Source organism: Streptomyces sp. NPDC059989 (genome assembly GCF_042736975.1).
Taxonomy (GTDB): Bacteria; Actinomycetota; Actinomycetes; order Streptomycetales; family Streptomycetaceae; genus Streptomyces.
In genome coordinates this window covers 1-56,754 of sequence record NZ_JBHWUO010000036.1, presented here as the reverse complement: position 1 = coordinate 56,754, position 56,754 = coordinate 1, and the positions used below count along the sequence as shown (strand labels likewise).

The following is a 56,754-nucleotide window of genomic DNA, read 5'->3' as shown; positions in this document are numbered from 1 at the left end:
GACCAAGGACGGCGCGATCGTCCTGGACCGGGCGGACGGGGCGCTGGCCACGCTGTGCATGCCGGGGCAGCCCGACCGTGCGGTGGCTCTGAAGCGGCGCGACACGGCCGAGCTCCTGGCGGAGGAGCTCCGCCGCCTGGACCCGGACAACACGTACGAGTCCTCGCTGAGGTTCGGCGTCACCCGTCTGGCGTCCTCCGCCGACCCGGCCCCGGCCAAGCCGGCCCCGAAGCCGGCTCCGGCCAAGGCCGAGGCCGAGGCGACCGAGGCCGCCGCTGCACCGAAGCCGCCGAAGAAGGCCGCGGCCAAGTAACACCACCGCTGCGCGGGGCCTCCCCCACCCCGCACCTCAAACGCCGGCGAGGCTGATTTCAGCCCCGCCGGCGTTTGAGGCGACGGGCGCGAAGCGCACGTACGGGGTCCGGGGCGAAGCCCCGGGAAACGGAGAAAGGGCGGGGCGGGGACCAGCTCCGCGCAGCGGTACCCGCACCCCGAACTACCGACAAGGCGGCAGCACATGGGTATGACGACTCCCCAGGTCGTCGTCCACCGGGACAAGGAGCTGATGGCCCAGGCCGCGGCAGCCCGGCTCATCACGAAGATCGTGGACGCACAGACGGCCCGCGGCACCGCATCCGTGGTCCTCACCGGCGGACGCAACGGCAACGGCCTCCTCGCCGCGCTCGCCGCCGCCCCGGCCCGGGACGCCATCGACTGGGCCCGGCTGGACCTCTGGTGGGGCGACGAGCGGTACGTCCCCGCCGACGACCCCGACCGCAACCACACCCAGGCCCGTGCGGCCCTCCTGGACGCCGTGCCCGTGGACCCCGCCCGGGTCCACGTCATGCCGGCCTCGGACGGCCCGTACGGGCCCGACGTGGACGCGGCGGCGGCCTCGTACGCCGCCGAGCTCGCGCGTGCGGCGGGCCCGGAGGACCACGGCCCGGTCCCCCGCTTCGACGTGCTGATGCTGGGCGTCGGCCCCGACACCCACGTGGCCTCGCTCTTCCCCGAGCACCCGGCGGCGCACGAGACCGAGCGCACGGTGGTCGGCGTGCACGGCGCCCCGAAGCCCCCGCCCACCCGGATCTCGCTGACCCTCCCGGCCATCCGGGCGGCCCGCGAGGTCTGGCTGCTGGCGGCGGGCGAGGACAAGGCCGGCGCGGTGGCCATCGCCCTCGGCGGCGCCGGCGGGGTCCAGGCCCCGGCCGCGGAGGCGTACGGCCGCTCCCGCACCCTGTGGCTCCTGGACCGCACCGCGGCGGCCAAACTCCCCGCGGGGATGTACCCGCCCGCCTCGGCATAGTCGTACGGACACGGCAGAGCGCCCCGCACCTTCGAGGTGCGGGGCGCTCTGCCGTCAGTGCCCGAAGACTCCTCAGCCGCGGCCGCGCAGCTTCCGGTACGTCGCCACCAGCGCCTTCGTGGAGGCGTCCAGGCCCGGTACGTCCGCGCCCTCCGTCAGCGCCGGCTCCACCCGCTTCGCGAGGACCTTGCCGAGCTCCACGCCCCACTGGTCGAAGGAGTCGATGTTCCACACCGCGCCCTGGACGAACACCTTGTGCTCGTACAGCGCGATCAGCTGACCCAGCACCGCCGGGGTGAGCTCGGTCGCCAGGATGGTGGTCGTCGGGTGGTTCCCCTGGAAGGTCTTGTGCGGGACCAGGGACTCCGGGGCGCCCTCCGCCCGCACCTCCTGCGCCGTCTTGCCGAAGGCCAGCGCCTGCGTCTGCGCGAAGAAGTTCGCCATCAGCAGGTCGTGCTGGGCCGCCAGGGCGGTCCCCAGCTCCGCCACCGGGTGCGCGAAGCCGATGAAGTCGGCGGGAATCACCTTCGTGCCCTGGTGGATCAGCTGGTAGTAGGCGTGCTGCCCGTTGGTGCCGGGCGTGCCCCACACCACCGGACCGGTCTGCCACTCCACCGGATCGCCGTCGCGGTCCACGGACTTGCCGTTGGACTCCATCTCCAGCTGCTGCAAGTACGCCGTGAAGCGGGAGAGGTAGTGGCTGTACGGGAGCACCGCGTGCGACTGGGCGTCGAAGAAGGCGCCGTACCAGATGCCCAACAGGCCCAGCAGCAGCGGAGCGTTCTCCTCCGGCGGCGCCGTGCGGAAGTGCCGGTCCATGGCGTGGAAGCCGCCGAGCAGCTCCCGGAAGGCGTCCGGGCCGATCGCGATCATCAGGGAGAGCCCGATGGCCGAGTCGAAGGAGTAGCGTCCGCCGACCCAGTCCCAGAACTCGAACATGTTGGCCGGATCGATGCCGAATCCGGTGACCTTCTCGGCGTTGGTGGACAGCGCCACGAAGTGCCGCGCCACCGCCGCCCGGTCACCGCCCAGACCGGCCAGCAGCCACTCCCGCGCCGATTCGGCGTTGGTGATGGTCTCGATGGTGGTGAAGGTCTTGGAGGCGATGATGAACAGCGTCTCGGCCGGGTCCAGGTCCCGCACGGCCTCGTACAGGTCCGCGCCGTCCACGTTGGACACGAAACGCACCGTCAGCGCGCGGTCGGTGAAGGCCCGCAGGGCCTCGTACGCCATCGCCGGACCGAGGTCGGAGCCGCCGATGCCGATGTTGACGACGTTCCTGATGCGCCGTCCGGTGAAGCCGGTCCACGCCCCCGACCTGACCTGGTCGGAGAAGGCCGCCATCTTGTCGAGGACGGCGTGCACGCCGGGGACCACGTTCTCGCCGTCCACCTCGACGACGGCGTCCGCCGGTGCGCGCAGGGCGGTGTGCAGGACCGCCCGGTCCTCGGTGGTGTTGATCTTCTCGCCGCGGAACATCGCCTCGCGCAGCTCGGCCACGCCCGTCGCCGCCGCCAGTTCGCGCAGCAGCGCCAGCGTCTCGTCGGTCACGAGGTGCTTCGAGTAGTCGATGTGCAGGTCCCCGACCCGCAGTGTGTAGTCGGTCCCGCGGCCCGGATTCTCCTCGAACAGCTCCCGCAGATGCGTCTGCCCGAATTCCTCCCGGTGCTTGCCGAGTGCCAGCCACTCCGCGGTCCGGTTGAGCTTCGTACGGCTTTCTGCGTTCATCTCGGACATCAACCCGTTTCTTCCGTCCTGTCGTGCCCCGCCGATCTCCAACTTAAGGGATCCGAAGGGACACAACCCACACAAAGAGGCCCGGTCGCACAGGAGAAGACTCCTGTGCGACCGGGCCTCGAGTCACAACTTCAGATCTCGCCGCGGAGCTTGGCGAGGGCCTCGGCGAGGATCGCCTCGCCGTCGGCGTCCGTACGCCGCTCCCGTACGTACGCCAGGTGCGTCTTGTACGGCTCCGTACGCGGCGGCGCCGGCGGGTTGTCCCGGTCCTGGCCGGCCGGGAACCCGCAGCGCGGGCAGTCCCAGGTGTCCGGCACCTGCGCGTCGCTGGCGAAGCTCGGCTGCGTCTCGTGCCCGTTCGAGCACCAGAAGGAGATGCGCAGGCGGGGCGCGGACTCGCCGCGCTCGGCCTCACCCATCGGCCCCGCTCCGACCCGGCTACCACGGATCGCGTTGCCACTTGCCACGGTCGTAACTCCCTGCGTGATGGTGCCGCGGAGCGTGAGTGGAATTTCCGCCGCGGGCGCCCAAGTCTACGTAAGGCCCAACGCACGTCCAGTGACCGGAGTTACCAATTCCAGTCCTGTACGGCGGACCTCATGATAGGCCGGGCGTTGCCCACCGGACTGCCGGAATGGCCAGAACGGTCAGCTGCTCGACTTCATCAGGAGGCCGAGCGCCATGATGCAGGCGAACCACAGCAGACCGACCACGACGGTGATGCGGTCCAGGTTGCGCTCGGCGACGGAGGAACCGCCGACCGACGACTGCATGCCGCCGCCGAACATGTCGGAAAGGCCGCCGCCCTTGCCCTTGTGCATCAGCACGAGCAGCATCAGCAGGGCGCTGAAGACGATCAGGGCGATCGAGAACCCCATAATCACGGCTGATTCCTACTTTCTGGCTTTTCTGGCATTCCGGCTGTGTGCTGGATGTGCGCGAGGGCCAGTGGCTGGTGTTCAGCCTCTGGCCCCCGCAAGGGTACGACGGATCCGCCCTACCGCATACTCACTGGTCGCGGAAGCGGACGATCTTGACGAACTCGTCCGCGTCCAGGGCCGCGCCGCCGATCAGGGCGCCGTCGACATCGGGCTGGGCCATGATCGCCGCGATGTTGCCGGACTTCACCGAGCCGCCGTACTGGATGCGGACCTTGTCGGCCAGCTCCTGCGAGTACAGCTCCGCGAGGCGGCCGCGGATCGCCCCGCAGACCTCCTGGGCGTCCTCGGGGGTGGCGACCTCGCCGGTCCCGATGGCCCAGACGGGCTCGTACGCGATCACGATGGACTCGACCTGCTCGGCCGGGATGTCCTTGAGGCCGCCGTCGAGCTGGGCCAGCGTGTACTGGACCTGCTCGCCGGCCTTGCGGATGTCCAGGCCCTCGCCGACGCACAGGATCGGGGTGATCCCGTGCTTGAAGGCGGCCTTGACCTTGGCGTTGCAGATCTCGTCGTTCTCGCCGTGGTACTGGCGGCGCTCGCTGTGGCCGACGGCCACGAACGCGCACTTCAGCTTCGACAGCATCGGGCCGGAGATCTCGCCGGTGTAGGCACCGGAGTCGTGCGCCGAGATGTCCTGGGCGCCGTACTTGATCTTCAGCTTGTCGCCGTCGACCAGGGTCTGGACCGAGCGGAGGTCGACGAAGGGCGGCAGCACCGCGACCTCGACGGCGTCATAGTCCTTGTCGGCGAGCGCGAAGGCGAGCTTCTGGACGTGGGCGATGGCCTCGAGGTGGTTGAGGTTCATCTTCCAGTTGCCCGCCATCAGCGGGGTGCGGCCGTTTTCGACAGCGGTCATTACGGGTCAGCCCTCCAGGGCGGCGAGACCGGGGAGCGTCTTGCCCTCGAGGTATTCGAGGGAAGCGCCGCCACCGGTGGAAATGTGGCCGAAAGCATTCTCGTCGAAGCCGAGCGTGCGCACGGCCGCGGCCGAGTCGCCGCCACCGACGACGGTGAAGGCGCTGCTGTCGACGAGGGCCTGCGCGATGGCGGTGGTGCCACCGGCGTAGTCGGGGTGCTCGAAGACACCCACGGGACCGTTCCAGAAGACGGTCTCGGCATCGGTGATCTTCGACGCGTACAGCTCGCGCGTCTTGGGGCCGATGTCCAGGCCTTCCTTCTCCTTCGGGATCCCGTCGACGTCGACCGTCTCGAAGTCGGCCGGGGTCTTGCCCTTGAGGTCGGGGAAGTCCTTGGAGACCAGCACGTCGACCGGGAGCACCAGCTCGACGCCGGTGTCCTTCGCGCGCTGCATGTACTCCTTGACCTTCGGGATCTGGTCCTCCTGGAGGAGGGAGATGCCGACCTCGTGGCCGAGGGCCTTGAGGAAGGTGTAGGCCATGCCGCCGCCGATGAGGATGCGGTCGGCCTTGCCGAGGAGCTGGTCGATGACGGCGAGCTTGTCGGAGACCTTGGCGCCGCCGAGGACCACGACGTACGGGCGCTTGACCTCGTCCGTCAGCTTCTTCAGGACGCCGACCTCGGTGGCGATGAGGTAGCCGGCCGCGTGCGGGAGGCGCGCGGGGAGGTCGAAGACCGAGGCGTGCTTGCGGTGGACGGCGCCGAAGCCGTCGCCGACGTAGAAGTCGGCGAGCTCGGCGAGCCGGTCCGCGAAGGCGCCGCGCTCGGCGTCGTCCTTGGCGGTCTCACCGGCGTTGAAGCGCAGGTTCTCGATGACGGCGACCTGGCCGTCGGCGAGGGCGGCGACGGTCGCCTTGGCGGAGTCGCCGACGGTGTCGGTGGCGAACGCGACGTCCGCGCCGAGCAGCTCGCCGAGGCGCTCGGCGGCCGGGGCGAGCGAGAAGGCCGGATCCGGGGCGCCCTTGGGGCGGCCCAGGTGCGAGGCCACGATGACGCGGGCGCCGGCTTCGGCGAGCTTCGCGATCGTGGGCTGGACGGCGCGGATGCGGCCGTCGTCGGTGATGGTGCCCTCGGCGAGCGGAACGTTGAGGTCCGCGCGGACGAAGACCCGCTTGCCCTTGACGCCTTCGGCGAGCAGTTCGTCGATCGTCTTCATGCTGTTTCTACTCCTTTGGGCCCTTCGCTCGAAGGGCGAGGAAGGGAGAACGAGGCAAGCAACAGGGCCCGTGCGGCGCATCGTCGCGCTGCCCGGACCCTGTGCTCACATCGTGGTGCCTTGCCTTGGAACCGGGGCGACCTTAGAGCTGGCCACCGACGAAGACCGTAAGGTCCACGAGACGGTTGGAGTAGCCCCACTCGTTGTCGTACCAGCCGACGACCTTGACCTGCGTACCGTCCTGAACCATGGTCAGGGAGGAGTCGAACGTGCAGGACGCGGGCCAGTTCACGATGTCGGAAGAGACGATCGCGTCCTCGGTGTAGTCGAGGATGCCCTTCAGCTGGCCCTCGGAGGCCTTCTGGAAGGCCGCGTTGATCTCTTCCACGGTGGTCTCGCGGGAGAGCTCCAGAACCAGGTCGGTGACCGAGCCGGTCGGGACCGGGACGCGCATGGCGATGCCGTCCAGCTTGCCCTTCAGCTGCGGGAGGACCAGCGCGGTGGCCTTGGCGGCACCGGTGGAGGTCGGGATGATGTTCTCGGCGGCGGCGCGGGCGCGACGCAGGTCCGAGTGCGGGAAGTCCAGGATGCGCTGGTCGTTCGTGTAGGCGTGGACCGTCGTCATCATGCCCTTGACGATGCCGAAGTTCTCGTCGAGGACCTTGGCCATCGGCGCCACGCAGTTGGTGGTGCAGGAGGCGTTGGAGATGACGTGGTGGTTGGCCGCGTCGTACTTGTCCTGGTTGACGCCCATCACGATCGTGATGTCCTCGTCCTTGGCCGGAGCCGAGATGAGGACCTTCTTCGCACCGGCCGCGATGTGCTTGGCGGCGTCGGCCTTCTTCGTGAAGATGCCGGTCGACTCGATGACGATGTCGGCACCCAGCTCGCCCCAGGGCAGGTTCGCGGGGTCGCGCTCGGCAAAGGTCTTGAAGGTGTTGCCGCCGACGGTGATGGTGTCGTCGGTGTGGGAGACCTCGGCCTTGAGGCGACCCAGGATGGTGTCGTACTTGAGCAGGTGCACCAGGGTGGCGTTGTCAGTCAGGTCGTTGACACCGACGATCTCGATGTCCGCTCCCTGCTCAAGGAGCGCCCGGAAGTAGTTGCGGCCAATTCGGCCAAAACCGTTGATGCCTACGCGGATCGTCACGAACCGATCTCCTCGTTGGTGCGCCGGTAAGTGCGCCGGCGAGCTGTATGGGATGTCCCCGACCGCTTATGACCCTACCTCTCCGTGAGCTTTTGAGTGACATCGACCGGGGCCTGACACACCCCGGAGCCCCGTACCGAACGCTCCGGTACGGGACCCGGGGGACTTTCTCCCCTGTTACTCAGGGTGAGCAGCGACGGGGCCGCTGGTCAGCGGTTCAGGGTGCGCAGCGCCTTACCGACGAGTAGGGCACGATCGGCCGCGGCCGGCAGGTGTTCCAGGCCGAAGCCGAGGAGAACGGTGTCACGCGTAGTGACGGCCGCGTAGGACTTGAACAGCTCGCCCGACCGGGACCAATCGCCCGGAACTTCAGGGCTTCCGGCAGGCGCGCCCTGCGCGGTCCAGACCCCCAGGGAGGTCTCGAAACCCTCAGTGGTCTGGTCCACTCCGCCCACGTTCAGGCGCGCATCGTCCGCGAAGACCCCGCGGCCGCCGGAGCCCGGGTCGGTGATGTAGGCGAGCGAGACCTCGACCTGCTTGCCGGCGTAGGCGCTCAGGTCGAAGGTGACCTGCTTCCAGCCGCTGGAGGAGCCGGTGAAGCTGTTCCACGCCCCGCTGGTGCCCTTCGGCGTGCAGCCGCCGCCCTCCAGGGTGAGGTAGCGGCGCAGGAAGGGGTGGCCGTTGACGAAGAAGCCGGCCCCGCATTCCTCGGGAACGGTCGTGCTGCTCAGGCCGCCCGCGTCCGGCAGGGTGGTCCAGTCGTCGCCGCCGGCCGTACGGGCCTCCAGCGCGGCGTGGTCGTAGCCCGGCTCGGTGTTCCAGTTGAGCGCGAGCTTGAGCTGCGGCTTGTCCGCGGCCTTGACCTGGGTGAGGTCGATGGTGCGGGTGAGCCGCTTCCAGTCGTCGTCGGCGTGGAGGGCCGAGGCCATCCCGGCGCCGGCGTAGGGGGCGTACGGGTTCGCGACCCCGGCGAACTGGCCCGCCTGCGCGCTCCTGAACTGCGGGAACTGCGCGGGGGCCAGGCTCTCGGAGGTCACGGTGTAGGAGCCGGGGGCGTTGAGCGGGTTGCCCGCGGCGTCGCCGAGGCCGCCCTTGGCCCCGTTCAGGGCTCCGGCGCCGGTGAAGCCGGTGGCGCCGGGGGTGGTCGTACGGCCGTAGGCGCCGAGCCAGTACTGGCTGAAGTCGTTGGTCACGGCGCTGCCGACCTGGGCGTTGCCGCCCGCCAGCTCACCGGCCTCGATCAGCTTGCCGCCCTCGTTCAGGAAGGCCCGGACGGCCAGCTGCGTGTCGCCGCCGGGGGTCTTGGCGCCGGTGTAGTGGACGGCCGTCCGGAAGTGGGAGAGCACGCCGAGGTGGTGCGGGGCGCCCTGGGTGGCGACGTCCCAGACCGCGGCGGACCGGCCGTTGGCGCGCAGGGCGTCGACGTAGGCCTGGGCGTGCTGGGCCTTGGCGCCCTCCTCGGCGATCACCAGCACGTCCGCGCGGGGCCGCTCGGCCACGGTGTAGGTGAAGTGCTCGCTGGAGACCTGCTTGCCGGAGGAGCGGTCGCGGCCGGTGAACCAGACCTCGACCTTGTCGCCGGGCTTCGCGCCGTCCACCTTGGCGCGGTACTCGTCGAACCAGTTGTTGTCCTCGCCGCCGTAGACCTCGCCGCCCTTCCAGGCCTTGAGCTCGTCGTCGTGCGTACGGCCGCCGTTGATCCGGAAGTTGAGCTCCTTGTCCTTCAGCGCCTTGCGGGCCGTGACCGAGACCGTCTGGTCCTCGCCGCGGGCCACGTAGGAGGTGGTGAAGGGGTCCGTGGTGAAGTCCGCGGCGCTCAGGCCCACGGCGGACGCCGGCCGGTCCGGGTGCGCGGCGCTCTCGCCGACGGTGAGGGCGAAGGGGACGTTCTTGGCGAACTCCGCCTGGATGAGCTTCTCGTCGTCCGGGAAGTTGAAGCCGGACGCGCAGTCCTCGGGCTTCCACCGGTCGTTCGGGTCGATCGCGGAGGCCGTCTGGCAGGTGGTCATCTCCGGCGTGAACATCATGATGCCGTTGACGTTGGCGGCGTGTCCGTCGGCCTCGCCGTTGGTGGTGTAGAGCTCGGAGGAGACCTGCGGGTGATAGCCGGGAACGGCGGGGTTCTCCGGGGTGCCGGCGAGCGTCCTGTAGGCGACGTCGTCGGGCGTGGGAGTGGCCACCTGCCAGCCCACGCCGTAGAGCAGCAGCTCGGCGGCGGAGTGGTAGTTGATGGCGTACTCGAAGCCGATGCGCTTCTCGAAGGCGTCGAGGGCGGCGGTCTCGGGCTCGGAGGCGGCCTTGGGTCCGCGGTAGGTCTCGCTGGCCTGGTTCGGCGAGGAGCCCTCGTTGTCGTAGCCCCACTTGTAGGCGAAGTTCCGGTTGAGGTCGACGCCGTCGCCGGAGGTGATCTTGCCATCGCCGTTGTTGTCGTGGAGGTTCTTGCGCCACAGCCGCTCGCCGTCGGGCGCGTGCGTGTAGTCGTACCCGTCGGGGTTGGCGGAGAGCAGGAACCACAGCTCGGTGGAGTCGACCAGCTTGGTGATCCGCGGGTCCTTGCCGTAGCCGTCGAGGGTGTGGTGCATCAGCCGCCGGGTCATCTCGGGGGTGATCCACTCACGGGCGTGCTGGTTGGACATGTAGAGCACGGAGGGCTTGTCGCCGTCCTTGGTCTTCTTGGCGTTCTTGCTGACCTTGAGGGCGAGGATGTCCTTGCCCTGGACGGTCTTGCCGATGGAGACGACCTTGGTGAGGGCCGGGTTGGCCTGGGCGGTGGCGAGGATCTCCTCCTGGAGGCCGCCCTTGCCGCTGTACGGGCGGAACACCCCGTCGCCGGCCGCCTTGGCGCGGGCCAGGCCCTCCGCCGGGACCTTGCGCTCGGCGAGCTTGACGCCCTGGGCCGCGAGCTCCTCGGCCTGCCCGCCGGTGAGGAAGAGCTCGACCTTGGCGGTGCCCGTCTCCGGGGCGCGTTCGGTGAGTTCGTGGGCGTCCTGGCCGGCCGCGAGGACGAGCGGGACCTGCTCGCGGGTGATGTCGGCGTCGTAGACCCGCACCTCGTCGGCGCCGGGTGCGGCGCCGGGTGCGGTGGCGGGCCGGGCCTGGGCCGCGGCGGGTAGTGCGGCCATTGTGGTTCCGAAGACGAGTGCGCTTGCGGCGAGGATCAGTCTCGCGCGGTGCCTCATATGCCCCCCTGGGCGTCGTCTGCCACGAAAGCGTTCGGACGACAGGCTCACGATCCGCCCATGCCCATGTCAATGGGGCCTACCGGAAGGGGTCCGCACGAGTGATCGTGCGGACCCCTTCCGGCGTATGGGCCTACGTGCGTACGGGCACTGCGGCGCGGCTATCCGGCCATGTTGTCGGCCATCTCCTCGCTCAGGTCGAGGTTGGACTCGGTGCCCGGGATGCCGAGGTCCTGGGCCCGCTTGTCGGCCATCGCCAGCAGCCGGCGGATCCGGCCCGCGACGGCGTCCTTGGTCAGCGGCGGGTCGGCGAGCGCGCCCAGCTCCTCCAGGGAGGCCTGCTTGTGCTCCATGCGCAGCCGGCCGGCCGCGGCGAGGTGCTCGGGGACCTCCTCGCCGAGGATCTCCAGCGCGCGCTGCACGCGGGCTCCGGCGGCCACCGCGGCCCTCGCCGAGCGGCGCAGGTTGGCGTCGTCGAAGTTGGCGAGGCGGTTGGCGGTGGCGCGCACCTCGCGCCGCATCCGCCGCTCCTCCCAGGCGAGCACCGACTCGTGCGCGCCGAGCCGGGTCAGCAGGGCGCCGATCGCGTCGCCGTCGCGGACCACGACCCGGTCGACGCCCCGTACCTCGCGCGCCTTGGCGGCGATGGAGAGCCTGCGGGCGGCGCCCACCAGGGCCAGGGCGGCCTCCGGGCCGGGGCAGGTGACCTCCAGGGAGGAGGACCGGCCCGGTTCGGTGAGCGAGCCGTGGGCCAGGAAGGCGCCGCGCCAGGCCGCCTCGGCGTCACAGGTGGCCCCGGAGACCACCTGCGGCGGGAGACCCCGGATCGGGCGGCCGCGGCCGTCCACGAGGCCCGTCTGGCGCGCCAGCTGGTCGCCCCCGGCCACGACCCGGACCACGTAGCGGCTGCCGCGGCGCAGTCCGCCGGGAGCCATGACCACCAGGTCCGAGGAGTGCCCGAAGATCTCCAGGATGTCCTTGCGCAGCCGGCGGGCGGCGATCCCCGTGTCCAGCTCCGCCTCGATGACAATCCGTCCGCTGACCAGGTGCAGCCCGCCCGCGAACCGAAGAATCGCCGAGACCTCCGCCTTCCTGCAGCAGGTCCGGGTGACGGGCAGGCGGGAGATCTCATCCTTCACCGCGGGCGTCATCGCCATGGGCCGATCCTTCCATGCATCCGAAAAATACGGTCGTACGCGGCGGCGAGCAGCTCCGGATCATGCTTCGGAGAGCCGTCTTCCCTGGCGACCGGCGCCAGCTCGACCGCGGCGCCGAACCGTTTTGCGGCATCGGCGAGGGACTCGCGGTCGGGCACGGCGGCCTGGTCGGCCAGCACCACGTCCAGGGCGAGTTTAGGGGCGTGTCGGGCCAAAACCTCCAAATGACGCTGCGGAGAGAAGCCCTCTGTTTCGCCGGGCTGCGGCGCGAGGTTCAGCGAGAGGACCCTGCGGGCCTTCGTCTGGACCAGCGCGTCGAGCAGTTCCGGAACCAGCAGGTGCGGAATCACGGAGGAGAACCAGGACCCCGGGCCGAGCACCACCCAGTCGGCGTCCAGGACCGCCGCGACGGCCTCCGGTACGGCCGGCGGGTCGCCCGGTACGACCTGTACGGAGAGCACCTCGCCGGGAGTGAGGGCCACCGTGGCCTGCCCGCGGACGGTGTCCACGTCCTCGGGGCGGGCCGGGTCGTGCCCCTTGACCAGCGCCTGGAGCTCCAGCGGCACCGCCGACATCGGCAGCACCCGGCCCTGGGCGCCCAGCAGCCTGCCCACGAGGTCGAGGGCCTGGACGGGATCGCCGAGCTGTTCCCACAGGGCGACGATCAGCAGGTTGCCGACGGCGTGCTCGTGCAGGTCGCCGCGGGACTGGAAGCGGTGCTGGATGACCCGCGCCCAGGTCTGGCCCCAGTCGTCGTCCCCGCACAGCGCGGCCAGCGCCTTGCGCAGGTCGCCGGGCGGCAGCACGCCGAGCTCCTCGCGGAGCCGGCCGCTGGAGCCGCCGTCGTCGGCGACGGTGACCACGGCGGTGAGGTCACCGGTGATGCGGCGCAGCGCCGCCAGGGAGGCGGACAGGCCCTGTCCGCCTCCGAGGGCGACCACCTTGGGGGTGGCGCCGCGCCGGCGGCCGGAGCGTCCCAGGCCGTCCTCGCCCCGTCCCGGGGTGAGGCGGCGCAGGCGGCTCAGCCGCGGGGTCCGTGCGGTCACTCGCGCCCCATGTCCCGGTGGACTACGACGGTCTCGACTCCCTCGGAGGCGAGGCGGGCGGCGAGCTTCTCGGACATGGCCACGCTGCGGTGCTTACCGCCCGTGCACCCGACCGCGATGGTCACGTAGCGCTTGCCCTCGCGGCGGTAGCCGGTGGCGATGAGCTGGAGCAGCTCGGTGTAGCGGTCGAGGAACTCCTTGGCGCCGGGCTGGCTGAAGACGTAGCCCGACACCTCCTCGTTGAGCCCGGTGAAGGGGCGCAGCTCCGGCACCCAGTGCGGGTTGGGGATGAACCGGCAGTCGACCACGAGGTCGGCGTCGACGGGGAGGCCGTACTTGTACCCGAAGGACATGACCGTGGCGCGGAGCTCGGGCTCCTCGTCGCCGGCGAACTGGGCGTCCATCTTGGCGCGCAGTTCGTGCACGTTCAGGCTGGAGGTGTCGATGACCAGGTCGGCGTCGCCGCGCAGCTCGCGCAGCAGGTCGCGCTCGGCGGCGATGCCGTCGGTGATGCGCCCGTCGCCCTGGAGGGGGTGGGGGCGGCGGACCGACTCGAAGCGGCGGACCAGCGCGTCGTCGGAGGACTCCAGGAAGACGATGCGGCGGGTGACGCCGCGGCTGTCGAGGTCGGAGAGGGACTCCCGCAGGGCGTCGAAGAACTGGCGGCCACGGACGTCGACGACGACGGCGATGCGGGCCACGTTGCCCTGGGAGCGGGCGCCGAGCTCCACCATGGTGGGGATCAGCGCCGGCGGGAGGTTGTCGACGACGAACCAGCCGAGGTCCTCCAGACACTTGGCCGCCGTACTGCGGCCGGCCCCGGACATCCCGGAGATGATCACCAGCTCGGGGATGGCCGCCTCGGCGGCCTCGCCGGGCTCCACTGTCGTGCCCGTACTCACCTGTGCTCCGTCTCCGTCGTGCGTGGTCTCGTGCTCGGTCATTGCTCGGTCCCCCGTTCGGACGATTCCCCCGCGGGTGCGGGGCTCTCATCCTCAATGATCTCTCCTGTGGCCGTGTTGACGGCAGGGCCGGCGGGGACCGCCCCGGCGAGGGCCGCGGCCACGGTCTCGGCCGTCTTGCGGCCTATGCCCGGGACCTCGCAGATCTGGTCGATTGTCGCCTGTCTCAGCTTCTTCACCGAACCGAAGTGCTTGACCAGGGCCTGCTTGCGACTCTCGCCGAGGCCCGGCACCTCGTCCAGCGGGCCGGATTTCAGGCGCTTGCCGCGCTTGTTGCGCTGGTACTGGATGGCGAAGCGGTGGGCTTCGTCACGCACCCGCTGGAGCAGGTACAGACCCTCGCTGGTGCGGGGCAGCACGACGGGGTCGTCCTCGCCGGGCAGCCAGACCTCCTCCAGCCGCTTGGCCAGTCCGCACACGGCCACGTCGTCGACACCGAGCTCTTCCAGGGCCCGCTTGGCGGCGGCCACCTGCGGCTGCCCGCCGTCGACGACGACGAGCTGCGGCGGGTAGGCGAAGCGCTTGGCCCGCCCGTCGTCCTCGGGCGCGTCGCCGTTCTCGGCGCCCTCGGCGTCCTCGGGGGACCACTCCCCCGTCCTCACCTTCTCCTGGAGGTAGCGGCGGAAGCGGCGCGACACCACCTCGTGCATGGAGCGGACGTCGTCCTGCCCCTCGAAGGACTTGATCGCGAAGCGGCGGTACTCGCTCTTGCGCGCCAGCCCGTCCTCGAACACCACCATCGAGGCGACCACGTCGTCCCCCTGGAGGTGCGAGATGTCGAAGCACTCGATGCGCAGCGGGGCGCTGTCCAGCTCCAGGGCCTCGGCGATCTCCTCCAGGGCCCGGGAGCGGGTGGTGAGGTCGCTGGCGCGCTTGGTCTTGTGCAGGGCGAGGGACTGCTGGGCGTTGCGGTGGACGGTCTCCATCAGCGCCTTCTTGTCCCCGCGCTGCGGGATGCGCAGGCTGACCTGGGAGCCGCGCCGCGCGGCGAGCCACTCGCCGAGCGCGGGCGCGTCCTCGGGCAGCGCCGGCACCAGCACCTCCTTGGGCACGCTCTCCCCGCGCTCCTCCCCGTAGAGCTGCTGGAGGGCGTGCTCGACGAGCCCGGCGGTGTCGACGGCCTCGACCTTGTCGGTGACCCAGCCGCGCTGGCCGCGCACCCGCCCGCCGCGGACGTGGAAGATCTGCACGGCCGCTTCGAGCTCGTCCTCCGCGACGGCGATGAGGTCGGCATCCGTGGCATCGGCGAGCACGACGGCGTTCTTCTCCATGGCCCGGCGCAGCGCCCCTATGTCGTCGCGCAGCCGGGCGGCCTTCTCGTACTCCATCTCCTCGGCGGCCTCGTGCATCTGCTTCTCCAGCCGGGAGAGGTACGTCCCCGTCCGGCCGGCCATGAAGTCGCAGAAGTCCTCGGCCAGTTCGCGGTGCTCCTCGGGGGTGACCCGGCCGACGCAGGGCGCGGAGCACTTGCCGATGTAGCCGAGCAGGCAGGGGCGGCCGATCTGCGCGGAGCGCTTGAACACGCCGGCGGAGCAGGTCCGCACCGGGAACACCCGGAGCATGAGGTCGACGGTCTCGCGAATCGCCCAGGCGTGCCCGTAGGGCCCGAAATACCGCACGCCCTTCTTCTTGGGCCCGCGCATGACCTGGACCCGCGGGTACTCCTCGTTCATGGTCACGGCGAGGGAGGGGTAGCTCTTGTCGTCCCGGTACTTGACGTTGAACCGGGGGTCGAATTCCTTGATCCAGGAGTACTCGAGCTGCAGCGCCTCGACCTCGGTGGAGACGACGGTCCACTCGACGGAGGCGGCGGTGGTCACCATGGTGGCGGTCCGCGGATGCAGCCCGGCGACGTCCTGGAAGTAGCTCGCCAGGCGCTGGCGCAGGCTCTTGGCCTTCCCGACGTAGATCACCCGGCGGTGCTCGTCGCGGAATTTGTAGACCCCCGGGGAATCGGGGATCTGCCCTGCCTTGGGGCGGTAACTGGAAGGGTCGGCCATGCCATCACCCTACTTGCGCGCGCTGACAACGGGCCGTACCCGTGCCACCCCACAAAGCCAGGCCCCGCCCGGACCCGCGCCTCAAACGCGGGGCACCTCTCAGCCCCGCCGGCGTTTGAGGCGCGGGGTCCGGGGCGGAGCCCCGATCCTTGAGCCGCGCGGGCCCACCCAGCCGCACCACACACCAGCCCCGCCGGCACCATCCAGCCCCGCCGGCGTTTGAGGCGCGGGGTGCGGGGCGGAGCCCCGGGTCTTGCGGCGCGCGGGCCGTCAGGGCCCGGCCCTGGTGGGGGCCGGGCCCTGCGGGAGGGGCCGGGTTACGACCCGGCGGCGCTCCGCCGGAAGCGGCGCAGGGCCAGGAACCCCGCCCCGCCCAGCGCCAGCCCGGCCGCGCCACCGGCGACCACCGTCACCGGAGCCCCGGTACCCGCGGCACCGGAATCCGCCGAGCCAGAACCGGCGGCTGCCACCGGCTCCGCGAACCCACCCGCCATCCCACCCTCGGCATAGGCCGACCCCGGCAGCTTGTCCCCGTACGCCTTGGTGACCCGGGCCCGGTAGCCGGAGAGGCTCGTGCCCCCGGCCCCCACGGCCCGTACCGCGTCCTCGTCCAGCGGCAGCACCCGGCCGCCCCCGGCCACGTACCACGCGTCGATCTGCGGCTCGCGGAACACCGTCCCGCCCGGCAGTTTCTCCGCCCCCGACTGCGCGTAGCGGAACTCGTCGTCGCCGGTCGCGATGTTCACCACCTGCCACCCGGCCTCCGTCCGCGCCGTCCACAGCGCGGCCTGCTGCCCGTCGGAGGAGACCGCCTTGCTGGCGAGGAACTCCAGGCGGGCGACCGGCGCACCGGCCTTGCCGGCCACGAAGTCCGGGGAGAGGTGGTTCACCGGTATCGCCTCCCCCTCGATACGGGGCTGCGCGGCGCTCAGCGAGACCTTGCCCTCCCGGGAGAAGAAGCGGGAGAGCGTGGCCAGGGTGTCGGGGGCGGCGGCCGCCTGCCCGGCGGCGGCCCTGATCTCGGCCGTGGCGGCCGGCGGCTGCGGTACGGGGGCCGCGGCGGCCGGCCCGCCCAGGGCGAGTACGGCGGTGGCGGCGAGGACCGCGGCGGCGGTGGCGGTGGCGGTGGCACGCATCGTCATGGCGGTCACGCCCCGATCCGGTAGAGGGAGTGGGTCCAGGAGAAGGTGCTGTTGTCCACGTACCAGGCGTGCGAGGCCCAGTTGTAGCGGTCGCTGGACGGCCACGGGTCGCCCCAGTAGACCCAGCTGTTGGCAGTGTCGTAGCCGTAGATGACGTGCATGTGACCGCCGCCGTTGGACCACTGGATCCGGGTCTCCATCGGGCGGTTGGCGTTGATCTCGGTCTGCACGGTGGAGTACTGGAGCCAGCCGGTCACGTACGAGCCGGAGTTGATGCCCGCCCAGCGCAGCCCGGTCTGGACGTTGCCGAGGGTGGCCTGGTTGTTGGGGCAGTCGTAGCCCTGCTGGCGGTTGAAGGCGGCGTTGCAGAACTGGTTCTGGCTGTAGTTGCGGCCGAACCAGGTGGCGATGGTGTTGCCGCCGGCGGCCCAGCACCAGTTGGTCTTCTGCTGGGCCTGCATGGTGATGTTCAGCCGCTTGTACGCGAGGGCGGACGCCGTGCCGGCACCGACACCGGAACCGGTGTCGCCATCGGCGGCCGTGGCGGTGCCGGCACCAAGCGGCAGGGCGAGGAGCAGGGCGGTGAGGAAGGCGGCCAGGTAGGGCCGCCGCTTTCGGTTGCGCATCGCGTTCCTCCCAAGGGGATGTGGGGGTGGAGGAGCGCGTCCGGACGCTGTGCAGGAGCATCGGGGAGTTGTCGCGATCAGGTCAACACGCTTCAATACGCGGTGACATTGCAGTGTGAACGGTGGGGCTGCGGTGTGAACGGTTGCTGCCGTGTCACCTGGTCCCCCGGTACCACCGGCGCGATCCCCCGCGCCGGCGCGTGTGAACGTTCACAAGGGAGTCGCCATGCGGCCGACCCAGGATCCGGCAGACACCGCAAGCCCGGCAGAGCTCGGCCGGCTGCTGCGCGGCGGCCCCTTCCACCTGGCCCTGCGCGCCGCCCTCGCCGCGCGCGGACTGCCCTTGCAGCGGGTCCAGCACCGGCTCGCCGCACGCGGCATCAAGGTCGGCGTCACCAGCCTCAGTTACTGGCAGCAGGGCGCCCGGCGGCCGCGCCACGCGGAGTCCCTGCGGGCCGTGACCGCGCTGGAGCAGATCCTGGAGCTGCCCGACGGCGCCCTCGTCCGCCTCCTGCACACCCCGGAACCCGGCCCCGGCCCCGCCCGCCCTACCGCCCGCCCGTACCGGGCCCTCGTCAGCGTGGGCGCGGCGGTCGAGCAGTTGCTGGAGGGGATGGAGCTCCCGCCCGACGGCGGACTGCATTCGCTCGGCCACCACGAGCGGGTCCGCATCGGGCCCGGGGGCGAGATGCGCACCCGCGCGTCGCAGCAGATCGTCCGGGCCCACCGCGACGGCGTCGACCGCTACCTCGCGATCCACCACGGCGATCCGGGCTGCGACACGTCCCGGATGGAGGTGGCGGCGTACGAGAACTGCCGCACGGGCCGGGTCCGGCGCCACCCGGAGGCCGGGGTGGTGGTCGCGGAGCTGCTCTTCGACGCCCGGCTGCGGCGCGGGGACACGTACGTCTTCGGCTACGGGATAGCGGACGGCACCGGCGGGCGCAGCGGCGAGTACGTGCGCGGCTTCAGCTACGCGGGCGGCCAGTACATGCTCCAGGTCCGCTTCGACGAGGCGGCCCTGCCGGTGCGCTGCCGCCGCTTCGTCCGGACCGGGCCCGAGGCACCGCGCACCGGCCTCGCGGACCTGACTCCGAGCGGCCGGCACCGGGCGGTGCACCTGGTGGAGCAGACGGTGCGGCGCGGGATCCTCGGGATCGCCTGGGACTGGGAGTAGACGCGCGCGTCGGGCGGTCGCGTGAGGCGGTCGCGCCGGGCGGTCGCGCCGGGCGGTTCAGCCCGCGATCAGCTTGCCGTTCTCCATTTTGACCGGGACGGCCGGCAGCGGGTCGGTGGCCGGGCCGCGCAGCACCTTGCCGGTCGCCACGTCGAAGCGGCTGCCGTGGCAGGGGCAGTTGCCCTCGCCCTCGACGATCTTGTCCAGGACGCAGCCGGCATGCGTGCACTGGGCGCTGAAGGCCTTGTACTGGCCCTCCGCCGGGCAGCTGACGATCACCTTCGGCTCCCGGTACAGCTTCGCCCCGCCGACCGGTACCTCGGCCGCGGCCCCGAGCTCCACCGGCTCCTGCGGAACCGCCGGGGAGCCGGCGCCGCTGTTGCCATCGACGGAACAGGCCGCCAGCGTCAGGCCGGTGCCCGCGGCCCCCGCGAGCGCGGCGGCGCCCTTGAGGACGGTACGGCGGGCGGAGGACGGTGACGCGGGCATGGAAGTCTCCTGGGGTGACGGGCGGGGCTCGGTCCACCCGACGATACCGTCGGCCGATGGGGTGGCTTCCCCCGCGTGCCGGCCCGGGGTGCGGCGGGGCCGACCGCCCGGACGCGGGAGGGCGCGGAGCCCCCGTACCCGGCGGAGCTCACCCGATGGCGGCCCACACGGTCCGGGCCACGGCGGGGGCGAACTCCGCCACCGGCCGGACCACTTCCTCGCCGGAGAAGTGCAGGAAGAAGGCCCGCTGGAAGCACGCGCCGAGCAGCAGGGCCGCGGCGGCCTCCGGATCGGCGTCGGGCCGCAGCCGGCCGGCGTCGAGCTCGCGCCGCAGCCGCCCGGCCAGCGCCTCCAGGACCACGTGCGGTCCGGTGCCGATCTTCCGCACGCCCTCGCGGTGGCGGCTGAGGAGGACGGGGTCGGCGAAGAGCGAGGCGGCCATGGGCATGGCGTCGGCGTAGAAGAGCGCGGCGTGCCGGGCGATCTCGGCGAGCCCCTCCTCGCCCCCGCTCCCGGCCCCCTCCTCCCCCGGCTCGGCGTCCAGTGCGGCCATGAGCGGGCCCGCGTTGGGCGTGCGCTCCATCAGCACCCGCACGAACAGCTCTTCCTTGTTCGCGAAGTACTTGTAGAGCGCGGCCTCCGAGCAGCCGGCCTCGCGGGCGATGGCCTTGGTGGTGGCACCGGCCAGCCCGATGGTGCGCATCAGGGTCTCGGCGGCGTCGAGGATCCGCTCGGGCGTGGGACGGCTTGACTTTGAGGTGAGCACTCACTCACCCTAAGGGAAGCAGGGGTAAGTGAATACTCACCCACCCCCCATCGCACCCCGCACCACCCAGGAGCCAGAAATGAAACTCACGGTGTTCGGAGCCACGGGCGGCGTCGGCCACGAAGTCGTCCGGCAGGCACTGGCCGCGGGCCACGAGGTGACGGCCGTGGTCCGCGACCCGGCCCGCCTGGACGTGCCCGCCCACGACCGGCTGGAAGTGGCCGTCGTCCCCGACCTGACGGACGAGGAGGCGCTCGTGCCCGTCCTGGCGGGCCGGGAGGCGGTGATCTCGGCCCTGGGCGCGGCGAGCAACAAGCAGGCGAAGGCCGCTCCGGTCACGGGTCCCGCCGTACGGGCCATCCTCGCGGCGATGGACCGGGCGGGCGTGACCCGCCTGACCGCGGTCAGCGCGGCGCCGGTCGGCCCGGACGTCGCGAGCGACGGCGTCTTCACGCGGGCGGTATTCCTCCCGCTGCTCCGGCGGGCCCTGCGCGACCTGTACGCGGACCTGGCGGTCATGGAGGCGGCCATCGGCGCCAGCCGCACGCAGTGGACGGTGATCCGCCCGCCCCGCCTCCTGAACCGCCCCCGCACCGGCACCTACCGCCGCGCCCTCGACGCCAATGTCCCCCGGGGCCGCGTCATCCCCCGCGCGGACGTCGCGGACGCCCTGCTGACCACCCTGACCGACCCCGCCACGGCGGGGCACGCCCTGGGCATCGCCTCGTAGCGAGCGGGCCCGGCAATTTCAGCCCCGCCGGCGTTTGAGGCGCGGGGGGTCCGGCAGCGGCGCCGCAGACGGACGAGGGGCCCGGCAGCAGCCGAACCCCTCTTCCGCCCCGCTCAGCGACTACGCCTTGCGGGCCCGCACCACCTTCTTGGCCGGAGCCGCCTTCTTCACGGCAACCGCCTTCTTCGCAGCAGCAGCCTTCTTCGCCGGGGCCTTCTTCGCCGCGACCCGCGCCGGAGGCGCCCCCGCGTCCGAGACCCGGTCCGCCCCCAGGATGTCCCGCAGGAACTTGCCCGTGTGGCTCGCCCCCACCGACGCGACCTGCTCCGGCGTCCCCTCGGCCACCACCAGGCCGCCTCCGTAGCCGCCCTCGGGCCCCATGTCGATGACCCAGTCCGCGACCTTGATGACGTCGAGGTTGTGCTCGATGACGATCACCGAGTTCCCCTTGTCCACCAGCCCCGACAGCACCTTGATCAGCTTCGAGATGTCCTCGAAGTGCAGACCCGTCGTCGGCTCGTCCAGCACGTACACCGTCCGCCCCGTCGACCGCTTCTGCAGCTCGGACGCCAGCTTCACGCGCTGCGCCTCACCACCCGACAGCGTCGGCGCGGACTGGCCCAGCCGTACGTACCCCAGCCCGACCTCGGTCAGCGTCCGCAGGTGCCGCGAGATCGTCGGCACCGCCTCGAAGAAGTCCAGCGCCTCCTCGATCGGCATGTTGAGGACTTCCGCGATGGACTTGCCCTTGTAGTGGACCTCCAGCGTCTCCCGGTTGTACCGGTCGCCGTGGCAGACCTCGCACGGGACGTAGACGTCCGGCAGGAAGTTCATCTCGATCTTGATCGTGCCGTCGCCGGAGCAGTTCTCGCACCGGCCGCCCTTGACGTTGAAGGAGAAGCGGCCCGGCAGGTAGCCGCGCACCTTCGCCTCCATCGTCTCCGCGAACAGCTTGCGCACGTGGTCGAAGACGCCCGTGTACGTCGCCGGGTTCGACCTCGGCGTCCGGCCGATCGGCGACTGGTCCACATGCACGACCTTGTCGACGAGGTCGTCGCCGTCCACCCGCGTGTGCCGCCCCGGCACCGAGCGGGCGCCGTTCAGTTCGCGCGCCAGGTGCGTGTAGAGGATGTCGTTGACCAGCGTCGACTTTCCGGAGCCCGAGACACCGGTCACGGCCGTGAGCACGCCCAGCGGGAAGGACACGTCGATGTCCTGGAGGTTGTTCTCCCGGGCGCCGTGCACGGTGAGCCTGCGCTCCCCGTTCACGGGCCGCCGTACGTCCGGCAGCGGGATGGACCGCTTGCCGGACAGGTACTGCCCGGTCATCGACTCCGGGTTCTCCAGCAGGTCCTTCAGCGCCCCGCTGTGCACCACCTTGCCGCCGTGCTCGCCCGCGCCCGGGCCGATGTCCACGACCCAGTCGGCCACCTTGATGGTGTCCTCGTCGTGCTCGACCACGATGAGCGTGTTGCCCATGTCCCGCAGCCGCACCAGCGTCTCGATCAGCCGGTGGTTGTCCCGCTGGTGCAGGCCGATGGAGGGCTCGTCCAGTACGTACAGCACGCCGACGAGGCCGGAGCCGATCTGCGTCGCGAGCCGGATGCGCTGGGCCTCGCCGCCCGACAGGGTGCCGGCGGCCCGGTTGAGCGAGAGGTAGTCGAGGCCGACGTCCACGAGGAAGCGGAGCCGCTCGTTGACCTCCTTCAGGACCCGCTCGGCGATCTTCTTGTCGCGGGCGTCGAGCCGCATCCGGCCGAGGAAGTCCGCGCACTCGCTGATCGACATGGCGGCCACCTCGGCGATGGACTTCTCCATCACCGTCACCGCGAGCACGATCGGCTTCAGCCGGGTGCCCTCACAGGTCGGGCAGGGCACCTCGCGCATGTAGCCCTCGAAGCGCTCGCGGCTGGCGTCGCTCTCCGACTCCGAGTGCCGCCGCTTGACGAACGGCACGGCGCCCTCGAAGGCCGTCGTGTACGCCCGCTCCCGCCCGTACCGGTTGCGGTAGCGGACCTCGATCTGCGTCTTGTGCCCGTAGAGCAGGGCCTTCTTCGCGCGCAGCGGCAGTCCGGCCCACGGGATGTCCGTCCGGAAGCCCAGCTCCCCGGCGAGCGCGCCGACCAGCCGCTGGAAGTAGTCCTTGGTGTGGCCGAGCGACCACGGCGAGACCGCGCCCTCGTCCAGGGACTTCTCCTCGTCCGGAACGATCAGCTCCGGGTCCACCTCCATGCGCGTGCCGATGCCGGTGCACTCGGGGCAGGCGCCGAAGGGCGAGTTGAAGGAGAAGGAGCGCGGCTCCAGCTCCTCGAAGGACAGGTCGTCGTACGGGCAGTAGAGGTGCTCGGAGTACATCCGCTCACGCTCGGGGTCGTCCTCGGCGAGGTCGACGAAGTCCAGGATGACCATGCCGCCGGAGAGGCCGAGCGCGGTCTCCACCGAGTCGGTGAGCCGGCGCTTGGCACTGTCCTTGACGGTGAGGCGGTCGATGACCACCTCGATGGTGTGCTTCTCCTGCTTCTTCAGCGTGGGCGGCTCGGAGAGCTGGATGGTCTCGCCGTCCACCCGCGCCCGGCTGTAGCCCTTGGTCTGGAGGTCGGAGAAGAGGTCGACGAACTCGCCCTTGCGCTCGCGCACCAGCGGCGAGAGCACCTGGAAGCGGCTGCCCTCGGGGAGCGCCAGCACCTTGTCGACGATCGCCTGCGGCGACTGGCGGGAGATGGGGCGCCGGCACTCGGGACAGTGCGGCTTGCCGATGCGGGCGAAGAGGAGGCGGAGGTAGTCGTAGACCTCGGTGATCGTGCCCACGGTCGAGCGCGGGTTGCGCGAGGTCGACTTCTGGTCGATCGAGACGGCCGGGGAGAGGCCCTCGATGAAGTCGACATCGGGCTTGTCCATCTGCCCGAGGAACTGGCGGGCGTACGACGAGAGCGACTCGACGTAGCGGCGCTGACCCTCGGCGAAGATCGTGTCGAAGGCCAGGGAGGACTTGCCCGACCCGGAGAGTCCGGTGAAGACGATGAGTGAGTCGCGGGGCAGGTCGAGCGAGACGTTCTTGAGGTTGTGCTCGCGAGCGCCACGAACGATGAGACGGTCGGTCACGCCGGTCCGCACCTTTCTTGAGAGAGCGGGGGGCACGGGCCCCCGTCCCAGGGTATGGGGGGCGCCACTGCGGTGGAGTTGGAGTCTGAACTTCGAGCGTATAGCACGCGCATTCGATTTACGGCACTCCGCAGACCTCTTCACCCAATCGTGTGGCCGGGACCCGCAAACCACTACGCTCGCCGCCATGACTGATCATGCGCACGACCTGCGATCCGTACGTGAAGCCACCGACCGGCTGCTGACCGCGGTCGCGAAACTGGACAACGCCGCCCTCTCCGAGCAGTCACACCTGCCGGACTGGACCCGGGGCCACATCCTGGCCCACCTCGCGCGCAACGCCGACGCCCTCGTCAACGTCCTCGAAGGCCGTCCGATGTACGAGAGCGCCTCCGCGCGCGAAGCGGACATCGAGCGCGACTCCGGTCGGCCCCTGGAAGAACACCTGGCGGACCTCCGTGATTCCGGAGCCGGCTTCCTCGCCACCACCGAGCCCGCCCAGGACTGGTCCCGCACCGTCGAGCTGCGCAACGGCATCACCGACCTCGCCGCCAACGTGCCCTTCCGCCGGCTCGTCGAGGTCGAGCTGCACCACGTCGACCTGAACATCGGCTACGAGCTGTCCGACCTCCCGGAGGAGTTCACCGGGCGCGAGATCGAGTTCCTCGCCGACCGCTGGTCCGCCCGCCCAGAGGTGCCGCCGGTGGCCCTGGTCGCCTCCGACGGGCGCCGCTGGCGCACCGGCTCCGCCGGGGACCCGGCCGTCACCGTGTCCGGCACCGCCGCCGGACTGCTGGCCTGGCTGGCCGGCCGCGGCGACAAGGGCGCCTCCCTGACCGCGTCGGGCGGCTCCCTGCCCGAGCTCCCGCCGCTCTAGGATCAAGGCATGACGTACACCGGAGAGGTCAAGGTCGGCGGTCCGGCCGACGTGCACGAACTCGCGGACCTGATGATTTCCAAGGTCGCGGTGGGCTCGATGAACAACAACGCCTACCTGCTGCGCTGCCGCGCCACCGACGAGCAGCTGCTGATCGACGCGGCCGCCGAGCCGAGCACGCTGCTGAGCCTGATCGGCGACGACGGCATCGCGTCCGTCGTCACCACCCACCGGCACGGCGACCACTGGGGCGCACTCGCCGAGGTGGTCGCGGCGACCGGGGCGCGGACCTACGCGGGCGCCCTCGACGCCGAGGGCATCCCGGTGGCCACCGACGTGGCCGTCGCGGACGGCGACACGATCCAGGTCGGACGGGTCACGCTGACCGCGCGCCACCTGGTCGGACACACCCCGGGCTCGATCGCCCTGATCTACGACGACCCGCACGGGCACGCACACGTGTTCACCGGCGACTGCCTCTTCCCCGGCGGCGTCGGCAACACCGGGGGCGACCCGAAGGCCTTCGCGACCCTGATCGACGACGTCCAGCACAAGCTCTTCGACCAGCTGTCGGACGAGACCTGGGTCTACCCGGGACACGGCAACGACACCATGCTCGGCGCCGAGCGGCCGCACCTCGCCGAATGGCGCGAGCGCGGCTGGTAGATCCCGCCGGACAGGTCCCGCAACGCGTCAACTTCGGTACGCGGTGCACTCCTTCCGGTCGTTGATGACCGAACGCACGTCCTGGGGGCCGGGGACGGGGTAATTGCTGCACCATGCAACGAGACCCCTCCCCCGGACCCGCGGCGGCCTCCCGTCCCGGCATGCTGCGGCTCGCCTCGGCCTCGCTCGCCGGGACCGCCATCGAGTTCTACGACTTCTTCGTCTACGGGACCGCCGCCGCGCTCGTCCTCGGTCCGCTCTTCTTCCCCTCCTTCTCCCCGCTCGCCGGCACCCTGGCCGCCTTCGGCACCTTCGGCGTCGGCTTCCTCGCCCGCCCGCTGGGCTCGGCGCTCTTCGGCCACATCGGCGACCGCCACGGCCGCCGTCCGGTGCTCCTCGCCTCGCTGCTGCTCACCGGCCTCGCCACGGTCGCCGTCGGCTGCGTGCCCACGTACGACTCGATCGGCGTGGCGGCCCCCGTACTGCTGCTCCTGCTGCGCTTCCTCCAGGGCCTCGGACTCGGCGGCGAGTGGGGCGGCGCGGTGCTGCTGACCGCCGAGCACGCCCCCGAGCGGCGGCGTGGCCTGTGGTCGAGCTTCCCGCAGATCGGCCCGGCGGTGGGCTTCCTGTTGGCCAACGGCATCATCCTGGCGCTGTCGGCGACCCTGACCGACGCCCAGTTCACCGCATGGGGCTGGCGGGTGCCGTTCTGGGCGGCCGGGGTGCTGGCGCTGGCCGGCCTGTGGCTGCGGCGCTCGGTGGAGGAGACCCCGCAGTTCCGCGCGCTGGCCGAGACCGGGCGCCGGGCCGAGGCTCCGCTGGCCGAGGTGGTCCGCGGCCACTGGCGGCTGCTCCTGCTGACCGGCGGGGCGCTCGCCGTGGGGTACGCCGTCTTCTACGCGGTCACCACCTGGTCCCTCGCGTACGCCACCGAGCACCTCGGCGTCGGACGCAGCGCGATGCTGGCCTGCATCATGACCGCGGTCGCCCTCAAGGGCCTGGTCACCCCGCTGGTGGCGCTGCTCGGCGACCGCTACGGCCGGCGCCCCCTGTGCCTGATCGGCTGCACGCTCTGCGCGCTGTGGATGTTCCCGTTCGTGGCCCTGCTGCGCACGGCGGAGCCGCTGCTGATGACGCTGGGCTTCGTCGGGGCCCTGTTCGGCATGGTCACCATGTTCGCGGTGGTGGGCGCCTACCTGCCGGAGCTGTACGCGCCGCGGATCCGCTGCACGGGCGCGGCCGTCGGCTACAACCTGGGCGGTGTGCTGGGCGGGGCGCTGACCCCGATCGTGGCGACGGCGCTGGCGGACGGCTCCGGTCCGCCGTGGGGCGTCGCCGTGTACCTGAGCGGGATCGCCCTGCTCAGCCTGGGCTGCTTCGCGCTGCTGCCCGAGACGAATCCGGCAGTCGTACGGACGCGGTCGGGGGCGGCGGCCGAAACGGCCACCGCCCCCGCGTAGATCCGCAGACCTTTCCTACGAGACCTCTTTTGCCTACGCGTCGATGCTCTCCGGGCGGGCGGCGGCCTCGGCCGCCGCCCGCTTCTTCGAGGCGATCAGGCTGGTGATCGTGGTGATGACCAGGACACCGCAGATGACGCCCAGGGAGACCGGGATCGAGATCACCGGGACGTGCACCCCGTTCTCGTGGAGCGCGTGCAGCACGAGCTTGACGCCGATGAAGCCGAGGATGATCGACAGGCCGTAGCTGAGGTGGACCAGCTTCTTCAGCAGGCCGCCGATGAGGAAGTACAGCTGGCGCAGGCCCATGAGGGCGAAGGCGTTGGCGGTGAAGACGATGTACGGGTCCTGGGTGAGCCCGAAGATCGCGGGGATGGAGTCCAGGGCGAACAGCACGTCGGTGGTGCCGATGGCGAGCATGACGACCATCAGCGGGGTCAGGACGCGCTTGCCGTTGTTCTGGATGAACAGCTTGGTGCCGTGGTACCGGTCGGCGACGCCGAACTTCTTCTCGACGGACTTGAGGAGGCGGTTCTCCTCGAACTCGTCCTCGTCCTCGTCCTTGCGCGCCTCCTGGATCAGCTTCCAGGCGGTGTAGATCAGGAACGCGCCGAAGATGTAGAAGACCCAGGAGAAGCTGGCGATGATCGCGGCGCCGGCCGCGATGAAGATCGCGCGCAGCACCAGGGCGATCAGCACGCCCACGAGCAGCACGCGCTGCTGGAGGTGGGAGGGCACCGCGAACTTCGCCATGATCAGGACGAAGACGAAGAGGTTGTCCACGCTCAACGACTTCTCGGTGATGAAGCCCGCGAAGAACTCCTGGGAGGCCTGGCCGTTCCCGAAGAACCAGAGGCCGAGGCCGAAGAGTGCGGCAAGGACGATCCAGACGACCGTCCAGGTGCCCGCTTCCTTGATCGATACGTCGTGCGGTTTGCGGCCGATGAAGAAATCGGCGCCGATGAGGAGGGACAGACCGAGAATGGTCAGCGCCCACAGGGCCCAGGAAACTTCCATGGTGAATACGCCTCCGGCGGATGGCTCAGCACTTCGTCAGCGTCATCGCTGCCGGAGGTCTCTTCCACCCGGGCGGCCTGGAGGCCGTGGGCCGGCGCCCCGGGACCAACCGCGTTCTGTGAACGCTGGTCCGTATTGACGGGCACGCCGTAGCAGGAAAGCAGGAATACTCCCCTCCGCGCTCACCAGGGTACCCGTCCGGGACGGAAAAGGTAAAGGGAGCACCAAGGGCTGGTCACCGGAAGGTCATCGACTGGTACGCCGGACCTCCGCAACCCGCTCCAGGGCCTGGTCGAGGACGCGGCTGCCCTGCGGGGGCAGGTCGGGCTCGAAGGTCCAGGCGTGGTGGACCCAGGGGTCGGCGAGATGGTTGTCCGGCACCGGGGACAGCCGCATCAGCGAGCGCCACAGCGGGTCCAGCAGCGGCCCGTAGGCCGAGGCCTCGTCACGGTCCGCGACCATCAGCAGGTGCACGCCGACCGCCGGCCCCTCGTCGGCGAGGTAGCGCAAACGGGTGACGGCCCGGTCGTCGAAGCCGTGCGGGAAGTCGTGCACGATCAGCAGCTGCTCGGCCGTGTCCACATCCGGCGGCAGGTCCTCGGGAGCGCCGGCCCGCAGCGCCATCTGTACGAGGTCCACCCGGCGGGTCAGCCGCTCCAGGGTCTCGGAGACCCCGGCGGGCCCGGCGGCGGGCGGGCCGGCCAGCACCCCGGCGCGGACGAGCGGCGCCAGCGAGGCGGCACCGGCCCCGGCCGCGTCGATGACGTGCACGGAGAAGCGGTCGCCGGGGTGGACCGCGAGCAGCCGCGCCGCGTGCGCGACGGCCATGTCCATGGCGGCCCGGCGCAGCCGGTCGGTGTCCATGGCCATCGCGGCCTCGGAGCCGGTGCGGCCGTTGTCGATCCAGAGCCCGCGCTCCAGCGGGAGCCGCACGAGCATGGGGATGCGCAGATCGGGCCGCTCGGGCAGGTGCAGGTCCCCCAGGCGCAGGGCCAGCGGGCCCTCCTCGGGCACCCGGTGGCCGTGCCAGACCGGATTGTCCCAGCGGGCGTACGAGGCCGGCAGCGCGGGCTCGACCACCTCGCACTCGGCGGTGAGCTGCGCGAGGTCCCGGTCCAGGACGGCCTGGGCCTGCGCGACGAGCTCGTCGCGGCGGGCCCGGGCGGTGTCGCGGGCGGCGTTGCCCGAGCCGCCGAGCCGGTGGCGCGGGTCGGACAGGACCTCGTCGAGCTCGCGGTCCATCCGGGAGTCGGCGAAGTCGACGGCGCTGCGGTAGGCGGCGACCGTGCGGGCCAGGTCCTCGAACATGCCCCAGACCTGGTTGTAGAGCCGCTCCTCCATGGACCAGCCGCTCGCGTCGCCGGCGACGGGCCGCGGGGGCTGCCCCGGCTCCGCCGGCTGCGCGGCCCGCGGCGCGGGCTCGGGGGGCTCGGTGCTGGTGCGGCGGCGCCGCGGGTGGGCGTAGTTGATGGTCCCGTCGGCCCCGATGGCGGGCTCGGCAGCGGGGGCCGGCGCCGGCTCGGCAGCGGGCGAGGGTTCGGGCGCCGGGCCCGGCGTACCCGCGTACGGGACTCCGGACACGGGGACCGGGTCGGGTGCCACCGGGGCGGCGACGCACGCGTGCACGCGTGCCGCCAGCTCGGCGGCGACGGGCCCGGTGAGCCCGTGGTCGGCGAACAGGGCGGCGAGCCCGTCGGCGTAGCCCTGGCCGACGGCACGGACCTTCCAGGCCCCCTGGCGCCGGTAGAGCTCCAGGGCGACGACGGCGGTCTCGGCGTCCATCCCGGTGAGGGTGTACTCGGCGAGCGTGGTGCCGTCCATGCCCGCGACGGCGATGTGCGAAGCCGCGACGGCGCCGAACCGGGTCGGGCCGCCGGGCGGCAGGGAGAGCAGGACGCCGACCCGCTGTACCGCGGCGTCCACCGCGTCCAGGTCGACGGCGAACCGGTGCCGGTCGGCGGACCCCTCGGGCGCGTCCACCCCCGGAAGGGCGCGCGCACCGGGGTGCGCGATCCCCTCCGGGCCCGCCACGGCTCCCCGCTCGTCCCCGAGCGAGGCCAGGGCGAGCACGGGTGTGCCCGCCGAGACCGTGATCCGCACCTTGTGTTCGGACAGGGCGTGGTTCTGCCCCCGGACCAGTTCGGCCGTCATCGTCCCGTCTCCCCCCGTACTTCTTCGCCTACAGGTGCGGCAGGATCGACGGCATCAGGTCCTGGAACGTGCGGCCGTTGGCCGGGTTGCCCAGGGCCGTCATCTTCCAGCCCGCTCCGGCACGGGACACCTTCGCCATGATCTGCGCGGTGTACTGACCGCCGCCGTCGAGGGTGTAACGGGCCAGCTCCTGGCCGTTGGTCTCGTCGACGATGCGGCAGAACGCGTTCTGCACCTCCTGGAACGTCTGGCCGGTGAAGGAGTTCACCGTGAAGACGATCTGGTCGATGTGGACCGGCACGCGCTGGAGGTCGACGAGGATGGACTCGTCGTCGCCGCCCTGGCCGGCGCCGCCGACGAGGTTGTCGCCGGTGTGCCGGACCGAGCCGTCGTCGCTCTGCAGGTGCCGGAAGAAGACCACGTCCACGGGCTGCTTGTCGGCGAAGAGCACCGCCGAGGCGTCCAGGTCGATCTCCCGGGTCCGCGAGCCGAACAGCCCGCGACGCTTCGCCGCCTGCCAGCCGAGGCCCATCCGGACCGCGGTCAGCGTGCCGCCGTCCGCCTTCTGCAGATTGATGGCCTGACCCTTGGTCATGTTGACCGTCACGCGCTGTCCCCTCTCATAAGCCCACCCCGATAACGAGCGCGCAGCGTACACCTGCGCCCTCGTGCACCAACCCTACTGACAGGCTCCCGGTCAGGCGAGGCCCGCTTCCTTCATCTGCCGCAGCTCCTTCTTCAGCTCGCCCACCTCGTCCCGGATCCGGGCCGCGACCTCGAACTGCAGCTCCGCGGCCGCCGCCCGCATCCGCTCGGTCATCTGCTCGATGAGCGAGGCCAGTTCCGCGGCGGGCCGGTCGGTGAGCACCTCGGCGCCCTTGGCCGTGCCCTTCGCGCCCTTCGCCGCCTTGCCGCCCGCCTTCGCCTTGCCGCCGAGCGCCGGCACCGGAGCCACGGCCACCCTGCCGTCCTTGGCCTGCCGGTATCCGGTGCCCAGGAGCTCCTCGGTGTCGAGCTCCTCGCGGGCGATGGTGGCGACGATGTCGTTGATCTTCTTGCGCAGCGGCTGCGGGTCGATCCCGTTGGCGGTGTTGTAGGCGACCTGCTTCTCCCGGCGGCGGTTCGTCTCGTCGATCGCCTGGGCCATCGCCGGGGTGATGGTGTCCGCGTACATGTGGACCTGGCCGGAGACGTTGCGCGCCGCGCGCCCGATGGTCTGGATCAGGGAGGTGCCGGAGCGCAGGAAGCCCTGCTTGTCTGCGTCCAGGATCGCCACCAGGGACACCTCGGGCAGGTCGAGGCCCTCGCGCAGCAGGTTGATGCCCACCAGGACGTCGAACTCGCCGGACCGCAGCTCGCGCAGCAGCTCGATGCGGCGCAGGGTGTCCACGTCGCTGTGCAGGTAGCGGACCTGGATGCCGAGCTCCAGGAAGTAGTCCGTGAGGTCCTCGGACATCTTCTTGGTGAGGGTGGTGACCAGGACCCGCTCGTCCTTCTCCACCCGCTGCCGGATCTCGTGCACCAGGTCGTCGATCTGGCCCTCGGTGGGCTTGACGACGACTTCGGGGTCGATGAGGCCGGTGGGGCGGATGATCTGCTCGACGAAGCCGTCGCCGCGCGAGAGCTCGTACTTTCCGGGGGTGGCCGACAGGTAGACGGTCTGGCCGATGCGCTCCTGGAACTCCTCCCACTTCAGCGGCCGGTTGTCGAGCGCGGAGGGCAGCCGGAAGCCGTGGTCGACCAGGGTCCGCTTGCGCGAGGCGTCGCCCTCGTACATGGCGCCGATCTGCGGCACGGTGACGTGCGACTCGTCGATGACGAGGAGGAAGTCCTCGGGGAAGTAGTCGATGAGGGTGTTGGGCGCGGAACCGCGCTCGCGGTCGTCCATGTGCAGGGAGTAGTTCTCGATGCCGGAGCAGGAGCCGATCTGGCGCATCATCTCCAGGTCGTAGGTGGTGCGCATGCGCAGCCGCTGCGCCTCCAGCATCTTGCCCTGCTTCTCCAGCTCGGCGAGGCGCTCGGCCAGCTCGGCCTCGATGCCGCGGACCGCCTTCTCCATACGCTCGGGGCCGGCGACGTAGTGGCTGGCGGGGAAGACGTAGAGCTCGCGGTCCTCGCTGATGACCTCGCCGGTCAGCGGGTGCAGGGTGGAGAGGGCCTCGATCTCGTCGCCGAACATCTCGATGCGGACGGCCAGTTCCTCGTAGACCGGGAAGATCTCGATGGTGTCGCCGCGCACCCGGAAGGTGCCGCGGGTGAAGGCCACGTCGTTGCGCGTGTACTGGATGTCGACGAAGCGGCGCAGCAGCTGGTCCCGGTCGATCTCCTCGCCCACCTTGAGCGAGACCATCCGGTCGACGTACTCCTGCGGGGTGCCGAGGCCGTAGATGCAGGACACGGAGGCGACGACGATGACGTCGCGCCGGGTGAGCAGCGAGTTGGTCGCGGAGTGGCGCAGCCGCTCCACCTCCTCGTTGATCGAGGAGTCCTTCTCGATGTAGGTGTCCGACTGCGGGACGTAGGCCTCGGGCTGGTAGTAGTCGTAGTACGAGACGAAGTACTCGACGGCGTTGTTCGGCAGGAGCTCGCGGAACTCGTTCGCCAGCTGGGCGGCGAGGGTCTTGTTCGGCGCCATGACCAGGGTGGGCCGCTGGAGCTTCTCGATCATCCAGGCGGTGGTCGCCGACTTGCCGGTGCCGGTCGCACCCAGCAGGACGACATCCTTCTCACCTGCACGGATGCGCTTTTCCAGCTCGGCGATGGCCGCCGGCTGGTCGCCGCTGGGCTGATAGGGGCTGACGACCTCGAAAGGCGCCACCGTGCGTTCGATCTTCGATACGGGCCGCATGGGTCAACCGTACGACCCCCCACTGACACTCACGCATCCGCGCCGCTCCGCGGGGCTCCGGCGGGTCCGGGCGCGCCCGACGAATCTCATCCCTTCTGGTCCGTTTGTCGTAGTTCGGTGGCGGCCCGGTGATCTTCAACCCCATGATCGCGGTGAAGGTCCCGCCGTGAAGTGCATCGCCGCAACGTCTGCCGCTCCGCCCCCGTCTGACGCAGGAACAGGGTTCACGACCCGAGGAGAACGCACATGTACGTCCGACCCGCCGCCGCGGCCGCCGCCGCATTCCTGGGCTTCACCCTCACCCTGCTGGGCTCGGCGGCCTCGTCCGCCGCCACCGCCACCGGCCCCGACTCCCCCGCCGCCGACCGGGCGGCACTGGGCGCCCCCGTCGTGTACGCGCACCGGGGGGCTTCGGCGTACGCCCCGGAGAACACCCTCGAAGCGATCGACCTGGCGATGCGGCTGGGCATCGACTGGGTCGAGAACGACGTGCAGCGCACCAAGGACGGCGAGCTGGTCGTGATCCACGACGACACCCTGTCCCGGACCACCGACGCCGAAGAGCTCTTCCCGAACCGCAGGCCCTGGCGGGTCAAGGACTTCACGGCGGCGGAGATCGCCCGGTTGGACGCGGGCAGCTGGTTCGACGAGGAGTTCGCGGGCGCCCGGGTGCCGACCCTGCGGGAGTACATGAACCGGGTGCAGCGCAACCAGCAGCGGCTGCTGCTGGAGATCAAGAAGCCGGAGCTCTACCCGGGGATCGAGGAGCAGACCCTGAAGCTGCTGGGCGAGCTCGGCTGGCTCGATGAGCGCCATGTGACGCAGCGCCTGGTGGTGCAGAGCTTCAGCGCCGACTGCGTACGCCTCGTGCACGGTCTGCGACCGGACCTCGTGACGGCCTTCCTGGGCACGCCGACCGTGGCGGACCTGCCGAAGTACGCGGAGTTCACCGACCGGATCAACCCGTGGCACACGACGATCTCGGCCGACTGGGTCGCGGCGGTGCACGGCCTGCTGGGCGCCCACGGCCAGGCGATGGAGGTGGACACCTGGATCGTGGACGACGCCGTGACCGCCCGGAAGGTCAGGGACATGGGCGTGGACGGGATCATCACCAACGCCCCGGACGTGGTGCAGGAGGCCGTCGACGGGCTGTGAGCCCCGCGGGGGCGGCCGGCAGGACGGCGCTGTCGGTCCCCCGCCGTACCGTGGACACGTGGACAGCACCGAGCGGCCCCGCGGGCCGCACCTCGAATGGACCGTCGTCGCCTCCGGCGTCGGCCCCCTGCTCCTGGCCGCCACCCCCGAGGGGCTGGTCCGGGTCGAGTTCCATGCCGGGCCGGAGCGGGTCGACGCGATGATCGGCCCGCTGGTCTCCCGGCTCGGCGCCGACGCCCGGCGGCCGGCGCCGGGCGAGGAGGAGCTGCTGGCCGAGCCCATACGCCAGCTGGCCGCCTACTTCTCCGGCACCCTGCGGCGCTTCGAGCTGCCGCTGGACTGGCGCCTCAGCTCCGGCTTCAACCGGCAGGTGCTCCAGGAGCTGGACCGCTCCGTGCCGTACGGAACGGTCGTCGGCTACGGGGAGCTGGGCGCCCGCGTGGGCCAGCCGGGGGCCGCACAGGCCGTGGGCAATGCCATGGGGTCGAATCCGCTGCCGCTGGTGGTGGCCTGCCACCGGGTCGTGGAGAACGACGGCGGCATCGGGGGGTTCGGCGGCGGCGTCGAGACCAAGCGGCTGCTGCTCGCCCTGGAGGGCGTGCTCCCGCAGCCGCTGTTCTGAGCGGTGCGGCATGGGTGCCACGGGCGGCGCGCCCCCGGTGGGCCGGATTGCCCGCAGGGCAATTCCAGCCCCGCCGACGTTCCAGGCGCGGGGTGGGGGCCGGACCCCCGGCCTTTCAGCCCCGGCGGCGCTTAAGGCGCGGAGCCTGGGCCGGAGCCCCGGCCTTTCAACCCCGCCCGCGCTTGAGGCGCGGGGTCGGGGGCGGAGCCCCGGTCCTTCAGCCCCGCCGGCGTTCCAGGCGCGGGGTCTAGGCCGGAGCCCCGCTCTTTCAGCCCCGGCGGCGCTTGAGGCGCGGAGCCTGGGCCGGAGCCCCGGCCTTTCAGCCCCGCCGGCGCTTGAGGCGCGGGGTCGGGGGCGGAGCCCCGGGAGCCGAAACCCTGTTCCCCCTCGCGGTAAGGGGTGGCACACTGCCGCGGTGACTACCTCCGCCGCCCCGCCCGGCGCGCCCTCCCGCGCCCCGCAGACGCATCCGCAGGCGCGTCCGCACCCGCGAAGGGGGTGTCCGGCGTGACCACCTCACCCGGCACGGACCGGACCGCTCCGCCGGCCGGCCTCCCGGACCTGGCCCGGCTGCAGCGGCGCACCTCCGCCGTGCTCATCGCCAGCCAGATCCTCGGCGGGCTCGGCGTGCCCATCAGCATCGCCCTGGCCCCCGTCCTCGCGACCGAGATCAGCGGCACCGAGGCCATGTCCGGCTTCGCCTCCACCGCCGCCGTGATCGGCACCGCCCTGCTCTCGCTGCCGCTCGCCGCCCTGATGACCGCGCGCGGCCGCCGCCCCGGACTGGTCCTGGCGTACGCGATCGGCGCGGCCGGCGCGGCCCTGGTCGTCCTCGCCGCCGCCGTCAACAGCTTCCCGCTGCTGCTCCTCGGCATGGCCGCCTTCGGCGCCGCCTCCTCCGCCAACCTCCAGGCCCGGTTCGCCGCCGCCGACCTCGCCGCCCCGGACCGCCGGGCCCGGGCCATCTCCGTCGTCGTGTGGGCGTCCACCATCGGCGCGGTGCTCGGCCCCAACCTGTCCGCCCCGGCCAGCCGCAGCTTCGCCGGGACCTCCATACCCGAGACGGCGGGCCCCTTCGTGTGGGCCGCCGTCGTCTTCGTCCTCACCGGCACGCTGATCGGCGTACTCCTGCGCCCGGACCCGCTGCTGACGGCCCGTGCGCTGGCGGCGCCCGGGGAGCAAACCCGCGAGGGCCGCTCGCTGCGCGCGGGGCTCGCCGCGGTCAAGGCCTCCCCGCGGGCCCGGCTCGCCCTCCTCACGGTCACCGTGTCGCACACCACCATGGTCTCGATCATGATCATGACCCCGATGGACCTGGGTCACCACGGCGCCGGCCTGGAGCTCATCGGCCTGGTGATCAGCGGTCACATCGCGGGCATGTTCGCCTTCTCGCCCGTCATGGGATGGCTCGCCGACCGGCTCGGCAGGCTGTCCGTGATCGGCCTCGCGGCAGGGCTCCTGTCGGTCGCCGCACTGCTCGCCGGCACGGCCGCCGGGAACCACGCGCAGAGCGCCGCCGGCCTCTTCCTGCTCGGCCTCGGCTGGTCGGCGGGGATGGTCTCCGGTTCGGCCCTGCTGACCGACTCGGTGCCGCAACCCGCGCGGGCCGCCGTACAGGGCCTGAGCGACCTGACCATGAACGCGGCGGCGGGCGTGGGCGGCGCGGCCGCCGGCCTGGTGATGTCCCAGGCCGGCTACGGCTGGCTGAACGCCATCGGGGCCGGCCTGCTGCTGCCCTTGGCGGCGCTCGCGCTGTTCACCGCCCGCCGGCACCCCGCTGCGGCGCCCGCGCCCGCGAAGGGGGTCAGTAGCTGATGTGGTAGGCCTTGCGGAGCGTCTCGTGCACGGTCCAGGTCGTCTTGTCGCCCTCCCGCAGCACGCAGGCGCTGCCGGGGCCCACCTCCAGGGTCCCGCCGCCCTCGACCTCGATGGTGGCGCGGCCGCTGACCACCACGAACAGCTCGTTGGCCTCGACGTCGGTGACCACGCCCGGGGTGATCTGCCAGATCCCGCGCACCTGCCTGCCGTCCGCCGACTCCCACAGCACCTTGCCCGTCACCACGGGCTCGCCGGAGACGATCTGGTCGGGGTCGAGGTCCTCGGCCTCCAGCTCGGAGTCGGGGACATCGGGTACGGAGACGGCGAAGGAGGCGGGGGCCGGCTCGGCAGCCGCTGCTGCTGCGTGATCACTGGTGCTCATGGCGCGCCAGCCTAATCCGGCCCGCCCGCGCGGCGCGGTGAGCGGAGCGTCCAGCAACCGCCCGGCCGACGAGTCACCCTGTCCAGTCCCCGGTCGGGTGGCGTGCGGGGGCGGGCCGCCGGGGCGCGGGACCCGCAGGGTTTCGGCCAGTGGGGCGGAACGGCTGGGGCGGGAGTGCGTTTGGGGGCGTGAATCCCGTGCCATGGATGGGGACATGTCACAGCACACAGAAGCTGCATCCCCGTCCGGCGGACCGGTCCTGTCCGAAGAGGTGCGCGAGGCGCTCGCCCGGCGCAGGCCCGTCGTGGCTCTGGAGTCGACGATCATCGCGCACGGCCTGCCGCGCCCCCGCAATCTCGCGGTGGGCCTCGAACTGGAGGCTCTGGTCCGGTCGGAGGGTGCGGTTCCGGCGACGATCGCGGTCGTGGACGGGGTGGCGTACGCGGGCCTCGACAAGGCGCAGCTGGAGCGGATCGCGGGCGGGGAGGGCGTACGCAAGCTCGGCCACCGGGATCTGGCCCCTGCGCTGGCAGCGGGGGCGACCGGGGCGACGACGGTGTCCGCGACGGCCTTCCTGGCCGCGCGGGCGGGCCTGCGGGTCTTCGCCACGGGCGGGCTGGGCGGCGTGCACCGGGAGTGGGCGCAGACGCAGGACGAGTCGGCGGACCTCTCCCTGCTGGCGCGGACACGGATCACGGTGGTGTGCGCGGGGGTGAAGTCGATCCTGGACGTGCCGGCCACGCTGCAGCGGCTGGAGACGCTGGGGGTGGGGGTGCTGGGGTACCGGACGCAGCGCTTCCCCGGGTTCTACCTGGCCGATTCGGGCGAGCCGGTGGACTGGACCGTGCAGGGGCCGGAGGAGGTCGCGGCGGTGATGGCCGCTCAGGACGCGCTGGGCGGCCTGGAATCGGCGCTGCTGGTGGCCAATCCGGTGGCGGAAGCGGAGCAACTGGATCCGGAGCTGCACGACCGGGTGCTGGCCGAGGCGCTCGCCGAGTGCCGGGAGCGGGGGATCACGGGGCAGGCGGTGACCCCGTTCCTGCTGGGGTTCCTGGTACGGGCGACGGGCGGGGCCTCGCTGGAGGCGAACCTGGCGGCGGTACGGGGCAACGTGCGGCTCGGGGCCCGGATCGCGGGGGCTTGGGCGGCTCGGGCGTGAGCGGGGCGGGCGTGAGCGGGGCCGGACGGGGCTGGGTCGGCCGGGACGATTCCGGCACCGGCGAGGCCGACCGCCCCGGCGGGCCGGGGCCGGGGGCTCTGCTGATAGTCGGGGACGTGGTGACGGACGTCGTGGCCGTCCACCCGGAACCGCTGGCTCCGGCCACCGACACGGCCGCCCGGATCCGGACCCTGCCGGGCGGCGCAGGGGCCAACGCGGCCTGCTGGGCGGCGCGGACGGGGGCCGCGGAGGTACGCCTCCTCGCCCGGGTGGGCAGCGAGTCCGCGCGGTGGCACGAGCGGGCGCTGGTGGACGCGGGGGTGCGGCCTCGACTGGTGATCGACCGGGAGGAGCCGACCGGGACGGTGGTCGCGCTGGTCGGCAAGGACGCGGAGCGGACCTTCCTGACGGACAGCGGGGCCGCGCTGCGGCTGTGCCCCGCCGACTGGAATCCGTCCCTGCTGGACGGGGTGGCCCATCTCCACCTGTCCGGCTACCTGTTCTTCGCCGACAGCAGCCGGGAGCTGGCCCGGGTCGCGCTGCGGGCGGCCCGGAGCCGGGGGGTGCCGGTGAGCGTGGACCCCGCTTCGGCCGGATTCCTGATCACGCTGGGTCCGCGGCGGTTCCTCGATGCCGTGGCGGGGGCCGACGTACTGCTGCCCAACGAGGACGAGGCGCGGCTGCTCGCCGGGCTGCCGGAGCCGGCCGGGCTGGCCCGGGCCGCCGCGGAGCTGAGCCGCCGGGTGCCGCTGGTGGTGGTGACCCGGGGCGCGGCCGGGGCGCTGGTCGCCGAGCGGGGGCGGATCACCGCCGAGGTCGCCGCGGAGCCGGCCGACGCGGTGGACTCCACGGGCGCCGGGGACGCGTTCACCGGCGGCTTCCTCGCGGCCCGGCTGGCGGGCGCGGACCCGGCGGAGGCGGCCCGCGCGGGCTGCCGCACGGCGGCGCTGGCCGTCACCCGACTGGGCGGAAGGCCGTAACCCCGCGGGGCTGCCCTCCGCCGTAACCCCGCAGGGCCGCCATCCGCCGTAGCCCCGCGGGGCCGCCGCCCCTCCGCTACCCCCGGATGCCCGTCCAGGCGGGATGGCGGGGGTCGTCGGCCCGGACCAGCACGTCGGCCGCGGAGGCCGGGTCGGTGTCCGCCTCGTAGCGCGCGAAGGCCGGCAGGGTCCAGCGTGCGGACTCCTCGGTGCGGCGGGCGAGCGCGCCCGGGGAGAGCCGGATGTGGACGCTGAGGTCGAAGGGGAACCAGTGGCCCAGCAGGAGCGGGCCGTGCACGATCACCGCGCCGCCGGGCGGGAGTTCGGTGTAGGGACTGCGGGTCGCCCGGTCGGTCGCCGGGTCCCACAGGTCGGGCAGCACCCGCCCGGTGCCGCCGGGGTCCGTGGGGCCGAACACCTCCCGCCAGAGCGCGGCCGTGTCGTACCAGCCGCCGAGGTAGGAGTCGACGTCCTCGCGCCCGAACTCGAAGCGGAGGGAGGCCGGCCGCAGGAAGCCCTCCGCCGGCACCACCAGGACCGACCGCCCGCGCGTGCGCAGCGCGTCGGCGAGGTGCCCGGCGAGGACGCCGGTCCCGGCAGCCGGCGCTCCGTCGATGCCCACCCGCTGCCAACTGCCCTGCTCAGACTGAGTGTTCGGGTTGTCGAGGTGACCGGCGAGCCGCTCGGCCATCCGCTGCCATGTGATCGCTTCCAGCTGCACCAGCCCATTGTCAGTGGTGACCCGTAGCGTTTTTCACGAGGGATCACCGGCGGAAAGGGAGCCGGTGGCCCGGCCTTTGGGGAGGGGTCTGTCATGGCTCGGGAGACGACGTATCTGGAGCTGTCGCAGGACGACGGCGCTGCGCACAAGTTCTACGAGGTGACGGTCGACGGCACGGCCGTCTCCGTGCGGTACGGGCGCATCGGCGCGGCCGGCCAGCTGCAGAGCTCCTCGTTCCCGACCGCCGACAAGGCGCGGGCGGCCGCCGCGAAGAAGATCGGGGAGAAGGTCCGCAAGGGGTACGCCCCGGCGGTGCCCGGGCAGCGCGCCGCGCGGTCGGTGACCCGCCGCCAGGTCACCTCGGCGCCGTCGACGGCGCGGGCCGTGGCGCCGGTGCTGTGGCGCTTCCGGACGGGCTCGTCGGCGTTCGGGATCCATGTGGACGAGGACCGCTGCTGGGTCGGCAACCAGGCGGGCGATGTCTACACGCTGAGCCACGGCGGCGAGGTGCTGGCCCGGTACTCCCTGCCGGACGGGGTGAAATGCCTGGTGGCGGACGAGTTCTGGATATACGCGGGCTGTGACGACGGCACGGTGTACGACCTGTCGTCGAAGGTGCCGTTCGGCGCGTACGACATAGCGGCGGATGTGGACATCTTCTGGCTCGACATCCGCGAGGGCGTGCTGAACGTGTCCGACCGCAGCGGCGGCCTGACCGTCATCGACCACGAGGACGAGTTCCAGTGGTCGCGCCGCTCCGCCGGTACCAACGCCTGGATGGTCCGGGCGGACGAGCGGGGCGTCTACCACGGGCACAGCAAGGGGGTCACGGCGTACGCCCCGGACGGCGGGCGGGAGTTGTGGCACACCGAGACCAGCGGCAACGTGCTGTTCGGCTGGCAGGAGGAGCACGCGGTGTATGCGGGCACCGGGCGCAACACCGTGCAGCGGCTGTCGAAGGCGACCGGCGCGGTGGAGGCCACCTACCGGTGTGACGCGGCGGTGTACTCGTGCGCGACCTCCGCGGACGGCAGGCACGTCTTCGCGGGCGACCTCGCCTCGTCGGTGTACTGCTTCGACGCGGAGGGGCGTCGGCTGTGGAAGCTGGGCACGGGCAGCGGAGCGGCACTGTCCATGCAGTATCTGGACGAGCGGCTGTACCTGGTCACCACGGACGGCTCGCTGGTCTGCGTGGACGCGAGCGAGCAGGCGATCGCGGCGGCCCAGCAGGGCTCGGTGCCGACGGCGGTGGACGTGAAGTCGGCCGCGGCCCTGCCCGTGTACACCCCGGCCGCTTCACCCGCGGCGGTGGCCACGGTCTCGGTGGCTTCGGCGCCGGCGGGCGGTGTGGTGGTCGAGTGCGTCCAGCAGGGCGGCCGGATGCGGGTGCAGGTGGTGTCGGGAGGCTTCGAGCCCGGCTGGAACGTGCAGTTCCCGCGGGGGATTCGGGAGGCGGGCGCCCGGTACGTGGTCGACGGGCTGCACGCGGCCTCAGGAGGCTTCTACCGGGTGCGTGGGGAGATACGCCGGCTGGTGTGAGCCGCACCGGCACCGCCGGGCGGGGGCGGGTATGGACAGGGGGTCGTCCTCGGCCAGGGCGCAGGTCACGTACAGCACGACCGGTTCGGTGCCCAGGTTGCGCCCGAGGTGGATGTGCCGGATGCCGGCCGGCTCCACGAAGCTGGACCCGGCGTGGTGCACCACGACCGTGTCGTCGTGGAGGATCCGGGTCAGCGTCCCGGATCTGAGGAGGGCGATCAGCGGCACCCGGTGGTAGTGCCAGCCGGTGCATCCGCCGGGTTCGATGACGATCTCCCGGCCCACGAGATCGTGCGAAACCGCTGCCTCCGGAGGCCGTGCCGTCGCCTGCCGTCCACCCATGTCCCCCTCCTCCACGGGCCACCGCACGGCCCGCTGGCGCCACGGTAGGTGGACATCCGGACATCCAGGGGCAGTTGGTGAAACCGCAACCTCCGCCGCACTCCAGGTGATAGACGGCCCGGTCGGCGGTATCACACCGGTATGAGCCTGGTGGTGTTCGAGTCCCAGAAGCAGATCCACTGCGCGTCGTGCCGGCAGGGCCCGCTCCGGCACCTGGTGCGCGAGGCGGGCGTCCCGCGCTGCCTGGACTGCGCCGATCTCGGGCATCTGGTCTACCTCCCGCGCGGGGACGCGGCGCTGACCCGCCGCTCCCGTGAGGCGAGTTCGCTCTGCGCCGTCGTCCTCCGCTTCAACCGGCGCCGCCGCCGCTACGAGCGTCTGGGCCTCCTCGTCGAGGATGCCGCCCTGGCCCGGGCGGAGCGCGCCTGCCTCGCGGACGGGGAGGCGCGGGCGCGGCGCCGGGAGCGCGACCGGCTGCGCCGCGCGGCCGAGGACACCCGGTTCACGGCGGCCTTCGCCGCCGAGATCGTACGGCTGTTCCCCGGGTGCCCGGCCGATCGGGCCGTGGCGATAGCCACGCACGCCTCGGTGCGCGGCAGCAGGCGGGTGGGCCGTAGCGCGGCCGGCCGGGCCCTGGACGAACTGGCGGTCTCGGTCGCGGTACGGGCCGCCGTGCGGCACACCGACACCGAGTACGACGCCCTGCTGATGGCCGGCGTCCCGCGCTTCGCGGCCCGGGCCCGGCTGGCGGCGCAGATCGACGCCATCCTGGACGGCTGGCGCCGGGTGGCTAGTTGATCCGGAAGCGGCGGTAGAGGAGTACGCCGCCGAGCAGCAGGGCTCCCCCGCCGGGGATGAGGTAGCCGATGCCGTCGGCTCCGGTGTGGGCGAGGGATTCGCCGGGCCGCGGCGGGGCGGGCGGGGTCACCGGCCGCTCGGTGACGGGCGGCTGGGGCGGCTTGCCGCCGGTGGGGGTCTCCCCGTTGACGGAGGTGTTCCCGTGGGAGCCGTTGCCGACCCCGACGACGCTCACCGCGTTGCCGCTGATGTTCACGGGCACGTCCACGGGGAGCTGGAGGCCGTTGCCGGACAGCAGCCCGGGCGAATCCTTTCCGCGCCCGTCCGCGACGGCTCCGCCGCCGTTGCCGGCCCCCGGTTTCGCCTGGTGTGAGGGACGGGGCGACGGATGTGAGGGCCCGGGCCCCGGATTCCCGTTCGCACAGCGGTTCCCGGCGGCCGAGTTGAGCACGCCGACCACGCTCACGGTGTTCCCGCACACGTTCACCGGGACGTGCACCGGCAGTTGCACGAGGTTCCCGGACAGCAGCCCCGGCGACCGCTGGGCCTGCCCGCTCGCGTCCGCATCGGCGTAGGCGAATCCGCCCGCACTCGCGACCGCCAGCCCACCTCCCGCAACCACCGCAGCGATCAAGCCATTCCGACGACTGTGACGCATCAGTTTTCCTGCCTTCCGGAGGGTTTCACGGGCATCGCACCCGCACCGGAAACAACGCGCTCAACCCATTCGGGTTATAGAGCCGGTAGGCATTTCACTCCATCGTGTACTGGGTAGTGCCTACTTCATGACTGAACGACCGCTGCTCCTCCTCGACGTGGACGGCCCGCTCAACCCCTTCCGGTCGCCCTTCGCCCGCCTGCGCGGGTACACGAGCCACCGGATGAAACCGGACGTCTGGCTCTCCTACCGCGACCCGGAATCCCGCAGCGCCCGCCGCGGCGCACGGGTCCGCCTCCACCCCTCGCACGGCGCCCGGCTGTTGGCCCTGCCCTTCGAGCTCACCTGGGCCACCGCCTGGACGCACCAGGCCAACACGATGATCGCCCCGCACATCGGACTTCCCGGTGATCTTCCTGTCATCGAATGGCCGGAACTCTTCGCCCACGACCCGGACGGCCTGTCCTGGAAGACCCGCCCCCTCCTCGACTGGGCGGCCGGCCGCCCCTTCGCCTGGGTCGACGACATGATCACCCCCGCCGACCGCGCCTGGGTCGCCGCCCACCACCCGACCCCGGCCCTCCTCCTGCGCATCCACCCCCGCCACGGCCTCCGCGACCGCGACTTCACCACGTTGACGCGCTGGGCGGCCGGGATCAGCGCAGCAGGGCCGTGACCGGGTCCGGGGAGGGGCGGCCCGTGGGCCACCAGTCCTCGTCGCCGAGGCGGTCCTCGTAGGCGTACCAGAGGGCATCGCGGCCCAGGCGGAGCTGACGGTTCAGGGCCGTGAGGCGGTTGCGGTCGGGGCGGAAGGAGCCCTGGGCGGCGGCGAGGAGGGCGGGGCGGGCGCGGTCGAAGGGGCCGGCCGGGGGGTCCCAGGGCTCTTCGAGGGCGGCGAGGGCGGGGCGGCCGCCCTGGCGCCAGGCCGCGCCGGCCCGGGCGAGGTCGGTGGTGGTGCGGCCGGTGGCGCGGGCCAGGTCGCGGTAGAGGGTGCGGGCCGCGCCGGTGAGGCCGGCCGTGGGGTGCGCGGAGGCCAGCCGGACGGCGTCCTGCCAGAGGTCGAGCCCGGCGATCGGGTCCTCGGCGGTGGTCAGGAGGGCGAGGGCGCGGGCCGCGGCGTCGGAGGCGAGCTGGTCCAGCGCGAGCGGGTCCGGGGCCGCGGGGTCGGCCGGGTAGGTCGGCGGGAGTCCCGCGGCGGCGGGCGCGGGGAGCGGCGCGGGCAGCAGCGGCAGGCTGGTGCGGGCGAGCGCGGCCCTGGCCGGGACGCCGGGGAAGTCGGGCGAGGCGTCGGGCTGTTCGCGCGCGGCGTGGGCGGCGTTGCGGCGGGCGAGCTCGTCGAGGAGCTCCCGCTCGCCGCGGCCGCGCAGGAGCAGCAGCACGAAGGGGTCCTCGTCGAGCAGGCGGGCCGCCCGGTAGCAGAGGGCGGCCGCGTGCTTGCACGGCGGACGTCCGAAGTCCGGGCAGGAGCAGTGCGGGTGGAGCTCGCCCGCGCCGGGCAGGATCCTCTCCGCGAGTGACTGCGGAACCTCCCGCTCCAGCAGGGCGGCGAGGGCTCCGGGGTCGGCTGCGGCCGCTTCCAGGAGTTCGGCCCACTCGGCGTCCGCGAAGGCGGGCAGGGTCAGCTCGGTGCGGTACGGGCGGGGCCGGCTGCCCCGTACGTACGCCACGATCCGGCCGGGGGTGATGGTGACCGCGTCGACGTGGCCCTCGGCGGCGTAGCTACGGCCCCGGGCCAGGCGGGCCGTGTCGTGGGAGACCTCCTCCAGCGCCGACACCCAGGCGCGGCCCCACCAACTGACCGCCTCCACCCCGGCGGGCACGGTCTCGAAGGTGCGGCGGCGGTCGTCCCGCGCGGTGATCATGCGGGCCTCCGCAGCGAGACGAGGTCGGCCAGCTCGCGGTCGGTCAGCTCGGTCAGCGCCGACTCCCCGGAGCCGAGCACCGCATCGGCCAGGGCCCGCTTCGCCTCCAGCATCTCGGCGATCCGGTCCTCCACGGTCCCCTCGGCGATGATCCGGTGCACCTGGACGGGCTGGGTCTGGCCGATCCGGTAGGCGCGGTCGGTGGCCTGCTCCTCGACGGCCGGGTTCCACCAGCGGTCGTAGTGGATGACGTGCCCGGCGCGGGTGAGGTTCAGCCCGGTGCCCGCCGCCTTCAGGGACAGCAGGAAGACGGGGACCTCGCCCGCCTGGAACCGGTCCACCAGCTCCTCGCGGCGCGCCACCGGCGTCCCGCCGTGCAGGAGCTGGTGGGAGATGCCCCGGGCCGAGAGATGGCGCTCGATGAGGCGGGCCATCGTCACGTACTGCGTGAAGACCAGCACCGAGCCGCCCTCGGCCAGGATCGTGTCCAGCAGTTCGTCGAGCAGGGCCAGCTTGCCGGAACGGTGCGGGATCCGGGGCTGCTCCTCCTTCAGGTACTGGGCGGGGTGGTTGCAGATCTGCTTGAGCGACGCCAGCAGCTTCATGATCATGCCGCGCCGCTCCATGCCTTCGCTGGACTCGATCACGGCCATCGCCTCCTCCACCGCCGCCTGGTAGAGCGAGGCCTGCTCGCGGGTGAGGGAGACGGGGTGGTCGGTCTCCGTCTTCGGCGGCAGTTCGGGCGCGATCCCCGGATCGGACTTCTTGCGGCGCAGCAGGAACGGCCGGACGAGCGCCGACAGCCGGGCCACCGCCGCCTCGTTACCGCCGTCCTCCTCCTGCTGGTGCTCCACCGGGCGGGCGTGGCGGGCCCGGAAGGCGGTGAGCGGGCCCAGCAGCCCGGGCGTGGTCCAGTCGAGCAGCGCCCACAGCTCGGAGAGGTTGTTCTCGACGGGCGTGCCGGTCAGCGCCACCCGGGCCGGGGCCGGCAGGGTGCGCAGTGCCTTCGCGGTCGCCGAATGGGGGTTCTTGACGTGCTGCGCCTCATCGGCGACGACCATGCCCCAGCTCTGCTCGGCGAGCAGCGGGGCGCTGGTGCGCATCGTCCCGTACGTGGTGAGCACGAACCCGCCGGCGCAGGAGGTCAGGTCGTCGAGGCTGCGGCTGCCGCCGTGGAAGCGGCGCACCGGCGTGCCGGGGGCGAACTTCTCGATCTCCCGCTGCCAGTTGCCCAGCAGGGACGCGGGGCACACCACGAGCGTCGGCTCGGGGCGGTCCCGGTGCAGGTGGAGCGCGATCAGGGTGACGGTCTTGCCCAGGCCCATGTCGTCGGCGAGGCAGCCGCCGAGCCCGAGGGAGGTCATCAGGTCCAGCCAGGCCAGGCCGCGCGCCTGGTAGTCGCGCAGGGTGGCCTTGAGGGCGGCGGGCTGCGGCAGCGGGGCCAACTCCCCGGTCAGCCGCTCCCGCAGGGCCGCCAGCGCCCCCACCGGAACCGCCTCGACGGCCTCCCCCTCGACCTCGGCCGTGCCCGACAGTACGGCGGCCAGCGCGTCCACCGGGTCCAACAGACCCAGCTCCCGCTTGCGCGCCTTGCGCACCAGCTCCGGATCGACCGGCACCCACTGGTCGCGCAGCCGCACCACGGGCCGGTGGGCCTGCGCGAGGGCGTCCATCTCCCCCGGGGTGAGCCGGTCGCCGCCGAGCGCCAGCTCCCAGGAGAAGGCGAAGAGGTGCTCGGCGTCGAAGAAGGAGGTGCCGTCGATGGCTGAACCGGGCGCGGTGGACCGTACGACGGCGGTCGCGGAGAGCGTACGGGCCAGCTCGCGCGGCCAGTGGACCAGGACTCCGGCGGCCGCCAGCCGGCTCGCGGCCGTGCCGAGCAGGTCTTCGAGCTCCGGGTCGGACAGGGCGAGCGCATCGGGGACCGGCTGGTCGAGCAGGCGCAGCAGGGGCGGCCAGACCCGCGCGGCCCGGCGCAGCGCCAGCACGGCGTCGATCCGGGCCCTGGGGCCGAATCCGGCGCCCGCCGTACCCGCCCAGAGCTGTCCGGCGTCGGCGACCAGGGTGGGGTCGGCGAGGCTGTGCACCTGGACGACGGCGGCCCCGGCGCGGCGCACCTCGTGAGGGGAGTCCGCGGCCTCCTCCGCCTCGTCGAAGAGGCGGAAGGAGGACAGGTCGAGCCGCAGCGAGATCCCGACGCCCGTATCTGCTCCGGCGGCCACCTGCGCGGCCCACTCCCGTATCCCGGGGACCCGCTGCGGTTCCCGGGCGGCGAAGGGCCGGCCGGCGGCGACGGCCGCGGCGGGGGTGCGGGGCAGGCTGTCGGCGACGGCGTCGAGGAAGGCGCGGACCAGCGCCTCCGGTTCGGGCAGTTGCAGGGGGCGGCGGCCGGCCAGCGGGGTCGCGTACCCCTCGTACGGCAGCGCGGCGGCGACCGCGCGCAGGTGGTCGACATCGGCGGCGTCGAGCGGCCCGGCCCGCCAGGCGTCGACCCCTTCGGGGGTGAGCCCGGGCAGCAGCCGGCCTCGGGCGACCAGGGTGAGCGCCTGCGTGGCGGCGGTGCCCCAGGCACGCGTGGCGGGGTGCGCGGCGGGGCTGCGGGGTGCCTGGGCGAGCAGGGGCAGGGCGGCGGTGACGGAGAAGGTCACGGCGGTCACGGTCCGGCTGCGGACCCCGTCGCCGTGCGGGCGGACGACGGTGAGCGGCGCGGGTGTCCCCGCCTCGGGCAGGGCGTCGCCGTCGGGCGCCCAGAAGGCGACGCGCCCCTCCCGGGGGACGGCGGCGGGCAGGAAGACGGCGGCGTGGCGCAGCAGCGCGCGCGGCTCCCCCGGCTGCGGTGATGTCGTCACGATGTCCCCCTCCCTGCTGCCCGGCCGACATGGATCCCCTCTGCCGCCGAGTCTAGGCGGACCCACTGACAACGCCGCTGACCTGCGCATATCCGAGGGGCCCACTGCCAAGGTCCTGCGGATCAGCGCCCCCAGCGGCCCAGTTCCGTCGCGTAGCCGTACACGGGCCGACCGGTGGCGGCGCTCGTGCGCAGCGGACGGCCGCCGTCGTCGATGCGGAGGGTGCCGGAGCCGGCCGGTCCGCTCCAGCGGAGGTCGAGGTACCAGTCGCAGTCGCAGCCCGCGGTGGCGGCCTCCACCCGCAGGACGACCGGCTCGGCCGCCGAGACGCGCAGGGGGAAGGAGGGGGCCGGGATCGTGCCGCCCGCGTCGTTCCCGGCGACCGGCCGGGCCAGGGGGCGCTGCGCGTCGAGATTGACCGCGAAGGCCGCCGGGGTGAGCCCGCCGCCGCAGCCCTGCGACATCTGGAAGAGGTTCCAGGCCGGCGGGGTGCGCCGGGCGGCCACGCGTACCTCCAGGTCCTCCAGGACCACGCTGCCCGTGCCCGTGCCGTGCAGCGTGACCTCGACGATCTGCGTTCCGGCGTGCACGGCCCCCTGCGCCGCTGCCCAGGCGGGAGCGTCCGCCTCCACCGGCGGCGGGGGCACCGAGCCGGGCGCCCGGTCGGCGAGGTAGGCGTGATCGCAGCCCGCGGCCCACACGTGCGACCGTACCGCCGCCCTGAGCGGCACGGCGGGAGCGTTCGGCTGGGGCTGACGCGCCGAGGGCGAGGCGGACGCCGGGCCGGGCGCCGGCTCCCCCGACGCCGCGGGACTGCCGGCCGGTCCGGATGATCCGGTCGCTCCCGTCGCTCCGGTCGACGGCGTCGTGGCGGGGGTCCCGGGCGCCGTCGACCTCGCCGACGAGCTGGTCGGGGCGGCCGTGGCCCCTGCGGCGCCCGCCTGCGTACCGCTCTCCGGGACGACCGCCGCCAGCACCGCCACGGCCACCGTGCCCGCCGCCACCCCCGCGGCGGCGACCACGGCGGCCCTCCGCCGGTACCAGGGCGGGCGGGTCACCGCGACGGCCTCAGCCGCCGCCTCCGGTTCCGCCTGCGTGCCCGCCGCCACCCCCGCACCGCGCTCCGCCTCCGGCTGCGGAACCCGTGCCGCCGCCCGCCGCCGCGCATCCGCCAGCAGCCACGCCCGGTGCAGGTCCACCGCCTCCCCCGGCGACGCCCCGCAGGCCCGAGCGAAGCGGTCCACCACCGCGAACTCCGCCGGTACCGCCTCCCCGTTGCAGTAGCGGTGCAGGGTCGAGGTACTCGTGTGCAGCTTGCGCGCCAGCACCCCGTAACTCAGTCCGGCGCGCTCCTTCAGCTCCCGCATCAGCAGCGCGAACCGCTCCGCCTCGCTCTCGCCCGCACCCTCGCCCGCGCCCACGGCGTTCCCCCGTCCCACGACTGCGTTCCATGCAGGGGGTGTTCCCCCAGGTGACAGCACGTACGGCCATTCCAGTGTCCCGAATCCGCCCCGATCCGTCGCCCGACACCCCGCTGCGGGGCAAGGCTCTTGGCGTACGCCGACGCACCGATGGAAACGGGGAGAACCGACCATGTTCCGACGCAGCGCCACCGCCACCACCGCCCTCGCCGCCCTCGCGGCAGCCACCGCCCTCGTCCTGACGGGATCGACCACTGCCACGGCCGCCACCGCGCCCGGGTTCATCACCGGCACCGACCTGCCGCCGCACCCCGGCTCCCCCTGGTACACGGGCGAGGTCACCAAGGGGCTGCCCGAGTTCGCGCCGTTCTGCCTGGAGGGTGCCCTTCCGGCCGCGGGCAGCTGGCACCGCACCTTCGGCACCGAGTTCGACACCGGCGCCGTGCAGGTCTCCGTACGGTCCTCCTCGCCCTCCGCGGCCGCCAAGCTGGCCGCCGCCCTGGAGCGCAAGGTCGCGGCCTGCGCCGCCGACTGGCTGCGCGCCACCCCGGGCGGCACGGCCTCCTGGCAGGACTACGGCAAGCTCCCCGTCGAGGAGGGCGCGCACGTGTACGGGGTACACACCTCGATCCCGGAATCCGAGCCCGGCGTGCACCTCTACGGCATCGGACGCGACGGCTCCACCGTGACCGTCGTGAAGTGGGGGCAGATGGGCAACCTCTCCGACGCCCCCGTCCCCGCCTTCAAGAAGACGACCACCACCGCCGTGAACAAGCTCAACCCCTAGGCCGTCCCCGCCCGTGCCCGGAGTGGGACCATGGACGTGAGGCGAGGCGATGGCCATGCGTTCCGGAAACGAGCCCGTGACCGCGCGCAGCCCGCTGCGACTGCGGTTCTGGCTGGGCATGTGGGGGCTGATCTGGGCTGTCGCCGGGACGGCCGCCTTCTCGCTGGCGGGCCGTCCCGGCTGGGCGGCCGCCTGCGGGGCCCTGGCGCTCATCGTGACCGTGGACCTGGCCGTGGTCCTGCACCACATCCACCAGGGCCCGCACTACCAGCCGGGCCCGGACGTCCCGCCGTACGAGCCGCCCCGCCGCCGGTGAGGCTCAGTCCTCGAAACGGGCGGCCTGAAGGTACTCGGGCTGCGGGTCCAGCGCGGCGGCCAGCCGGAAGTGCTTGCGGGCCTGCTCGGGCCGGCCGGAGCGCTCGTGGGTGCGGGCCAGCGCGAAGTGGGCGAAGGCGTTGTCCGGCTCCCGCTCCAGCACCAGCTCGAACTCCAGCTCCGCCGGACGCAGTTGGGCGGCGGCGAAGAAGGCCCGCGCGCGCAGCAGCCGGGCCGCCGTGTTCTCCGGGTGGGCGGCTATGACCGAGTCGAGCAGTTTGACCGCGCCACGCGGGTCGCGTGCGGCGAGCAGCTGCTCGGCGGCCCGGTAGTCGATGACGTGCGTCTCGGGGCTCGCCGCGCCGGACGACGAGGACGAGGACGACGAGGAGTGCGGCGTGGTGTCGGACACGATCTGTTCCTTCCCTCTACGGCCGCGTTCAACGCTCCACCGCGCGCCCGCTATTCCATGACCACGTCAGGCCTGACGGCTCGTCCGGCCCAGGCCTTGCCCTGCGGCCTGCCCCGGCCTACTCCGCCGACTGCTCCACGGCCTGCTTGGCCGCCCGCGCCGTGAGCTCCTCCCACACCGCGCGCACCTGCGGTTCCAGCGCCTCCAGCGGCCCGTCGTTGTCGATCACGATCGTCGCCACCGCCAGCCGCTGCTCCCGCGTGGCCTGCGCGGCCATCCGGGCCCGCGCCTCCTCCTCTGCCATCCCGCGCAGCGAGGTCAGCCGCGCCAGCTGCGTCGCGGGCGCCGCGTCCACCACGACCACCAGGTCGTAGAGGGGTGCCAGGCCGTTCTCCGCGAGCAGCGGTACGTCGTGCACCACGATCGCGTCGGCCCCCGCGGCGGCCTCCAGCTCGGCCGACCGCGCCCCGACCAGCGGGTGCACGATCGCATTGAGGGTCTGCAGCTTCGCGGGATCGGCGAACACGATCGACCCCAGCTTCGGCCGGTCCAGCGCCCCCTCCGCGGTCAGGACCGCCTCCCCGAAGGCCGCGACCACGGCCGCCAGCCCGGGCGTCCCGGGCTCGACGACCTCCCGCGCGATCCGGTCGGCATCCACGATGACCGCCCCGTACCCCGCCAGCAGCCGCGAGACCTCGCTCTTACCGGCACCGATTCCGCCCGTCAGGCCCACTTTCAGCATGCCCGCAGCCTAGACCCCGCCCCCGGCGCCCCCACAGCCCCCAGGTGTCAGTTCTCGCCCTCGCGCTCCGCGAGGAACCGCTCGAACTCGCGGCCGATCTCGTCCGCCGACGGGATCTCCGCGGGCTCGGCGATCATGTTCCCCCGGGTCTCGGCGCCCGCGGCCGCGTCGTACTGGTGCTCCAGCCCCTGCACGAGCGCGACCAGCTCCTCGTCGCCCTCGCGGATCTGCCGGTCGATCTCCGTCTGCGTGCGGTGCGCCTCGGTCCGCAGCGCGTGCGCCACGGCCGGCAACACCAGCCCGGTCGCCGCCGTGATCGCCTCCAGCACCGTCAGCGCGGCGTCCGGATACGGGGAGCGGGCGACGTAGTGCGGTACGTGCGCGGCGACACCCAGCACGTCGTGCCCGGCCTGGGCCAGCCGGAACTCCACCAGCGACTCCGCGCTGCCCGGCACCTGCGCCTCGTCGAAGGGGCTGCGGTGGCCCGGCATGAGGTCGGTCCGGTTGCCGTGCGGGGTGATGCCCACGGGACGGGTGTGCGGGACGCCCATCGGGATGCCGTGGAAGTTGACCGAGAGCCGGACCCCGAGACGTTCGACGATCTGCCGGACGGCGAGGGAGAAGCGCTCCCACTCCACGTCCGGCTCGGGGCCGGAGAGCAGCAGGAAGGGCGCTCCGGTGGCGTCCTGGACGAGCCGGACCTCCAGCCGGGGCTCCTCGAACTCCGTCCAGTGGTCGCGCTGGAAGGTCAGCAGCGGGCGGCGTGCCCGGTAGTCCACCAGCCGGTCCGCGTCGAAGCGCGCCACGACCTGGTGGGGCAGGGTGTCCAGGAGCCGCTCGACGATCTGCTCCCCGGCCTCACCCGCGTCGATGTACCCCTCGAAGTGGTACAGCATGACCAGCCCGGCCGAGTCCTGGGCGACCGCCAGGTCGGCCACCGCCAAGCCCTTGGCGTCCCATTCGTACAAACCCTGTGGATCAAGCACCGCCACCACTCCTCCTCGCCGCGTTCTCTGCCAAGAACGTCCAAGACCGCGCCACCATTCCCCAGTTGGTCGCATTCACGAGAACGCAACGGATCAAGGGGGAAACGCGGTAAGGCCCGCCCCCCTCAGGGGACGGGCCTTACCGTTCAGCTCAGTCGGCTCGGCTCACACCGGAGTGTGATGCGCGCTGCGATCAGCTCTGGCCGCCGGCCAGCTTCTCGCGGAGCGCCGCCAGGGCCTCGTCCGACGCCAGGGCGCCGGAGGTCTCGTCCGACTCCGAGGAGTACGAACCACCCGAGATGCCCGCGCCGGCACCGGCACCGGCGGCCGGGGCGGCAGCACCCTCGGCAGCGGCGGCCTCGTCGGCCTCGCGGCTCTTGATGACCTGCGCCTGGTGCTGCTCGAAGCGCTGCTGCGCCTCGGCGTACTGGGTCTCCCAGGCCTCGCGCTGCTTGTCGAAGCCCTCGAGCCAGTCGTTGGTCTCGGGGTCGAAGCCCTCGGGGTAGATGTAGTTGCCCTGGTCGTCGTAAGACGCGGCCATGCCGTACAGGGTCGGGTCGAACTCGACCGACGCCGGGTCGGCACCGAAGGACTCGTTGGCCTGCTTCAGCGACAGCGAGATCCGGCGACGCTCAAGGTCGATGTCGATGACCTTGACGAAGATCTCGTCGTTGACCTGGACGACCTGCTCCGGGATCTCCACGTGGCGCTCGGCCAGCTCGGAGATGTGGACCAGACCCTCGATGCCCTCGTCCACGCGGACGAACGCACCGAACGGAACCAGCTTGGTGACCTTACCCGGGACGACCTGACCGATCTGGTGGGTCCGGGCGAACTGCTGCCACGGGTCCTCCTGCGTCGCCTTCAGCGACAGGGAGACACGCTCGCGGTCCATGTCGACGTCGAGGACCTCGACGGTGACTTCCTGGCCGACCTCGACAACCTCGGACGGGTGGTCGATGTGCTTCCAGGACAGCTCGGAGACGTGGACGAGACCGTCGACGCCGCCCAGGTCCACGAAGGCACCGAAGTTGACGATCGAGGAAACGACGCCGGAGCGGACCTGACCCTTCTGCAGGGTGGTGAGGAACGTCTGGCGAACCTCGGACTGGGTCTGCTCGAGCCAGGCACGGCGGGACAGGACCACGTTGTTGCGGTTCTTGTCCAGCTCGATGATCTTCGCCTCGAGCTCCTTGCCCACGTAGGGCTGGAGGTCGCGGACGCGACGCATCTCGACGAGAGAGGCCGGCAGGAAGCCGCGGAGGCCGATGTCGAGGATGAGACCACCCTTGACGACCTCGATGACGGTACCGGTGACGATGCCGTCTTCTTCCTTGATCTTCTCGATGGTGCCCCAGGCACGCTCGTACTGAGCGCGCTTCTTCGAGAGGATCAGGCGGCCTTCCTTGTCCTCCTTCTGGAGAACCAGGGCCTCGATCTCGTCGCCGACCTTGACGACCTCGTTCGGGTCGACGTCGTGCTTGATCGAGAGCTCGCGGCTGGGGATGACGCCTTCGGTCTTGTAACCGATGTCGAGGAGAACCTCGTCCCGGTCAACCTTGACGATGACGCCGTCGACGATGTCGCCATCGTTGAAGTACTTGATCGTCTCGTCGATCGCCGCGAGGAACGCGTCCGCGTCGCCGATGTCGTTGACCGCAACCTGCGGAGTGGTGGCGGTGGTCTCGGTGCTGCTCGTCATGTGGGAAAGGGCTCCGGTTACGGACAGAAAGTCGTAGGTACTGCTACGCCGGGAGCCCTTATCGGCATCCACCGAAGACCGGACAGCCAAGGAGGCCCCCGATCCGCAGAAGAGCGGCGGGGCCTCGAAAACCGAGGGGACATCAACAGATGCAAGCGCAGCCTGCTAGGTCTGAGGAGCACAGGCTCGCAGCGCAACTTGTAGCATACGGGGGCGGCCGGACAGGGTCAATGCGCGAAGGCGGACACCCCCGGCGGATCGCCGTATAACCGGCACAATTCGTGGGCGGGGATGCCGTGATGGCGCTTCCCCGCTCCGTTCCGCAGACATTCGCAGACTACGACGACGGGCCCCATGAACCAAGAGGACTACGCCCCCGAAGACGCATCCGAGGCCGATTCCGCCTCCGGGGACGACGCCGAGGCCACCCGGCGTGACGCCGGCGAAGCGGAGAGCAGCCGGGCCAGCCGCGGCTGGTGGGACCGCAACGCCGACGAGTACCAGAGCGAGCACGGCGCCTTCCTCGGCGACGACCGCTTCGTGTGGGGGCCCGAGGGCCTGGACGAGGCGGACGCGGCCCTGCTCGGCCCCGCCGCCTCCCTCAAGGGCAAGGACGTCCTGGAGATCGGCGCCGGCGCCGCCCAGTGTGCGCGCTGGCTGGCCGCCCAGGGCGCCCGCCCGGTCGCCCTCGACCTCTCCCACCGCCAGCTCCAGCACGCCCTGCGCATCGGCGACGACGTACCCCTCGTCGAGGCCGACGCGGGACGGCTGCCCTTCCGCGACGCCTCCTTCGACCTGGCCTGCTCCGCCTACGGCGCCGTCCCCTTCGTCGCCGACCCGGTGAACGTGATGCGCGAGGTGCACCGCGTCCTGCGCCCCGGCGGCCGCTGGGTCTTCTCCGTCACCCACCCCATCCGCTGGGCCTTCCCCGACGAGCCCGGCCCCGAGGGGCTGTCCGTCGCCGCCTCCTACTTCGACCGCACCCCGTACGTCGAGCAGGACGAGGAGGGCCGCGCCGTGTACGTGGAGCACCACCGCACCCTCGGCGACCGGGTCCGCGACGTGGTGGCGGGCGGCTTCCGGCTCGTCGACCTCGTCGAGCCGGAGTGGCCCGAGTGGAACAGTCAGGAGTGGGGCGGCTGGTCCCCGCTGCGCGGCAACCTGATCCCGGGCACCGCGATCTTCGTGTGCGAGAGGGACTGACCCCGTTGACACGCTCTGGCACCCGGCTACGCCAGGCCGCCCTCGACGCCCTCCCCGTACGGGAGGCCGTGCCCGCCCTCGTCTCGGCGCTGGACGCCCACGGCACCGCCGTGCTCTGCGCCCCGCCGGGCACCGGCAAGACCACGCTGGTGCCGCTGGTGCTGGCCGGGCTGGTGGGCGGCGGGCCGCGGCGCCGGGTCGTGGTCGCCGAGCCGCGGCGGATCGCCGCCCGGGCGGCGGCGCGCCGCATGGCCTGGCTGCTGGGCGAGGCCGTCGGCGGCTCGGTGGGCTTCACGGTGCGCGGGGAGCGGGTCGTGGGCGCCGGGACCGTGGTGGAGGTGGTGACCACCGGTGTGCTGCTCCAGCGGCTGCAGCGGGACCAGGAGCTGGCCGGGGTGGACCTGGTGATCCTGGACGAGTGCCACGAACGGCACCTCGACGCCGATACGGTCGCCGCCTTCCTCCTGGACGTACGGGAAACCCTGCGCCCGGAGCTGCGGCTGGTGGCGGCTTCGGCGACGACCGACGCGGCCGGCTGGTCGCGGGTGCTGGGCGATGCGCCCGTGGTGGAGGCCGCGGGGGTCTCGTACCCGGTGGAGACGGTCTGGGCCCCGCCGGCCCGGCCGGTGCGGCCCCCGCACGGGATGCGGGTGGACCCGGCGCAGCTGACGCACGTGGCCTCGGTGGTGCGGCGAGCACTGGCGGAACGTTCCGGCGATGTCCTGTGCTTCCTGCCCGGCGTCGGCGAGATCGCCCGGGTGGCCGGGCAGCTGGGCGGGGTGGACGCGGAAGTCCTCCAGGTCCACGGCCGGGCCCCGGCGGCGGTACAGGACGCGGCGCTGACGGCTGCCGACCACCGCCGCGTGATCCTTTCCACGGCCGTGGCGGAGTCCAGCCTGACCGTGCCGGGCGTGCGCGTGGTGGTGGACTCCGGGCTGGCCCGCGAACCGCGGATGGACCATGCCCGGGGGCTGGGTGCGCTGGCGACCGTACGGGCGTCCCGCGCGGCCGGGCGCCAGCGGGCGGGCCGGGCCGGGCGTGAGGCGCCGGGCGCGGTGTACCGCTGCTGGACGGAGGCGGAGGACGCGCGTCTCCCCTCTTTCCCGGCGCCGGAGATCCGCATCGCGGACCTGGCGCAGTTCGCCCTGCAGGCCGCCTGCTGGGGCGACCCGGACGCGTCCGGGCTGGCGCTGCTTGATCCGCCGCCGGCCGGGGCGATGGCGGCCGCGCGGGAGGTGCTGACCGCGGTCGGGGCCGTCGACGGGGCGGGGCGGCCGACGCCGCGCGGCCTGCGCATGGCCCGGCTCGGGCTGCACCCGCGGCTGGCGCGGGCCCTGCTGGACGGGTCCGCCGCCGTCGGCTCCCGGCGGGCGGCGGAGGTGGTGGCGCTGCTGAGCGAGGAGCCGCCGCGGGAGTACGGGGACGACCTGGCCGGCGCGTGGCGTCAGGCCCGGCGGGGTGTCGATGGCTATGCGTCCCGGTGGCGTGCGGAAGCCCGTCGTCTGGAGCGCGCCATCGGGGACCCTGCGGGGCTCTCCCCCACCCCGCCCCTTCCCGAAACCGGGGGCGCTGCCCCCAGCCCCCCGTCCCGGGGCTCCGCCCCAGACCCCGCTGGGGCTCCGCCCCCGGACCCCCGCGCCTCAAACGCCGGCGGGGCTGGATCTGCCCCGCCGGCGGGATCTTCAGCCTCGCCGG

Annotated in this window: 50 protein-coding genes (1 of these 50 only partly in view); 19 read left to right on the top strand and 31 right to left on the bottom strand. The window is 72.5% G+C overall.

Annotated features, from left to right (window positions below; genetic code table 11):
• On the top strand, positions 1-313 hold the 3' portion of the coding sequence (gene opcA, locus ACFWBN_RS27745) for a glucose-6-phosphate dehydrogenase assembly protein OpcA (protein WP_385180396.1). 728 nt of this gene lie to the left of the window's left edge; 313 of the gene's 1,041 nt are visible here — the last part of the coding sequence; the start codon falls outside the window, past its left edge; its stop codon occupies positions 311-313.
• 210 nt (positions 314-523) lie between these two features.
• A complete protein-coding gene (gene pgl / locus ACFWBN_RS27740) occupies positions 524-1,306 on the top strand; it encodes a 6-phosphogluconolactonase (protein ID WP_385180467.1) in 783 nt (260 codons plus the stop codon).
• 72 nt (positions 1,307-1,378) lie between these two features.
• Here pgl and pgi read toward each other — a convergent pair whose 3' ends face one another.
• The 13 genes from pgi to ACFWBN_RS27675 all read right to left on the bottom strand — a co-directional run bounded on the left by pgi (position 1,379) and on the right by ACFWBN_RS27675 (position 17,320).
• Positions 1,379-3,034: a glucose-6-phosphate isomerase gene (gene pgi / locus ACFWBN_RS27735; RefSeq protein ID WP_385180464.1), complete on the bottom strand. Its 1,656-nt coding sequence runs from the start codon at positions 3,032-3,034 to the stop codon at positions 1,379-1,381.
• A 140-nt stretch (positions 3,035-3,174) separates the two neighbouring features.
• Complete coding sequence (locus ACFWBN_RS27730; protein WP_007263454.1) at positions 3,175-3,510, bottom strand: RNA polymerase-binding protein RbpA; 336 nt, start codon at positions 3,508-3,510, stop codon at positions 3,175-3,177.
• 180 nt (positions 3,511-3,690) lie between these two features.
• A complete protein-coding gene (gene secG / locus ACFWBN_RS27725; protein WP_150522109.1) occupies positions 3,691-3,921 on the bottom strand; it encodes a preprotein translocase subunit SecG in 231 nt (76 codons plus the stop codon).
• Between the two features lie 130 nt (positions 3,922-4,051).
• Positions 4,052-4,840: a triose-phosphate isomerase gene (gene tpiA / locus ACFWBN_RS27720; RefSeq protein ID WP_385180393.1), complete on the bottom strand. Its 789-nt coding sequence runs from the start codon at positions 4,838-4,840 to the stop codon at positions 4,052-4,054.
• Positions 4,841-4,846: 6 nt separating this feature from the next.
• Positions 4,847-6,058: a phosphoglycerate kinase gene (locus ACFWBN_RS27715; protein WP_385180390.1), complete on the bottom strand. Its 1,212-nt coding sequence runs from the start codon at positions 6,056-6,058 to the stop codon at positions 4,847-4,849.
• Between the two features lie 142 nt (positions 6,059-6,200).
• Positions 6,201-7,208: a type I glyceraldehyde-3-phosphate dehydrogenase gene (gap, locus tag ACFWBN_RS27710; RefSeq protein WP_030762471.1), complete on the bottom strand. Its 1,008-nt coding sequence runs from the start codon at positions 7,206-7,208 to the stop codon at positions 6,201-6,203.
• Positions 7,209-7,417: 209 nt separating this feature from the next.
• Positions 7,418-10,387 carry a M14 family zinc carboxypeptidase gene (locus ACFWBN_RS27705; RefSeq protein WP_385180386.1) on the bottom strand — a complete coding sequence of 990 codons (2,970 nt, stop codon included), beginning with the start codon at positions 10,385-10,387 and terminating at the stop codon, positions 7,418-7,420.
• A gap of 161 nt (positions 10,388-10,548) precedes the next feature.
• Positions 10,549-11,544: a DNA-binding protein WhiA gene (gene whiA, locus ACFWBN_RS27700; RefSeq protein ID WP_030009075.1), complete on the bottom strand. Its 996-nt coding sequence runs from the start codon at positions 11,542-11,544 to the stop codon at positions 10,549-10,551.
• Positions 11,535-12,590 carry a uridine diphosphate-N-acetylglucosamine-binding protein YvcK gene (yvcK, locus tag ACFWBN_RS27695; RefSeq protein ID WP_385180383.1) on the bottom strand — a complete coding sequence of 352 codons (1,056 nt, stop codon included), beginning with the start codon at positions 12,588-12,590 and terminating at the stop codon, positions 11,535-11,537. Before yvcK ends, whiA begins: the two co-directional genes overlap by 10 nt.
• The gene (gene rapZ / locus ACFWBN_RS27690) at positions 12,587-13,534 is read right to left on the bottom strand and encodes an RNase adapter RapZ (protein WP_385180380.1); all 948 of its coding nucleotides are present in this window, start codon (positions 13,532-13,534) and stop codon (positions 12,587-12,589) included. The genes yvcK and rapZ overlap by 4 nt, the downstream gene beginning before the upstream one ends.
• Entirely contained in the window at positions 13,531-15,552 is a 2,022-nt protein-coding gene (gene uvrC / locus ACFWBN_RS27685) for an excinuclease ABC subunit UvrC (protein WP_385180377.1), read from the bottom strand. The genes rapZ and uvrC overlap by 4 nt, the downstream gene beginning before the upstream one ends.
• 317 nt (positions 15,553-15,869) lie before the next feature.
• Positions 15,870-16,694: a hypothetical protein gene (locus tag ACFWBN_RS27680; RefSeq protein ID WP_385180461.1), complete on the bottom strand. Its 825-nt coding sequence runs from the start codon at positions 16,692-16,694 to the stop codon at positions 15,870-15,872.
• Positions 16,695-16,699: 5 nt separating this feature from the next.
• Entirely contained in the window at positions 16,700-17,320 is a 621-nt protein-coding gene (locus tag ACFWBN_RS27675; RefSeq protein WP_385180374.1) for a papain-like cysteine protease family protein, read from the bottom strand.
• A gap of 226 nt (positions 17,321-17,546) precedes the next feature.
• Between ACFWBN_RS27675 and ACFWBN_RS27670 the strand changes: the two genes are divergently transcribed.
• Positions 17,547-18,497, top strand: a complete 951-nt coding sequence (locus ACFWBN_RS27670) for a hypothetical protein (protein ID WP_385180371.1) — start codon at positions 17,547-17,549, stop codon at positions 18,495-18,497.
• A gap of 57 nt (positions 18,498-18,554) precedes the next feature.
• On the opposite strand, the gene ACFWBN_RS27665 is transcribed toward ACFWBN_RS27670, so the two are convergent.
• Together ACFWBN_RS27665 and ACFWBN_RS27660 are read right to left on the bottom strand one after the other, a co-directional pair.
• Positions 18,555-18,986: a Rieske (2Fe-2S) protein gene (locus ACFWBN_RS27665; protein WP_385180368.1), complete on the bottom strand. Its 432-nt coding sequence runs from the start codon at positions 18,984-18,986 to the stop codon at positions 18,555-18,557.
• A 148-nt stretch (positions 18,987-19,134) separates the two neighbouring features.
• Entirely contained in the window at positions 19,135-19,752 is a 618-nt protein-coding gene (locus tag ACFWBN_RS27660) for a TetR/AcrR family transcriptional regulator (protein WP_385180365.1), read from the bottom strand.
• Between the two features lie 79 nt (positions 19,753-19,831).
• On the opposite strand from ACFWBN_RS27660, the gene ACFWBN_RS27655 reads away from it, so the two are divergent.
• Entirely contained in the window at positions 19,832-20,482 is a 651-nt protein-coding gene (locus tag ACFWBN_RS27655; protein ID WP_385180362.1) for an NAD(P)-dependent oxidoreductase, read from the top strand.
• 120 nt (positions 20,483-20,602) lie between these two features.
• Here the strand turns inward: ACFWBN_RS27655 and uvrA are convergent, their stop codons facing one another.
• On the bottom strand, positions 20,603-23,584 hold the full coding sequence (gene uvrA, locus ACFWBN_RS27650; protein WP_385180359.1) for an excinuclease ABC subunit UvrA: 2,982 nt from the start codon (positions 23,582-23,584) through the stop codon (positions 20,603-20,605).
• Between the two features lie 187 nt (positions 23,585-23,771).
• Between uvrA and ACFWBN_RS27645 the strand changes: the two genes are divergently transcribed.
• The 3 genes from ACFWBN_RS27645 to ACFWBN_RS27635 all read left to right on the top strand — a co-directional run bounded on the left by ACFWBN_RS27645 (position 23,772) and on the right by ACFWBN_RS27635 (position 26,587).
• Positions 23,772-24,461, top strand: a complete 690-nt coding sequence (locus ACFWBN_RS27645; RefSeq protein WP_385180356.1) for a maleylpyruvate isomerase family mycothiol-dependent enzyme — start codon at positions 23,772-23,774, stop codon at positions 24,459-24,461.
• Between the two features lie 9 nt (positions 24,462-24,470).
• On the top strand, positions 24,471-25,127 hold the full coding sequence (locus ACFWBN_RS27640) for an MBL fold metallo-hydrolase (RefSeq protein ID WP_385180353.1): 657 nt from the start codon (positions 24,471-24,473) through the stop codon (positions 25,125-25,127).
• A gap of 161 nt (positions 25,128-25,288) precedes the next feature.
• Positions 25,289-26,587: an MFS transporter gene (locus tag ACFWBN_RS27635; protein WP_385180459.1), complete on the top strand. Its 1,299-nt coding sequence runs from the start codon at positions 25,289-25,291 to the stop codon at positions 26,585-26,587.
• A gap of 33 nt (positions 26,588-26,620) precedes the next feature.
• Here ACFWBN_RS27635 and ACFWBN_RS27630 read toward each other — a convergent pair whose 3' ends face one another.
• From ACFWBN_RS27630 to uvrB, 4 genes are all read right to left on the bottom strand, one after another.
• The gene (locus ACFWBN_RS27630; protein ID WP_385180350.1) at positions 26,621-27,604 is read right to left on the bottom strand and encodes a TerC/Alx family metal homeostasis membrane protein; all 984 of its coding nucleotides are present in this window, start codon (positions 27,602-27,604) and stop codon (positions 26,621-26,623) included.
• Positions 27,605-27,850: 246 nt separating this feature from the next.
• A complete protein-coding gene (locus ACFWBN_RS27625; RefSeq protein WP_385180347.1) occupies positions 27,851-29,755 on the bottom strand; it encodes a TerD family protein in 1,905 nt (634 codons plus the stop codon).
• Between the two features lie 28 nt (positions 29,756-29,783).
• Positions 29,784-30,362 (bottom strand): TerD family protein, encoded by a 579-nt coding sequence (locus ACFWBN_RS27620; protein WP_385180344.1) that lies wholly within the window; start codon positions 30,360-30,362, stop codon positions 29,784-29,786.
• Positions 30,363-30,452: 90 nt separating this feature from the next.
• Positions 30,453-32,603 carry an excinuclease ABC subunit UvrB gene (uvrB, locus tag ACFWBN_RS27615; RefSeq protein WP_385180341.1) on the bottom strand — a complete coding sequence of 717 codons (2,151 nt, stop codon included), beginning with the start codon at positions 32,601-32,603 and terminating at the stop codon, positions 30,453-30,455.
• Between the two features lie 246 nt (positions 32,604-32,849).
• Here uvrB and ACFWBN_RS27610 point away from each other — a divergent pair, with 246 nt between their 5' ends.
• From ACFWBN_RS27610 to ACFWBN_RS27600, 3 genes are all read left to right on the top strand, one after another.
• Complete coding sequence (locus ACFWBN_RS27610) at positions 32,850-33,761, top strand: glycerophosphodiester phosphodiesterase (protein ID WP_385180338.1); 912 nt, start codon at positions 32,850-32,852, stop codon at positions 33,759-33,761.
• Positions 33,762-33,819: 58 nt separating this feature from the next.
• Positions 33,820-34,383 carry a methylated-DNA--[protein]-cysteine S-methyltransferase gene (locus tag ACFWBN_RS27605; RefSeq protein WP_385180335.1) on the top strand — a complete coding sequence of 188 codons (564 nt, stop codon included), beginning with the start codon at positions 33,820-33,822 and terminating at the stop codon, positions 34,381-34,383.
• Between the two features lie 507 nt (positions 34,384-34,890).
• Positions 34,891-36,198: an MFS transporter gene (locus ACFWBN_RS27600; RefSeq protein WP_385180332.1), complete on the top strand. Its 1,308-nt coding sequence runs from the start codon at positions 34,891-34,893 to the stop codon at positions 36,196-36,198.
• On the opposite strand, the gene ACFWBN_RS27595 is transcribed toward ACFWBN_RS27600, so the two are convergent.
• A complete protein-coding gene (locus tag ACFWBN_RS27595) occupies positions 36,188-36,583 on the bottom strand; it encodes a cupin domain-containing protein (RefSeq protein ID WP_385180330.1) in 396 nt (131 codons plus the stop codon). The genes ACFWBN_RS27600 and ACFWBN_RS27595 overlap by 11 nt on opposite strands.
• Positions 36,584-36,797: 214 nt before the next feature.
• On the opposite strand from ACFWBN_RS27595, the gene ACFWBN_RS27590 reads away from it, so the two are divergent.
• Together ACFWBN_RS27590 and ACFWBN_RS27585 are read left to right on the top strand one after the other, a co-directional pair.
• Positions 36,798-37,742, top strand: a complete 945-nt coding sequence (locus ACFWBN_RS27590; protein ID WP_385180328.1) for a pseudouridine-5'-phosphate glycosidase — start codon at positions 36,798-36,800, stop codon at positions 37,740-37,742.
• A 98-nt stretch (positions 37,743-37,840) separates the two neighbouring features.
• The gene (locus ACFWBN_RS27585) at positions 37,841-38,722 is read left to right on the top strand and encodes a carbohydrate kinase family protein (protein ID WP_385180457.1); all 882 of its coding nucleotides are present in this window, start codon (positions 37,841-37,843) and stop codon (positions 38,720-38,722) included.
• Between the two features lie 76 nt (positions 38,723-38,798).
• Here ACFWBN_RS27585 and ACFWBN_RS27580 read toward each other — a convergent pair whose 3' ends face one another.
• Positions 38,799-39,443, bottom strand: a complete 645-nt coding sequence (locus tag ACFWBN_RS27580; RefSeq protein ID WP_385180326.1) for a uridine kinase — start codon at positions 39,441-39,443, stop codon at positions 38,799-38,801.
• A gap of 93 nt (positions 39,444-39,536) precedes the next feature.
• Here ACFWBN_RS27580 and ACFWBN_RS27575 point away from each other — a divergent pair, with 93 nt between their 5' ends.
• On the top strand, positions 39,537-40,982 hold the full coding sequence (locus ACFWBN_RS27575) for a WGR domain-containing protein (protein WP_385180323.1): 1,446 nt from the start codon (positions 39,537-39,539) through the stop codon (positions 40,980-40,982).
• Here the strand turns inward: ACFWBN_RS27575 and ACFWBN_RS27570 are convergent.
• Positions 40,935-41,324 (bottom strand): cupin domain-containing protein, encoded by a 390-nt coding sequence (locus tag ACFWBN_RS27570; protein ID WP_385180321.1) that lies wholly within the window; start codon positions 41,322-41,324, stop codon positions 40,935-40,937. The two genes, ACFWBN_RS27575 and ACFWBN_RS27570, sit on opposite strands and share 48 nt — an antisense overlap.
• A gap of 141 nt (positions 41,325-41,465) precedes the next feature.
• Here ACFWBN_RS27570 and ACFWBN_RS27565 point away from each other — a divergent pair, with 141 nt between their 5' ends.
• A complete protein-coding gene (locus ACFWBN_RS27565; protein WP_385180319.1) occupies positions 41,466-42,122 on the top strand; it encodes a DUF2293 domain-containing protein in 657 nt (218 codons plus the stop codon).
• Here ACFWBN_RS27565 and ACFWBN_RS27560 read toward each other — a convergent pair.
• Positions 42,115-42,744, bottom strand: a complete 630-nt coding sequence (locus ACFWBN_RS27560) for a chaplin (protein ID WP_385180317.1) — start codon at positions 42,742-42,744, stop codon at positions 42,115-42,117. The two genes, ACFWBN_RS27565 and ACFWBN_RS27560, sit on opposite strands and share 8 nt — an antisense overlap.
• A gap of 163 nt (positions 42,745-42,907) precedes the next feature.
• Here ACFWBN_RS27560 and ACFWBN_RS27555 point away from each other — a divergent pair, with 163 nt between their 5' ends.
• A complete protein-coding gene (locus tag ACFWBN_RS27555) occupies positions 42,908-43,456 on the top strand; it encodes a hypothetical protein (RefSeq protein WP_385180315.1) in 549 nt (182 codons plus the stop codon).
• Here the strand turns inward: ACFWBN_RS27555 and ACFWBN_RS27550 are convergent.
• The 3 genes from ACFWBN_RS27550 to ACFWBN_RS27540 form a co-directional block, all read right to left on the bottom strand.
• On the bottom strand, positions 43,437-44,642 hold the full coding sequence (locus ACFWBN_RS27550; RefSeq protein ID WP_385180313.1) for an SWIM zinc finger family protein: 1,206 nt from the start codon (positions 44,640-44,642) through the stop codon (positions 43,437-43,439). The genes ACFWBN_RS27555 and ACFWBN_RS27550 overlap by 20 nt on opposite strands.
• The gene (locus ACFWBN_RS27545; protein WP_385180310.1) at positions 44,639-47,491 is read right to left on the bottom strand and encodes an SNF2-related protein; all 2,853 of its coding nucleotides are present in this window, start codon (positions 47,489-47,491) and stop codon (positions 44,639-44,641) included. The genes ACFWBN_RS27550 and ACFWBN_RS27545 overlap by 4 nt, the downstream gene beginning before the upstream one ends.
• Before the next feature lie 122 nt (positions 47,492-47,613).
• Entirely contained in the window at positions 47,614-48,930 is a 1,317-nt protein-coding gene (locus ACFWBN_RS27540) for a helix-turn-helix domain-containing protein (protein WP_385180308.1), read from the bottom strand.
• 154 nt (positions 48,931-49,084) lie between these two features.
• Here ACFWBN_RS27540 and ACFWBN_RS27535 point away from each other — a divergent pair, with 154 nt between their 5' ends.
• Positions 49,085-49,699, top strand: coding sequence for a hypothetical protein (locus tag ACFWBN_RS27535; protein WP_385180305.1), 615 nt, complete (start codon positions 49,085-49,087; stop codon positions 49,697-49,699).
• Between the two features lie 55 nt (positions 49,700-49,754).
• On the top strand, positions 49,755-50,015 hold the full coding sequence (locus tag ACFWBN_RS27530) for a DUF6343 family protein (RefSeq protein ID WP_385180303.1): 261 nt from the start codon (positions 49,755-49,757) through the stop codon (positions 50,013-50,015).
• Between the two features lie 3 nt (positions 50,016-50,018).
• Here the strand turns inward: ACFWBN_RS27530 and ACFWBN_RS27525 are convergent, their stop codons facing one another.
• The 4 genes from ACFWBN_RS27525 to rpsA all read right to left on the bottom strand — a co-directional run bounded on the left by ACFWBN_RS27525 (position 50,019) and on the right by rpsA (position 53,856).
• The gene (locus tag ACFWBN_RS27525) at positions 50,019-50,426 is read right to left on the bottom strand and encodes a tetratricopeptide repeat protein (protein WP_385180301.1); all 408 of its coding nucleotides are present in this window, start codon (positions 50,424-50,426) and stop codon (positions 50,019-50,021) included.
• 118 nt (positions 50,427-50,544) lie between these two features.
• Positions 50,545-51,168, bottom strand: coding sequence for a dephospho-CoA kinase (gene coaE, locus ACFWBN_RS27520; protein WP_385180298.1), 624 nt, complete (start codon positions 51,166-51,168; stop codon positions 50,545-50,547).
• A 47-nt stretch (positions 51,169-51,215) separates the two neighbouring features.
• Complete coding sequence (locus ACFWBN_RS27515) at positions 51,216-52,154, bottom strand: PAC2 family protein (protein ID WP_385180294.1); 939 nt, start codon at positions 52,152-52,154, stop codon at positions 51,216-51,218.
• A gap of 193 nt (positions 52,155-52,347) precedes the next feature.
• Entirely contained in the window at positions 52,348-53,856 is a 1,509-nt protein-coding gene (gene rpsA, locus ACFWBN_RS27510) for a 30S ribosomal protein S1 (RefSeq protein ID WP_362050269.1), read from the bottom strand.
• Positions 53,857-54,210: 354 nt separating this feature from the next.
• Between rpsA and ACFWBN_RS27505 the strand changes: the two genes are divergently transcribed.
• Both ACFWBN_RS27505 and ACFWBN_RS27500 read left to right on the top strand, forming a co-directional pair.
• Complete coding sequence (locus ACFWBN_RS27505) at positions 54,211-55,059, top strand: class I SAM-dependent methyltransferase (RefSeq protein ID WP_385180291.1); 849 nt, start codon at positions 54,211-54,213, stop codon at positions 55,057-55,059.
• Between the two features lie 5 nt (positions 55,060-55,064).
• A partial coding sequence (locus tag ACFWBN_RS27500) for a DEAD/DEAH box helicase (RefSeq protein ID WP_385180289.1) occupies positions 55,065-56,754 on the top strand: 1,690 nt, incomplete at its 3' end.

Coding starts and splice junctions, on each gene's coding strand:
- pgl (WP_385180467.1), top strand. CDS start 524: ATGACGACTCCCCAGGTCGTCGTCCACCGGGACAAGGAGCTGATGGCC.
- pgi (WP_385180464.1), bottom strand. CDS start 3,034: ATGAACGCAGAAAGCCGTACGAAGCTCAACCGGACCGCGGAGTGGCTG.
- secG (WP_150522109.1), bottom strand. CDS start 3,921: ATGGGGTTCTCGATCGCCCTGATCGTCTTCAGCGCCCTGCTGATGCTG.
- tpiA (WP_385180393.1), bottom strand. CDS start 4,840: ATGACCGCTGTCGAAAACGGCCGCACCCCGCTGATGGCGGGCAACTGG.
- ACFWBN_RS27715 (WP_385180390.1), bottom strand. CDS start 6,058: ATGAAGACGATCGACGAACTGCTCGCCGAAGGCGTCAAGGGCAAGCGG.
- ACFWBN_RS27705 (WP_385180386.1), bottom strand. CDS start 10,387: ATGAGGCACCGCGCGAGACTGATCCTCGCCGCAAGCGCACTCGTCTTC.
- whiA (WP_030009075.1), bottom strand. CDS start 11,544: ATGGCGATGACGCCCGCGGTGAAGGATGAGATCTCCCGCCTGCCCGTC.
- rapZ (WP_385180380.1), bottom strand. CDS start 13,534: ATGACCGAGCACGAGACCACGCACGACGGAGACGGAGCACAGGTGAGT.
- uvrC (WP_385180377.1), bottom strand. CDS start 15,552: ATGGCCGACCCTTCCAGTTACCGCCCCAAGGCAGGGCAGATCCCCGAT.
- ACFWBN_RS27680 (WP_385180461.1), bottom strand. CDS start 16,694: ATGACGATGCGTGCCACCGCCACCGCCACCGCCGCCGCGGTCCTCGCC.
- ACFWBN_RS27675 (WP_385180374.1), bottom strand. CDS start 17,320: ATGCGCAACCGAAAGCGGCGGCCCTACCTGGCCGCCTTCCTCACCGCC.
- ACFWBN_RS27670 (WP_385180371.1), top strand. CDS start 17,547: ATGCGGCCGACCCAGGATCCGGCAGACACCGCAAGCCCGGCAGAGCTC.
- ACFWBN_RS27665 (WP_385180368.1), bottom strand. CDS start 18,986: ATGCCCGCGTCACCGTCCTCCGCCCGCCGTACCGTCCTCAAGGGCGCC.
- ACFWBN_RS27655 (WP_385180362.1), top strand. CDS start 19,832: ATGAAACTCACGGTGTTCGGAGCCACGGGCGGCGTCGGCCACGAAGTC.
- ACFWBN_RS27645 (WP_385180356.1), top strand. CDS start 23,772: ATGACTGATCATGCGCACGACCTGCGATCCGTACGTGAAGCCACCGAC.
- ACFWBN_RS27640 (WP_385180353.1), top strand. CDS start 24,471: ATGACGTACACCGGAGAGGTCAAGGTCGGCGGTCCGGCCGACGTGCAC.
- ACFWBN_RS27635 (WP_385180459.1), top strand. CDS start 25,289: ATGCTGCGGCTCGCCTCGGCCTCGCTCGCCGGGACCGCCATCGAGTTC.
- ACFWBN_RS27630 (WP_385180350.1), bottom strand. CDS start 27,604: ATGGAAGTTTCCTGGGCCCTGTGGGCGCTGACCATTCTCGGTCTGTCC.
- ACFWBN_RS27625 (WP_385180347.1), bottom strand. CDS start 29,755: ATGACGGCCGAACTGGTCCGGGGGCAGAACCACGCCCTGTCCGAACAC.
- uvrB (WP_385180341.1), bottom strand. CDS start 32,603: ATGCGGCCCGTATCGAAGATCGAACGCACGGTGGCGCCTTTCGAGGTC.
- ACFWBN_RS27610 (WP_385180338.1), top strand. CDS start 32,850: ATGTACGTCCGACCCGCCGCCGCGGCCGCCGCCGCATTCCTGGGCTTC.
- ACFWBN_RS27595 (WP_385180330.1), bottom strand. CDS start 36,583: ATGAGCACCAGTGATCACGCAGCAGCAGCGGCTGCCGAGCCGGCCCCC.
- ACFWBN_RS27590 (WP_385180328.1), top strand. CDS start 36,798: ATGTCACAGCACACAGAAGCTGCATCCCCGTCCGGCGGACCGGTCCTG.
- ACFWBN_RS27575 (WP_385180323.1), top strand. CDS start 39,537: ATGGCTCGGGAGACGACGTATCTGGAGCTGTCGCAGGACGACGGCGCT.
- ACFWBN_RS27570 (WP_385180321.1), bottom strand. CDS start 41,324: ATGGGTGGACGGCAGGCGACGGCACGGCCTCCGGAGGCAGCGGTTTCG.
- ACFWBN_RS27565 (WP_385180319.1), top strand. CDS start 41,466: ATGAGCCTGGTGGTGTTCGAGTCCCAGAAGCAGATCCACTGCGCGTCG.
- ACFWBN_RS27555 (WP_385180315.1), top strand. CDS start 42,908: ATGACTGAACGACCGCTGCTCCTCCTCGACGTGGACGGCCCGCTCAAC.
- ACFWBN_RS27550 (WP_385180313.1), bottom strand. CDS start 44,642: ATGATCACCGCGCGGGACGACCGCCGCCGCACCTTCGAGACCGTGCCC.
- ACFWBN_RS27535 (WP_385180305.1), top strand. CDS start 49,085: ATGTTCCGACGCAGCGCCACCGCCACCACCGCCCTCGCCGCCCTCGCG.
- ACFWBN_RS27530 (WP_385180303.1), top strand. CDS start 49,755: ATGCGTTCCGGAAACGAGCCCGTGACCGCGCGCAGCCCGCTGCGACTG.
- coaE (WP_385180298.1), bottom strand. CDS start 51,168: ATGCTGAAAGTGGGCCTGACGGGCGGAATCGGTGCCGGTAAGAGCGAG.
- rpsA (WP_362050269.1), bottom strand. CDS start 53,856: ATGACGAGCAGCACCGAGACCACCGCCACCACTCCGCAGGTTGCGGTC.
- ACFWBN_RS27505 (WP_385180291.1), top strand. CDS start 54,211: ATGAACCAAGAGGACTACGCCCCCGAAGACGCATCCGAGGCCGATTCC.